This is a genomic window from Pseudomonas sp. LBUM1649, from assembly GCF_059716155.1.
This window is the reverse complement of the sequence record NZ_CP166807.1, coordinates 3,538,233-3,595,903: the sequence shown is the minus strand read 5'-3', so window position 1 is coordinate 3,595,903 and position 57,671 is coordinate 3,538,233. Positions and strand designations below refer to the sequence as shown.

At 52.8% G+C, this 57,671-nt stretch carries 52 protein-coding genes and 5 pseudogenes (1 of these 57 only partly in view); 32 read left to right on the top strand and 25 right to left on the bottom strand.

Annotated elements, in window-relative coordinates; all coding sequences use genetic code 11:
* Window positions 1–272 precede the first annotated feature (272 nt).
* A pseudogene (locus ACA058_RS16555) lies at window positions 273–520 on the top strand (transposase domain-containing protein); the annotation flags it as partial.
* On the opposite strand, the gene ACA058_RS16550 reads toward ACA058_RS16555, so the two are convergent.
* Complete coding sequence (locus ACA058_RS16550) at window positions 475–774, bottom strand: hypothetical protein (protein ID WP_497640033.1); 300 nt, start codon at window positions 772–774, stop codon at window positions 475–477. The pseudogene ACA058_RS16555 and the gene ACA058_RS16550 sit on opposite strands and share 46 nt — an antisense overlap.
* 343 nt (window positions 775–1,117) lie before the next feature.
* Here ACA058_RS16550 and ACA058_RS16545 point away from each other — a divergent pair, with 343 nt between their 5' ends.
* On the top strand, window positions 1,118–2,704 hold the full coding sequence (locus ACA058_RS16545) for a sensor domain-containing diguanylate cyclase (RefSeq protein WP_497634989.1): 1,587 nt from the start codon (window positions 1,118–1,120) through the stop codon (window positions 2,702–2,704).
* A gap of 329 nt (window positions 2,705–3,033) precedes the next feature.
* Here the strand turns inward: ACA058_RS16545 and ACA058_RS16540 are convergent.
* The 3 genes and pseudogenes from ACA058_RS16540 to ACA058_RS16530 form a co-directional block, all read right to left on the bottom strand.
* A pseudogene (locus ACA058_RS16540) lies at window positions 3,034–3,188 on the bottom strand (transposase domain-containing protein); the annotation flags it as partial.
* Between the two features lie 211 nt (window positions 3,189–3,399).
* A complete protein-coding gene (locus ACA058_RS16535) occupies window positions 3,400–4,014 on the bottom strand; it encodes a hypothetical protein (RefSeq protein WP_497634988.1) in 615 nt (204 codons plus the stop codon).
* A gap of 81 nt (window positions 4,015–4,095) precedes the next feature.
* Entirely contained in the window at window positions 4,096–4,542 is a 447-nt protein-coding gene (locus ACA058_RS16530) for a hypothetical protein (RefSeq protein ID WP_497634987.1), read from the bottom strand.
* A 632-nt stretch (window positions 4,543–5,174) separates the two neighbouring features.
* Between ACA058_RS16530 and ACA058_RS16525 the strand changes: the two genes are divergently transcribed.
* From ACA058_RS16525 to parS, 3 genes are all read left to right on the top strand, one after another.
* Window positions 5,175–5,672, top strand: coding sequence for a 3'-5' exonuclease family protein (locus ACA058_RS16525; protein WP_497634986.1), 498 nt, complete (start codon window positions 5,175–5,177; stop codon window positions 5,670–5,672).
* A 568-nt stretch (window positions 5,673–6,240) separates the two neighbouring features.
* Entirely contained in the window at window positions 6,241–6,492 is a 252-nt protein-coding gene (locus tag ACA058_RS16520) for an AbrB/MazE/SpoVT family DNA-binding domain-containing protein (protein WP_497634985.1), read from the top strand.
* 176 nt (window positions 6,493–6,668) lie between these two features.
* Window positions 6,669–7,109 carry a type II RES/Xre toxin-antitoxin system antitoxin gene (gene parS, locus ACA058_RS16515; RefSeq protein WP_497634984.1) on the top strand — a complete coding sequence of 147 codons (441 nt, stop codon included), beginning with the start codon at window positions 6,669–6,671 and terminating at the stop codon, window positions 7,107–7,109.
* A 570-nt stretch (window positions 7,110–7,679) separates the two neighbouring features.
* Here the strand turns inward: parS and ACA058_RS16510 are convergent.
* Entirely contained in the window at window positions 7,680–8,045 is a 366-nt protein-coding gene (locus ACA058_RS16510) for an antitoxin Xre/MbcA/ParS toxin-binding domain-containing protein (RefSeq protein WP_497634983.1), read from the bottom strand.
* Between the two features lie 571 nt (window positions 8,046–8,616).
* Between ACA058_RS16510 and ACA058_RS16505 the strand changes: the two genes are divergently transcribed.
* Window positions 8,617–9,018 (top strand): hypothetical protein, encoded by a 402-nt coding sequence (locus ACA058_RS16505; protein ID WP_497634982.1) that lies wholly within the window; start codon window positions 8,617–8,619, stop codon window positions 9,016–9,018.
* Between the two features lie 190 nt (window positions 9,019–9,208).
* Here the strand turns inward: ACA058_RS16505 and ACA058_RS16500 are convergent, their stop codons facing one another.
* Together ACA058_RS16500 and ACA058_RS16495 are read right to left on the bottom strand one after the other, a co-directional pair.
* Window positions 9,209–9,895 carry a hypothetical protein gene (locus ACA058_RS16500; protein ID WP_497634981.1) on the bottom strand — a complete coding sequence of 229 codons (687 nt, stop codon included), beginning with the start codon at window positions 9,893–9,895 and terminating at the stop codon, window positions 9,209–9,211.
* Between the two features lie 277 nt (window positions 9,896–10,172).
* A complete protein-coding gene (locus ACA058_RS16495; RefSeq protein ID WP_497634980.1) occupies window positions 10,173–10,484 on the bottom strand; it encodes a DUF7693 family protein in 312 nt (103 codons plus the stop codon).
* 110 nt (window positions 10,485–10,594) lie between these two features.
* On the opposite strand from ACA058_RS16495, the gene ACA058_RS16490 reads away from it, so the two are divergent.
* Complete coding sequence (locus ACA058_RS16490; protein WP_497634979.1) at window positions 10,595–10,903, top strand: hypothetical protein; 309 nt, start codon at window positions 10,595–10,597, stop codon at window positions 10,901–10,903.
* A 428-nt stretch (window positions 10,904–11,331) separates the two neighbouring features.
* Here the strand turns inward: ACA058_RS16490 and ACA058_RS16485 are convergent.
* The 5 genes from ACA058_RS16485 to ACA058_RS16465 all read right to left on the bottom strand — a co-directional run bounded on the left by ACA058_RS16485 (window position 11,332) and on the right by ACA058_RS16465 (window position 14,966).
* Window positions 11,332–12,551 (bottom strand): IS3 family transposase gene (locus ACA058_RS16485; protein ID WP_497634978.1). Its coding sequence is split into 2 segments (ribosomal slippage): window positions 11,332–12,206 and window positions 12,206–12,551, totalling 1,221 coding nucleotides; the frame shifts between segments, so codons are not numbered across the junction.
* 54 nt (window positions 12,552–12,605) lie between these two features.
* Entirely contained in the window at window positions 12,606–13,109 is a 504-nt protein-coding gene (locus ACA058_RS16480; protein WP_497634977.1) for a hypothetical protein, read from the bottom strand.
* A 100-nt stretch (window positions 13,110–13,209) separates the two neighbouring features.
* Window positions 13,210–13,740 (bottom strand): hypothetical protein, encoded by a 531-nt coding sequence (locus ACA058_RS16475; RefSeq protein WP_497634976.1) that lies wholly within the window; start codon window positions 13,738–13,740, stop codon window positions 13,210–13,212.
* A gap of 89 nt (window positions 13,741–13,829) precedes the next feature.
* Window positions 13,830–14,501 (bottom strand): hypothetical protein, encoded by a 672-nt coding sequence (locus ACA058_RS16470; protein WP_497634975.1) that lies wholly within the window; start codon window positions 14,499–14,501, stop codon window positions 13,830–13,832.
* Between the two features lie 237 nt (window positions 14,502–14,738).
* Window positions 14,739–14,966, bottom strand: a complete 228-nt coding sequence (locus tag ACA058_RS16465; protein ID WP_497639946.1) for a DUF7693 family protein — start codon at window positions 14,964–14,966, stop codon at window positions 14,739–14,741.
* A gap of 1,168 nt (window positions 14,967–16,134) precedes the next feature.
* On the opposite strand from ACA058_RS16465, the gene ACA058_RS16460 reads away from it, so the two are divergent.
* The 12 genes from ACA058_RS16460 (at window position 16,135) to ACA058_RS16405 (ending at window position 30,033) form a co-directional block, all read left to right on the top strand.
* Window positions 16,135–16,608 (top strand): hypothetical protein, encoded by a 474-nt coding sequence (locus ACA058_RS16460; protein ID WP_497634974.1) that lies wholly within the window; start codon window positions 16,135–16,137, stop codon window positions 16,606–16,608.
* Window positions 16,609–16,669: 61 nt separating this feature from the next.
* Window positions 16,670–16,879 (top strand): hypothetical protein, encoded by a 210-nt coding sequence (locus ACA058_RS16455; protein ID WP_497634973.1) that lies wholly within the window; start codon window positions 16,670–16,672, stop codon window positions 16,877–16,879.
* Between the two features lie 76 nt (window positions 16,880–16,955).
* Window positions 16,956–17,678: a hypothetical protein gene (locus tag ACA058_RS16450; protein WP_497634972.1), complete on the top strand. Its 723-nt coding sequence runs from the start codon at window positions 16,956–16,958 to the stop codon at window positions 17,676–17,678.
* 136 nt (window positions 17,679–17,814) lie between these two features.
* The gene (locus tag ACA058_RS16445; protein ID WP_497634971.1) at window positions 17,815–19,686 is read left to right on the top strand and encodes a hypothetical protein; all 1,872 of its coding nucleotides are present in this window, start codon (window positions 17,815–17,817) and stop codon (window positions 19,684–19,686) included.
* Between the two features lie 737 nt (window positions 19,687–20,423).
* Entirely contained in the window at window positions 20,424–21,938 is a 1,515-nt protein-coding gene (gene istA / locus ACA058_RS16440) for an IS21 family transposase (RefSeq protein ID WP_497634970.1), read from the top strand.
* Between the two features lie 20 nt (window positions 21,939–21,958).
* Complete coding sequence (istB, locus tag ACA058_RS16435; protein ID WP_138962891.1) at window positions 21,959–22,714, top strand: IS21-like element ISPsy14 family helper ATPase IstB; 756 nt, start codon at window positions 21,959–21,961, stop codon at window positions 22,712–22,714.
* A gap of 129 nt (window positions 22,715–22,843) precedes the next feature.
* The gene (locus tag ACA058_RS16430; protein WP_497634969.1) at window positions 22,844–25,051 is read left to right on the top strand and encodes a hypothetical protein; all 2,208 of its coding nucleotides are present in this window, start codon (window positions 22,844–22,846) and stop codon (window positions 25,049–25,051) included.
* Window positions 25,044–25,574 (top strand): hypothetical protein, encoded by a 531-nt coding sequence (locus ACA058_RS16425; RefSeq protein WP_497634968.1) that lies wholly within the window; start codon window positions 25,044–25,046, stop codon window positions 25,572–25,574. The genes ACA058_RS16430 and ACA058_RS16425 overlap by 8 nt, the downstream gene beginning before the upstream one ends.
* Window positions 25,540–26,925, top strand: a complete 1,386-nt coding sequence (locus tag ACA058_RS16420) for a tyrosine-type recombinase/integrase (RefSeq protein ID WP_497634967.1) — start codon at window positions 25,540–25,542, stop codon at window positions 26,923–26,925. Before ACA058_RS16425 ends, ACA058_RS16420 begins: the two co-directional genes overlap by 35 nt.
* Window positions 26,926–26,996: 71 nt before the next feature.
* The gene (locus tag ACA058_RS16415; protein ID WP_497634966.1) at window positions 26,997–27,941 is read left to right on the top strand and encodes a LysR substrate-binding domain-containing protein; all 945 of its coding nucleotides are present in this window, start codon (window positions 26,997–26,999) and stop codon (window positions 27,939–27,941) included.
* Between the two features lie 260 nt (window positions 27,942–28,201).
* Complete coding sequence (locus tag ACA058_RS16410) at window positions 28,202–28,813, top strand: FMN-dependent NADH-azoreductase (protein WP_497634965.1); 612 nt, start codon at window positions 28,202–28,204, stop codon at window positions 28,811–28,813.
* Window positions 28,814–28,995: 182 nt separating this feature from the next.
* On the top strand, window positions 28,996–30,033 hold the full coding sequence (locus tag ACA058_RS16405; RefSeq protein WP_497634964.1) for an alpha/beta hydrolase family protein: 1,038 nt from the start codon (window positions 28,996–28,998) through the stop codon (window positions 30,031–30,033).
* 27 nt (window positions 30,034–30,060) lie between these two features.
* On the opposite strand, the gene ACA058_RS16400 is transcribed toward ACA058_RS16405, so the two are convergent.
* The 3 genes from ACA058_RS16400 to ACA058_RS16390 all read right to left on the bottom strand — a co-directional run bounded on the left by ACA058_RS16400 (window position 30,061) and on the right by ACA058_RS16390 (window position 33,706).
* The gene (locus ACA058_RS16400; protein ID WP_497634963.1) at window positions 30,061–30,501 is read right to left on the bottom strand and encodes a tail fiber domain-containing protein; all 441 of its coding nucleotides are present in this window, start codon (window positions 30,499–30,501) and stop codon (window positions 30,061–30,063) included.
* A 161-nt stretch (window positions 30,502–30,662) separates the two neighbouring features.
* Window positions 30,663–31,859, bottom strand: a complete 1,197-nt coding sequence (locus ACA058_RS16395; RefSeq protein ID WP_497634962.1) for an MFS transporter — start codon at window positions 31,857–31,859, stop codon at window positions 30,663–30,665.
* 260 nt (window positions 31,860–32,119) lie between these two features.
* A complete protein-coding gene (locus tag ACA058_RS16390) occupies window positions 32,120–33,706 on the bottom strand; it encodes an ABC-F family ATPase (RefSeq protein ID WP_497634961.1) in 1,587 nt (528 codons plus the stop codon).
* A 491-nt stretch (window positions 33,707–34,197) separates the two neighbouring features.
* Between ACA058_RS16390 and lpxO the strand changes: the two genes are divergently transcribed.
* Window positions 34,198–35,097 (top strand): lipid A hydroxylase LpxO, encoded by a 900-nt coding sequence (lpxO, locus tag ACA058_RS16385; protein WP_497634960.1) that lies wholly within the window; start codon window positions 34,198–34,200, stop codon window positions 35,095–35,097.
* A 12-nt stretch (window positions 35,098–35,109) separates the two neighbouring features.
* Here lpxO and ku read toward each other — a convergent pair whose 3' ends face one another.
* Window positions 35,110–35,970, bottom strand: a complete 861-nt coding sequence (ku, locus tag ACA058_RS16380) for a non-homologous end joining protein Ku (RefSeq protein ID WP_497634959.1) — start codon at window positions 35,968–35,970, stop codon at window positions 35,110–35,112.
* A 192-nt stretch (window positions 35,971–36,162) separates the two neighbouring features.
* Between ku and ACA058_RS16375 the strand changes: the two genes are divergently transcribed.
* Together ACA058_RS16375 and ACA058_RS16370 are read left to right on the top strand one after the other, a co-directional pair.
* Window positions 36,163–36,507 carry a hypothetical protein gene (locus ACA058_RS16375; protein WP_497634958.1) on the top strand — a complete coding sequence of 115 codons (345 nt, stop codon included), beginning with the start codon at window positions 36,163–36,165 and terminating at the stop codon, window positions 36,505–36,507.
* A gap of 51 nt (window positions 36,508–36,558) precedes the next feature.
* Complete coding sequence (locus tag ACA058_RS16370; protein ID WP_497634957.1) at window positions 36,559–37,710, top strand: PQQ-dependent sugar dehydrogenase; 1,152 nt, start codon at window positions 36,559–36,561, stop codon at window positions 37,708–37,710.
* Between the two features lie 54 nt (window positions 37,711–37,764).
* Here the strand turns inward: ACA058_RS16370 and ACA058_RS16365 are convergent, their stop codons facing one another.
* Entirely contained in the window at window positions 37,765–38,100 is a 336-nt protein-coding gene (locus ACA058_RS16365) for a DUF2834 domain-containing protein (RefSeq protein ID WP_497634956.1), read from the bottom strand.
* Between the two features lie 26 nt (window positions 38,101–38,126).
* Here ACA058_RS16365 and ACA058_RS16360 point away from each other — a divergent pair.
* Window positions 38,127–38,204, top strand: a pseudogene (locus ACA058_RS16360) (hypothetical protein); the annotation flags it as partial.
* A gap of 22 nt (window positions 38,205–38,226) precedes the next feature.
* Here ACA058_RS16360 and eco read toward each other — a convergent pair.
* Entirely contained in the window at window positions 38,227–38,709 is a 483-nt protein-coding gene (gene eco, locus ACA058_RS16355) for a serine protease inhibitor ecotin (RefSeq protein WP_497634955.1), read from the bottom strand.
* Between the two features lie 304 nt (window positions 38,710–39,013).
* On the opposite strand from eco, the gene ACA058_RS16350 reads away from it, so the two are divergent.
* Window positions 39,014–39,286: a DUF1652 domain-containing protein gene (locus ACA058_RS16350; protein WP_497634954.1), complete on the top strand. Its 273-nt coding sequence runs from the start codon at window positions 39,014–39,016 to the stop codon at window positions 39,284–39,286.
* Window positions 39,287–39,295: 9 nt separating this feature from the next.
* Here ACA058_RS16350 and ACA058_RS16345 read toward each other — a convergent pair whose 3' ends face one another.
* Window positions 39,296–39,436: a hypothetical protein gene (locus tag ACA058_RS16345; protein ID WP_497640032.1), complete on the bottom strand. Its 141-nt coding sequence runs from the start codon at window positions 39,434–39,436 to the stop codon at window positions 39,296–39,298.
* A 220-nt stretch (window positions 39,437–39,656) separates the two neighbouring features.
* Window positions 39,657–39,929 (bottom strand): DUF2790 domain-containing protein, encoded by a 273-nt coding sequence (locus tag ACA058_RS16340; RefSeq protein ID WP_497634953.1) that lies wholly within the window; start codon window positions 39,927–39,929, stop codon window positions 39,657–39,659.
* 303 nt (window positions 39,930–40,232) lie between these two features.
* On the opposite strand from ACA058_RS16340, the pseudogene ACA058_RS16335 reads away from it, so the two are divergent.
* Window positions 40,233–40,335, top strand: a pseudogene (locus ACA058_RS16335) (OprD family outer membrane porin); the annotation flags it as partial.
* A gap of 26 nt (window positions 40,336–40,361) precedes the next feature.
* Here the strand turns inward: ACA058_RS16335 and ACA058_RS16330 are convergent.
* Together ACA058_RS16330 and ACA058_RS16325 are read right to left on the bottom strand one after the other, a co-directional pair.
* A complete protein-coding gene (locus ACA058_RS16330; RefSeq protein WP_497634952.1) occupies window positions 40,362–41,300 on the bottom strand; it encodes a carbohydrate kinase family protein in 939 nt (312 codons plus the stop codon).
* Window positions 41,301–41,334: 34 nt separating this feature from the next.
* Window positions 41,335–41,634, bottom strand: a pseudogene (locus ACA058_RS16325) (cupin domain-containing protein); the annotation flags it as partial.
* A 140-nt stretch (window positions 41,635–41,774) separates the two neighbouring features.
* Here ACA058_RS16325 and ACA058_RS16320 point away from each other — a divergent pair.
* Entirely contained in the window at window positions 41,775–45,524 is a 3,750-nt protein-coding gene (locus ACA058_RS16320; RefSeq protein ID WP_497634951.1) for a hypothetical protein, read from the top strand.
* Between the two features lie 120 nt (window positions 45,525–45,644).
* The gene (locus tag ACA058_RS16315; RefSeq protein WP_497634950.1) at window positions 45,645–46,946 is read left to right on the top strand and encodes a glycosyltransferase; all 1,302 of its coding nucleotides are present in this window, start codon (window positions 45,645–45,647) and stop codon (window positions 46,944–46,946) included.
* An 82-nt stretch (window positions 46,947–47,028) separates the two neighbouring features.
* Here ACA058_RS16315 and ACA058_RS16310 read toward each other — a convergent pair whose 3' ends face one another.
* Together ACA058_RS16310 and ACA058_RS16305 are read right to left on the bottom strand one after the other, a co-directional pair.
* Window positions 47,029–49,728 (bottom strand): hypothetical protein, encoded by a 2,700-nt coding sequence (locus ACA058_RS16310; RefSeq protein ID WP_497634949.1) that lies wholly within the window; start codon window positions 49,726–49,728, stop codon window positions 47,029–47,031.
* A 207-nt stretch (window positions 49,729–49,935) separates the two neighbouring features.
* On the bottom strand, window positions 49,936–50,295 hold the full coding sequence (locus tag ACA058_RS16305; RefSeq protein WP_497634948.1) for a response regulator: 360 nt from the start codon (window positions 50,293–50,295) through the stop codon (window positions 49,936–49,938).
* Between the two features lie 263 nt (window positions 50,296–50,558).
* On the opposite strand from ACA058_RS16305, the gene ACA058_RS16300 reads away from it, so the two are divergent.
* The 5 genes from ACA058_RS16300 (at window position 50,559) to ACA058_RS16280 (ending at window position 57,098) form a co-directional block, all read left to right on the top strand.
* Window positions 50,559–54,044 (top strand): response regulator, encoded by a 3,486-nt coding sequence (locus ACA058_RS16300; RefSeq protein ID WP_497634947.1) that lies wholly within the window; start codon window positions 50,559–50,561, stop codon window positions 54,042–54,044.
* A complete protein-coding gene (locus tag ACA058_RS16295) occupies window positions 54,045–54,878 on the top strand; it encodes a CheR family methyltransferase (protein ID WP_497634946.1) in 834 nt (277 codons plus the stop codon).
* Window positions 54,875–55,468 (top strand): chemotaxis protein CheB, encoded by a 594-nt coding sequence (locus tag ACA058_RS16290; protein WP_497634945.1) that lies wholly within the window; start codon window positions 54,875–54,877, stop codon window positions 55,466–55,468. Before ACA058_RS16295 ends, ACA058_RS16290 begins: the two co-directional genes overlap by 4 nt.
* Complete coding sequence (locus ACA058_RS16285; RefSeq protein ID WP_497634944.1) at window positions 55,462–56,643, top strand: hybrid sensor histidine kinase/response regulator; 1,182 nt, start codon at window positions 55,462–55,464, stop codon at window positions 56,641–56,643. The genes ACA058_RS16290 and ACA058_RS16285 overlap by 7 nt, the downstream gene beginning before the upstream one ends.
* A 77-nt stretch (window positions 56,644–56,720) precedes the next feature.
* The gene (locus tag ACA058_RS16280) at window positions 56,721–57,098 is read left to right on the top strand and encodes a response regulator (protein ID WP_497634943.1); all 378 of its coding nucleotides are present in this window, start codon (window positions 56,721–56,723) and stop codon (window positions 57,096–57,098) included.
* A gap of 131 nt (window positions 57,099–57,229) precedes the next feature.
* Here the strand turns inward: ACA058_RS16280 and ACA058_RS16275 are convergent, their stop codons facing one another.
* Window positions 57,230–57,671, bottom strand: the 3' end of a protein-coding gene (locus tag ACA058_RS16275) for an ATP-binding protein (RefSeq protein ID WP_497634942.1). It continues 1,229 nt past the right edge of the window; the window shows 442 of its 1,671 coding nt (coding positions 1,230–1,671); its start codon lies off the right edge, out of view; the stop codon is at window positions 57,230–57,232.

Here is a 57,671-nt window from a genome sequence, read left to right as displayed (position 1 = left end):
GATGACGTGCATGAAAGTGTTGGTGCATGATGGCGTGGAGATCTGGCTCGCAGCTAGACGCTTGCAGCAAGGGCGGTTCTATGGCCAGTTGTACGGCACGGCTCAGAAGTTGAATTGGATGCCGAGCAACTTCAAGCTCTGGTGCTGGGTTTACCGTGGCAACGGGTCGGTTCCGGAGGTGTTATCACCGTGCTCTAACCTGCCTGCCATGGTGCGCTTGCCTGCGCAATCGGCCCATCAGCCTATCGCCGCCACTAGCCCTCTCTGGCAAAATCGGCGGCACGACTTCGCATTCGAATCTTGACCAATTAAGCCCTGAAGAACTGCGTGCCTTGGCGGCGCAGTTGTTCCAGCGCGTCGAGACGATGGCAAGTAAATCACCCATCACAAATCGGTCAACGAGAAGCTGGCCCACGAGATCGCGCTGCTCAAGCGCTTCAAGTCTGCCAAGCGCAGCGAGCAGCTACGTCCGGATCAGGCCAGCTTGCTCGACGATTTGATCAACACCGATATCGCGGCTACGCGAATGGCCGATGTGTCGAGTGCGAAGGCATATCGATCTTGGATGAAAACCAGATGCGTCAGTAGCGCACGTCCGGTTTGACGATCGGAGTGTGTAAACGGGGCGCAAGTCACCGCGCCACATCCCGACTCTCCAATGGGCAAGTCACCGTTCAGCGCGTAGCGCGACAGCGCCGGCCAGCGCTTGAGGCTGTATTCATGGCTTTGGCCAGGCTGCCGCCGTTGGCCACGCCTTGGCGAATCGACAAGCATGCGCAAACTGCTCGACTCCGTCGCTACCAACAATGAACACGCGGCGCTGGATGTTATGCGTGCAGTCCGAAGCACCATTATCGGTAGATGGGTAAAACGACGCGGGAAGCCGTTCCTTGCTCCAACGTCGGTTGGTGAAAACGTTTAGATTAAATGGGACAGTCAGAAAGGGAACTAAAATCGTGCCGGGCTGGCTTGACGCTGGTCTTTCATGGGGGTTGGTTTTCGCAAGTGAGGTTTGATGGTTTTGTGATAATGGAAAAGAGATTTCAGTGGGGCAGTACGAAAGGCTTCGTACATCCTCTAAGATACTGGCCTTTTCTTACATCGTGGATTTGATCTAATGGCGTCGAACATCTCTTTTTCACACTTGTTTCGTGTGAATTTACGCCGCCTGATCCTCTCCCTTGCCATTCTCAGTGCCCTGATCACCCTGGCCAACACGTTCTACGCTAGCTATCGCGTCCAGCGTCAATTGTTGATCGACAATACGTTGGAGAGTAATCGCGTTTATGCAAGCAAGCTGGCCGACAGTGTTGATCAATTCCTGCGGTCAACACATCAACAACTTGCCTACAGCGCCGGCCTGATGGCCAAAAATTTCGGGGATGTATCCCTGCTGATGACTGAGGCCGAACGTCTGCGCCTGCAGACGAACAGTTTCAACTCTGTGGTGTTTGTAGATGCTAACGGCTGGGTACTGGCTACCTCGCCAGATATCCTTGAGATTCGCGGGAAAAAGATGGAGTCGCCTGGTGCCATCGAGGCCTTGCGCGAGCGGAGGCCGCTGATCAGTCGCCCGTATGTCTCGGTAGTAGGCAACCTGTTGGTAGTCATTTCGTACCCTGTTATCGACAGTGCTGGGCAATACCTGGGCTATATCGGCGGTACCGTCTACCTGAAGCAGAAAAGCATCCTCAACAACCTGCTCGGTGAACATTACTATCGCGATGGCTCCTATCTGTATGTAGTCGATCAGAACAGGCGCTTGTTGTATCACCCAAACCCTGCTCGGGTGGGTGAAGAAGTTGGAAAGAACCCGGTGATCGATGCGCTAATCAGTGGCGACACGGGCGTTATGCGCCTGCACAACAGTGAGGGCGTCGATATGTTGGCTGGCTATGCCGTGGTGCCGTTGACTCGCTGGGGGGTCGTAGCGCAGCGACCCACTGAGGCCAGCCTGGCTTCGCTGAATGAGTTAATGTTCAGCGTGCTGCGCAATACCCTACCGCTGGCGCTACTGACCCTGCTGTTCATCTGGTGGTTCGCCCAGCTGATTTCCCGACCGCTGCGGCAACTGGCAGATAGTGCCCAGGATATGGATCGATCGGCCAATGCCGATCGCATCCAACATGTGCACTCCTGGTACTTCGAATCCTCCGAGATCAAGCGAGCGATGCTGGTTGGCTTCAATCTCCTGCATTACAAGATCAACAAACTTCGCCTGGATGTGCAGACCGATCCTTTGACTGGATTGCACAATCGCCGTGGCCTGGACATGGCGCTAGACCTATTGCAGTCCCAGCAGCGGCCTTTCGCAGTAGTGTCGCTGGATATCGACCACTTCAAATCCGTCAACGATACTTACGGACATGACGTGGGTGATCAAGTGCTGCAGAGTCTGGCCCGGTTGATGCGCAACGGCTCGCGTGATGACGATGTACTCTGTCGGGTGGGGGGCGAGGAGTTTCTCATCCTACTGCCTGACGTTGCTCCCGAGATCGCCGAGCAGGTTGCCGAGCGTCTGCGACGACAGGTCGAGCAGTTGCTGATTGAGCCCGTCGGGCAGATCACCATTTCCGTAGGTGTTGCCCACTGGTTGCAGCATGTTGATGAAGTCGGAGCTGTTCTCAAGGCTGCCGACGAAATGCTGTACAAGGCCAAGCGAACCGGCCGCAATCGGGTGATGGTCGCTGAAAAAACGGCCTGAATGCAGTGTTTGGGAACAAGTTTGTTGGCTGATGCGTTATTGACCCAGGTTGCCGGAGTTCATCCACCCGAATACTCCAAACAATACCTTGTGCGGGATTTAAGAGGCTGCATCTGGGTCAGTTAAAATCAGCAGCCTGTGTCGATAACGCATCAGCGCCAACACTCGCCAGTTATCAGTGCGGTATCGGCGTCATATGGCTGAAGACGACGGCCTATATTTGAGAATCAGGAGGTATTTCAAGCCAAAAGGCCATTAACACTTTGTCTAATGTCGATGTTGTATCTTTGAAGGTATGCGTCCGGGCATCCCGTCTTGCGCAATTGAACCGATTGCCAGTTATGCGGCAGCAACTGCGCAATATCACTGGCCCTCTGCGTTGGCAGGCGCGTGAGAACGTCTTCAAATAGGCGTATGGATCACGCCCGTTGAGTCGCGCCGACTGGATCAGGCTCATGATCACCGCCGCCCGTTTTCCGCATCCAATGGCACCGCTAATCGGTGATGACTAGCCCAAGTGAAAAGATAGGAGCTCAAAACGTCTGAGCTCCATTGGTACCCGACAGCGCGGTGTCTCGCGGCATTTGCTGCCTCGAGCTTGCAGCAACAGAATGCTCTCGCTGTGGCGAGTGGATGGGGAGGGTGGTTCAGCGGTGCACGATGTATGTCACCTCCGATTACCTGCTACCAAGACGTCAGACTGGTAGCGCTTCGCGCTCAGGATTCCACAGTCGCTCAACCGCCCAGAGCGGCTGATTCCCTTGGAAAGTACGTATGGCCGCAATGTAAGCGTCGTAGGTGGTGCGATCAAACGTTGTCCAGGTTTTGCTCATGCTCTTTGCAGTTTTGAGCTTTTGACGAAAGACAGGAAGATCGCTCTCTTGGTCAATGGAATCCGACGAATCCAGTGCCTTCAAAAGCACCGCGTCGAGTGGCGGGTGCATGGCCTTCACGTGTGGATGATCATGGTAACCAGCGCAGACGATTTTCAGCTTCAGGTACATGTTTACAAGCTTCTGTGCACGACCGTAGGTGCACATCAATACCTTGCGAGCGTCAGGTTCACCTTTCGCGCGCTTCGTGTAGTAGACGCCTTGGGAAGCAGCGATCACTGCTTGAATTCTCTCGTGAATGAAATCATCCATTTCTTCTGGAGGAGGCAGTTGATCGGCTGTGTTGATTGCTCCCAAACCAGATTTTTCAATCAGGTGTTTTGCCACCGCAATGGTATGGCCAGGCCCTTGTCGAGAGTAGGCTCGGCCGGCACCCCAAACAGCTACACGGTGGCGGTGCTCATGAATGTCGTACATTCTCAGTTTTCCCAATTCTCATTGAAATGTGGCACCACCTACGCCTAGGGTAAGTATCGTGCTTCGGACGCTCGCGCCGGCCTATTTAATTCGCAGTTCGAAATTAACTAAGCCGTCTCTGGATTCGAGCCTAGTGATTTCACACGTCTCCAGAGTTACTCCGGAAAGGCGTTGCAGGCTGGATCGGAATTCCTTCTCGATATCACCTAAAGTGAGCGCACGAACAGCGTCAGCGAATGAGCTTGCGATCATAGGTGGCTGTTCGAATGCAATACCTCCACCCTCAGACTGCTCAGCTAGCGAGCGTGCGTACTGGATCAAAGGGGTCAGGCGTGCTTTCTGGCCACTGTCCAAACTAACCCAGCGCTGAATGCCAGCAACACTGCACTGGCTGATTTCGGCAATTCGCGATTGAGGAAACCCTGTTTTTTCTTGGATCGCCAAAATCAATGCACGAGTGCCCTTCATTGTCTTGCCGTCTTGCGAGGGTTTGAGCGCATCGATAGCTGTAGCGATATTGGAATACATGTGAATCACTCTATGCTGGATGTAGGCTGTACGTAAGCTTACGCCAAGCCTAGTGTGAGAATCAATCACTCTAGGCTTACGTGCGTTGTATGTATGTTTTTGCGGGGCTGTTAAAGAGGGCTAGCTGGCAGCCACGCTGACCATCAGACGAGGCGCGCACAGCTGGCAATTAGGAGCGAGGAGAGACGTAGCGGCACGGGGAGCGTCTATTCAGCGAAGCAGAATTCAACTTGCTGATATGTCGTCGCCGAGCGATTGCTCGGGGCTGTTTAGGGGCGCGCGGTACCAGCAACGTTACTGGACGCGATCTCCAAATCTTTGAGTACTTCCGCTTGGACTAAATCCGCCAGCTCTTCCTCGGTACAACGCAGCAAAGCTTTTACGGACTGCCCCGATTTCGCTTTGAACGTGACGGCAACCTGAGTAGAGGATTACTGCCCTGGTCATAGTACGCCGCCCAAAGGCCACTTCTCGCAGCACTTGGCATACCTTCCTCGCGGTGAGTGCCGGCGTGGACTCATCTGTACAATCGTTTAAATTTATACGGAATGCCTGCGGTTCCATCGTTGTTTAGCGAAGGATACACCGCAGTCATGAGTAACGGATGAGATCACGCATGGGGGAGTAGTGAGATGAAGCTTTTTTTGGACTGTGAGTTCACTCAGCTCAACCAGGATACAAAGCTGATCTCACTGGCTTTAGTCTCGGAGGCCGGTGACGAGTTTTATGTAGAGCTCACCGATACCTACCAGATCGAAGATTGCAGTGATTTCGTAATCCAGCATGTCTTGCCACAGTTGAGTCCGCCACGCTACGGAATGTCACTCGTGGACGCCCAAGCTGCGCTGAGGGTTTTCCTCAGCAGTATTGAAGGCCAACTGGAGGTCTGCTCGGACGCTCCAGAATGGGACTGGGAGTTTTTCTGCCAGCTTGCGTATGTCGATCACAAGTGGCCGAGCCATGTGGAGAACAGGCCTACCAATCTGATCCACTTGTTCAGGCATTTAGAAGCCGACGACATCGGTAACACTACGCTTCCCGACCTTCCCCACCATGCCTTGCTCGATGCCCGACTCCTTGCCGGTCTTTACCAACGCTTGGCAGGAGCCTCCAAGCAGGTTGGAGATTGATTGCGATGAGTCATGACGAAGAGCTCCGGCATCGAGAGTTATCTAGGCGAAAGTCTCTCTGGGAGCTTACCTCCCTCTCGCCAGGAGACCCCAAGACGCTCGACATCTTAGCTGTTCTCGATGATATCGAGCGGCATGAGCGCCATGACACGTCAATGCCGGCACAGGCACTCAGTGTCGAACAGCTTCGTGATTCGATACCCACCGAGCCCCACCCGATAGGCTGCCGCATAGTCTGCGAAGAATGCATTCCACAGCCTTGGCGCGAGCGTTTCTTGCGTGCCAGTGTGGGATCAACACGTGTCCCGGAAGGGCCATATGCTCACGATTGGGATCGGTTTCTTGACGAATGGGAAGACGAGATGCGGCTGTTAGCGAAACATAGGGCTGCAAGAGATAAACACGGAGGGATTGATGCCGGGCATTAACCTCAGGAGGAGGGGGCTACACACTTCACACCATGGTCGTTTTTTCGGGCTCACCAAGCCCAGCTCAACTCGATGGCTGACCTGGCATCTCGACGGATAGCCTAGCTACTATGTATTGAGCCAATCTCGTAGGTATTCCCATGCCTTCCGCAATTCTTAGATCTCGCGGTCGAATCACAATCCCTGCTCAGGTACGCCATTCGCTCGGTCTGAAGCCGGGAGATCGAGTTCATTTTTTTGAAATGTCGGATGGCCAGTTTGGGATGGTGGCGGCTACTCATCCTGTGCAAAGCCTCAAGGGCATGATCCGGAAACCGAATGTTGCCGTTAGCATAGAAGATATGAATGCGGCCATCGCCGCTAAAGGTGCAGATACTCGATCTGGGGCTTAGCATCATTGATGCTTGCGGTGAGTGTAGTGAAGCTAGCTATATCTTCAGTCACCACACAGTCCGTACGTCCCGCTCCGAAGGAGACCGTTGAGTGCATCGACCATTGGTAATTAGTCTTGCTGCTGATGCTCACAAATGGGGAATGCCAGTTCCGCCCGGCTCATACGGATCTGGATATGACTATTGAATATCAGCCAGCGCCGTCAGTCTCTGAGAGCATTTGGGGAGCCATTGGATTGCCTTCGCGTGGAGCCAGGTTGTATGAGCTCATACACCAGGGCCTTCCATTCGACTTACTTGATCAGGTTGCAAGCCTGCTGCAGATGCCGCGTGCGGATATCTCCCATGCTATATGCGTGTCGCCCACCACGCTGGCACGTAGGGCGAAAACAGGGCGTTTCAGCACCGCTGAAAGCGATCGCCTGGTCGCGTTGATAGCTGTTTACGAAGCGACCCTTTCCCTGTTCGAGAACGATGCCATCGCCGCGAAAAAGTGGATGAGCTCACGGGGTCGTGGGCTTGGCTCGAGGCGTCCGCTAGACATGCTGGGGACGAGGGTGGAAACGAACGCAGTCTTCGATCTCATGGGACGATTAGAGATGGGAGTGCTTGTGTGAGACTGTCCGTGATCGTCTTTTTTTGCGGTCAATCCGGAAATATGCGCTTGACGTAAATTCTGTATGGATATACAGTTATCTCAATTGCATAGATAGACGGTGCCAATCCTGACGTAGCGTTTTGTCAGCCACGGATCGTATTGCAAGGCGAAAAGTCCCTTAATTGGGGCTTTTTTTTGCCTGAAAATCGGGAAGGAATCTGGCGATCACTGCGCAATGCGCCATGAAGGTTGCTGAGCAAGATGCCAATGCTATCGCTCCTTCGAGCCGCCGGCTCGGCTCAGTGCGCCAAGTAAACTGCTGATGCTCATCTCACGAAACGCTTGAGTGCGTGACGGCTGGCTATCACACGCTCACGTATCTCATCGGCATCGATAGACATGCCGCCATCGGGTGTCACGCGTAGAGATTTCAGATTGTTGAGGGCAGCTATGAACGCCCGATCTCTAGCCAGCTCTTGGTCTGATATGTTGTCTCGCCAAACGAGCCCTATCAATCGACCGAACCACTTCATCCCGCACTCCTGATTTCGTGTTCCATGGCAGCATTTTCAGCGATGTGCAGGAGATGTTAAATGAGTGAGCGAGTAGCAGCTAGATACTGAACAACTTGCTCGAGCCCCGTTCGGCATGCGATGAGATCACGCGGTCGACCACTCAGACCACGATTCTTGCTGCTTAGCCAGATCTTTGCATTTGGCTCGTTTCCTGCGACTGCAAGCAATGAATTATACAACTCAACAAAAAGCAAAGCCCGGCTCCAAGCTTCAGTGCCTGGCCGAAGCAATTCACGTCCACGGCGTAGAAGCAGCACTGTGGAAACATGCTCGTCCAAGACAGCCGCTAAATCAGTGTCATCAAGCCCCAGCCCTTCACTGGCCCGGATAAAAGCTTTGCAAAGTACAGCGTTTTCAGTGTTCGAAGTGACTGATTTCATGCTCCACCATATGGCCTTTGATCTGTTTTGTGATGACCGAATTTTTCAACCCAACTCCATCGACCAATATGGCCGCTTCTGACCCAAAATCGCACCATCGACAATAAGCATCTTGGCCCCAGCAGCTAGGCGATCAATGGCCTGTAACGTAGTTTTGTGCGCTGTAACACTGCTTACGTTACAGCGCACGAAGTTACGTTACAGAGCGCGTCAGAAAGCAAGCGGAGCGCGCAGGCCGGCGGACGGAGGCGTGCGGATGGAAGCCCATCGGGCCAAGACGGAGCTTGCGATAGGCTTGGTTTACGACAGCCCACCCCTAAAAGGGGCACGCACAAAAGCCAACTGTTTGAGATCCTACGGATTTACGCCACGAAAAATATTTCACGTTTTCGCTAAAGTTTCTCTTCAAAACATCCGTTGTTATTTTTAACAGCAACGAAATGGTGATTTTGTGGGTAAAGTGAAAATGCAACCAGCAGTATTCTTTAATGAGCGCGAATTTACGTGTTGGCGAGAGCGAGAGTGTAATGACGTCTACCCATGCCAGGTGTCTAGCCACGGTAGTAATGGTGTGACTCTGAAACTGGATGATACTACGATTAGGTTTGCAAAGGGCGTAGCACAGGAAGTCGCACGCTGTCTTAAAGATGCTTTTTTGGTGAATTTTGGAAACACGGTAAACGTACTTTTTACGTCGGGAAAGCGTAAAAGCAAGCTAGAGAGAGTGTTTCGAAAAGACGTAGCAGGTCGCTGGAATTATAAGGCTAACGGAAGATTCAAGTGCCGGCAGACGGAGGGTGAAGTATATTTCAGCAAAATTACAAAGGTTCCGGGAGATCCGATCGAGGAACTAGGAATTTACACAGTTGAGAACGGGGGAGTAGAGCTGGTATTCGACTTTATGTGTTATTCGTTCAGTATGCTGGATGCGTCGTGGCTTGCTGAGAATTTGATGAAGGCCAATCAGGTCTAAGTATGTAGGTACCTTGGAAGCCGCTAGCATCGATTGCAGGCCGATAGCGGCATCTATCCTGAGTGGCCACTCCTGTGCCAGTGAAGGCTCGAAGCCTTGGATTCAAAGCATGTGCGTTCAGTGTCTGATGGTGGATCAGATCGTTAGCCAATCACTCTATGAATAAGGTGCGTTTTTATACCACCCTTACTTACCAGCCCGCATAATGAGTAACCATGTGGCCCCAGGCCGAGAGCGCGGGCCCATTTCTGCGAAGGATGTTCATTGCCTCGGCGGCAGGGATTTTGGTCGGACAGCCCCCAGTTAGATATGTCTTGTCTTTACCCGGGCAGTACAAGTGCATGATCGTTAAAACCATGATCTGTTGCAGCGGTGACTTTGCGCGATAGCTTTTGCGCATTGCTTTCAAGGATTCGGGGACGGGCTCTTCTCCGCCAGCCCAATCGAAACCGCGAGGCCGTAAGTTGTAGTGCCTGCCTGGACTGCCGTAGGCGTCGACGTGCTCAAAACAACCCTCAAGCGAGTAAGACTCTACGATTCCCCATACTGCTTGCCCAAAAATGTTTCCACGTTCTGATGCACTGGGAAACGTAGGGATTGAAGCCCCGCAAACCATCGCCAGCGCCGTAAGCTCAGCCCCGTCCATGCATGGCACTTTATCTACCATATCGACTAACGCCCAGTCAGGGAAACGGCCAGCAGCGAACGTGGGGTTAACTGCCGCGTAGGCAGCAAGGGCTGCTGGTTGTTGCGAGTGATGGATGTAGGCATGGCTGGCAGTGTGAACATTCGTGAATGCCCAAACACCCTTAGAAAGCTGATGGACGCCAATAGCAGACAAAAGGCCTTTGGCCTTATCAACGTAGTCGTTGTTCACGATTCGATTTCCTCTTCGCTGTTGGGTGTCCCATTCGCCACTGTCCTGTGAAGGTACCCGTCCTATTTCGGAGATACGCAAACTGGATTGATCGTTTTCCGGATGCGCTCAGATATTGGCTTTGCCAGCGGGGCAAGCGGAGCGCGCAGGCGTGAGGATGGAAGCCCACTGGGCCATGACTGGCGCTTGCGCTAGGCTTGGTTCACGACAGCCGTCCCCGATAAGGGGCACGCCCAAACTAGATATACAGCTTTCGCAACGTGTTCGGATTGATGGGTCAAACATGACGAAGCCGCTCTTCTAGCTGAAGGTGCTCATCAGAAGACAAGAGCCCTACCGGATCAAAACCATCCTTCGCACTGAAGTCATACCTTCTTCCATCAGCGGAAACGCAGCTATCGCAGTAATCCAGGTCACCACAGTCAATAAAGAAAGTGATCCTCCAACCATCTACGTCTATGGTCATCAACCCACAGTAGATGTCATTCCAGCTTTCCTCGGTGATTCGCCGCATTGAACGTGATGCAACAGCGGCATCCCGAAGAACTTCGTAGACCTCGCTAGCAGTCAGAGCATTCGTACTGGGCATGCAATAGCCTCGATATCTGTGGGGCTGGGCTCTGCGTCAGTTAGCATTTAGCAACCAAGCCTACGATGCACTCATTCGAGTTGAAGGAGCAGGGCGTACGGTATACAAGAATGTCATACCGTCTGAAAAGGCAAGGTGTGTACACCAAAGTACCTGTCTTCGTGCTTACCATGCTGTACTCCGGCCGGAAGAAGCGGGAGCAGGTTTGCATGGAAGGCGGTCTCTTCTTGGTTCTCATCGCGTTCTCCTCACAAAGCGAGCAACCTTCGCCAACAATGTTGATTGCTGGCGAAATGCGCTTAAATCCTGTGAGCTTTACTCTTCCCTGGATGGCTTCCCGGCGCATTCGAAAAAACGCAGATAATGCGCCTGGTCAGCGATGTGCTTTGACGAAAAACTATTGGGGCACCTCCCCATAGCCGTACGAGGGAATAAATAATCCGATGTAGACGATTGGGTTTTGTGTCCCATGCTGGCCTCCATTTTTTTGATGAAGGAGTCACCTCTCAAGGAGTTGAGCAACTGGCGCACTGCCAGTGACCGATCCACAGATTCACCTGGTAAGCGCGAGCGAGTTACCGCCTGCAAAGCAAACTTGTACACGTGCAGTTGTTCTTTTGTGAATTCAGCCACACGGAAGTCACCCTCAATGATTGCTCGTTTCTGAAGGTACGAGATGAACTGAATAACAGTGTGTAGATGACGCACGACTAGGCTAGGTAACGGCGCGTACTGGGGGTGTTCAAGTAAAGGGTGCTTTGCGGAAGCATATCCCCGGAAGTCGTTAAAATCTACTACATTGGGAGTTGGTGGACTTGCCCCTACAAAACCGGACACCAACTCCCTGTTAAATTGATGCTGCCGCCAATCGCCTGAACTCCCTCGGTGAGCGATAGTTCAAGGCGCTGTGCGGATGCTGCTCGTTGTAGTGTTCGAAGGCAATGGCCAGGTTACGCAGCGCCGTTTCTCGATCCGGCTTGGGCATGTGCGCCACGTAGTCACGCTTGATCGTCTTCACGAAGCTCTCGGCCATACCGTTGCTCTGCGGGCTGCGCACTGGCGTGGTCACCGGTTGCAAGCCGATCTGCCGTGCAAACAGGCGCGTCTGTTCGGCGGTGTAGGCCGAGCCGTTGTCGCTTAGCCATTGCACCGGCGTGGCGGGCAGTTGATCACCGAAGCGCTTCTCCACGCTTTCCAGCATCAAATCGCGGATGTCATCGCCGCTGTACCCGGTCGGGCTCGCGACCCAGCCGATGGCCTCGCGATCACAGCAGTCCAAGGCGAAGGTCACGCTTAGCTTGGCGCCGTCCTCGCAGCGGAACTCAAAACCATCCGAGCACCACCGCGTATCACTGGTTTTCACCGCAATACGGCCTTCGTGCCGACGTGGCACGCCGGGCTGTTTGAGTCGGCGCTCAAGCAACAGATTGTGATCACGCATGACTCGGTACACCCGCTTCACGTTGATCGCCGGCAGCGACTGGGTTTCACGCTCCCGGCGCAGTAATCCCCAGACACGACGGTAGCCATAGCTGGGCAACTCGCTGACCTGCTGTTGGATTTCAACCACCAACTCAGCGTCGTCCACAGGTCTGCTTCGCCGTGCCTTGGGCGATACCGATTGTTTGATTCGAACCGTTAATTGCGAGCGCGCCACACCGAGACATTCGCTGACCAGCTTCACTGGTCGTCCCCCGGCAACAAGGGTGAGTGCGCAATCCATTTTCGCGACCGGGCGATCTCCACGGCCTCTTTGAGGATTTCTGCTTCCATCGTTTTCTTGCCCAGCATCCGTTGCAGTTCACGGATCTGCTTGAGCGCATCGCTCAGCTCGGAGGCAGGCACCACGGCTTCGCCAGCACTGACCGCCGACAGGCTGCCGTCCTGGTAAAGCTTGCGCCACTGGAACAGCTGGTTGGCATTGATGCCGTTGCGCCGAGCCACCACCGAAACGCTTTGCCCTGGCTCAAGGCTCTCGCGAACCATGGCCAGTTTTTGCTCTGGGCTCCAGCGGCGCCGCCGTTCCTGGCCCAAAAGCTCCCCACTCTTATCGTTGCTGTTAGTCATAAACATAACCGTTTGCCTATCCCTTATCGTAAGGGGGAAACGGTGTCCTGTCTTTCATGGGGCTCGTTCAGTTGGCACGGTGGCATCCATAATTCCCAGTTCGTGCGACTCTAGAACCTCCTTGGCTGCCGACACAAAATCGTAATCAGAGTGCCCCGACCAAATTTCGCTCTCGCTCGCAAAATGAACCTTCCAATGGCCATAGCGGCCAGACCTTGGAAGCTTCGACCACGCAGCCTTGATGGCAGCAACTGTGCTGCTAGCCACTTTGGCATCCAAGAAGATGTATAGAGAGTTCTGCGAGACGTCGATCAGCTTGACCGGAGATATCCCTCCTATCCTATAGGCGCGCTTCAGAACTGCCATATGGTCATGGCTAAAAACTTTCCGATACATCACAGCAAAGCGGTGCCGGGCCGACTGCGACATGGGGAGGAGATTCTCATCGGTTTTTTGCAAGCAGTCAAAAACCCGATATTTTATTTGCCCGTAAAAATCGCCCGAGGTCGTTGGTTGAGTAGCGCCGCGTGTCAGTTGAAACAGTACTGGAAGGTTCATCTCTACTCTCCTTATCGTGTTAGAGCGGATCAAAAGTCCACGTCATCATCAAAAAGATCTGGCCCATCTCGCAGTTGCTTCAATCTGGTTCTCTCTTCCTCTAGATTATATTCGCCAAGGATGTCTTCAGGTTTCCATTCGTCCCAAACAGAAACATGTCAGACGTAAACTTCACAATGCCCAGTGTGTTTGCTGCTAGAATTTCAGGAGCATATTTTCTAAACAGCCGGCCACCATCAAGATCAAAAGCTATTTCGTTCTCTTTGATCACTATTGCATTCCATTCGTCATAAAGTGCATAAGAAGCAATGTCATCCCAAGCCGCTTTAAAGTCACCATATTTCTCATCGGTAAGGTTATCGTCGTATACGATGACTAGCGTACCTTTTGAGGAATGTAACAGCTTTACTGGCGAGAGCTGCCCTTCGATGATGGCCTTCTCGATCAAATGAATTACTCGAGTGTCAGGGCTATCCCACCAAAGTACTGCAAATGTTTGCATGCTCAAAACATCAAGGGGCATGAAATTGATGCCCTTTGACTGCTGTGTGCTGAATACTGTGTAACCACCCTCACCATATTCATTATGAGGGTGTTCATATTCTGTATAAAGCATGCGGGAATAGTTCATATACGCACCTTTTGGCAAAGCTACGATAAAGACAACCGATAGGGAGTAGGTCTAGGCCTTTAGGGAGGCATGGCCCTTGTCGCCAATTATTAAGCGTCAGGCTCAAGATGATGATGCGGATGGTTGCAATACGGTGATACGAGGCACTTGGAGTGCCCCGTCATGTTTGCGATTTGTACTTCAACCGTGTAACCCTGAGTTTCCCTGGTTTGATCACTGTCCCCATGGGATAGGTACGCCCACACATGCTCGTCGATGGATGGTAAGTCAGAGAAATCATCCAGCGACGCAAGATCATATTGCTCAATCCCCAAGCTATAGGATTCGAGAATTTCTTTAGCATCGCGCCAAAAGAGGTAGTCGGAGCGTCCTGAGTACACCTCGTCAACGTTCGCAAAATCTACTGTCAGCCGAGTGGGGCTCATACACATGACCTGTATCCACAGTGACTCAATCTCTAGGAGGGTGGTGCTTGATACGCCACTGTCCAGAAAGAGGTACAGATTGTCTTCGTGTACGGCAATCAGTTTTACCGCCGACATGGCGCCTAGTACGTACGCACGCTCCAAGGCTGCGGCTACGTATGGGTTTATAGGGTTTGTGGGGTCGCCATACATGATTGCCAAGAATTGCTTGGCAGCCCGTGGCATCACTTCCAGGCTTGGGGTTTTCCACTGCAAGCAACTGAAGACCGCATGATTGGGGGCGTCAGCGGGTTCTATGGGATCGCATTCAGGGTGAAAAATGTCTGAAAAGGGCATGTCGGCTTCCCTCCTAGGTGTAGGTAGGATCAAAGTCGACTTTTGGACGCCTGTCAAAGGTAAAGGCGACCTTTGGTCGAAAATAATTTCCTTTGTATTCAGTGTCTTAGAGTATAAAAAAAGCATACTCTTTGATTTTTCAGACTGAAGAAGAGCGCATTTTCCACACAGCGGACAGGCTTTCACAGCAGGAACTAGAGCAAAGCGCACACAAGGTGGAGCACGGTTTACAGTTGTTTAAGAAGCTGCTCCAGCAACGCCTGTTCCTGGGCTCAATAAAGAGATCGGGTCAAAACCGTCACGGCCGACACTCTCGAACGACCAGCGTCGGCCATCAGGACTGATGCACCCATCACAGTCATCGAGCACGCCGCAATCGTTAAAGATCACGAGGTGCCAAAATTCTGCATCGATGTGGAAAAGCTCGGCGAAGAATTCGTTCAGGGACTGGGCACATGCTCTCATCATTATTGTGCAGTGCGTCAGTGTGATGTCTCTGGCTCCTGGCTGACGTCACTCGCCGTGAGCAGAGGGAGAGAGGAAATTTTCATGTTCTGAAAGCAGTGCCGGGAGCACTACATGGCATTACTACGTCGGCATGTCAGTGAGCTTTGATCGCAAAAGAGTCGCCACACATCCAAAGCGAGCAATCACAGACGTTGAAAGCCGTTTCAGCATTGCTTGATTCTGAGTGCTCAGCAAAAAGATTTGAGCAGGACTCTCACGGCCGTGTTCTCGAATGAGCAGCATCGGCCACCAAGGTTTTGCACTCATCGCAGCAACCGAGATCTCAAATCGTTAAAAACCTTGGGTCGTCAACTTTTGACTTCACTGTGAAAAATCCAGCGAAAAATTCGTCCAATGACTGTGTGCGTACTCTCTATATAAGATGGCGATTCAGTCTGAAATGCGCGCAAATTACATCTGTAAAATCTCGACACTTCAGACTCGAATTGCATATAGCAGAATATTTCATTCGCTGTGCAGTTTTAGAGCATAAAGAAATAATCTGCACGTTAAAAAAGAGTGTGGGATCTAAGCTTTTTTCTCAACCGAAATCGGTTTACCACCCTAGCGACCCAATTTTTTCCTCCAAAGGACGCAAAGAACCAACGCTCCGACAGACGGCACAGTCAGTTTTTGGAAGGGAGGAAGGTAGGCATGGAGGGTGTGCCCCCATAAATTTATGAAAAAAACATTATCTCAGCGAGACTGGTTGCGGGCTCCAGGTGGTCAATTTTTTTTCCGAAGATAAAAAAATTATTGATAAATTGTATGAAGTCTGACCGATTGAAATTATACGTCAATATTTAATATATTTATTTCGGCCACGTTCAGACAATCAAGGGCTTAGAGAGGAAAGTGCTGCCTTAAAGCTATGAAAACCATTTAGAACTCATAAATATATCCTGGTTTCCCCATAGGGAAATAAATAAACAATATACAATAATTATCATAAGTGATGCCAGGCAACTGTAGCTAGTCAATAAAAAGATATATGTCTGTAAATACATCGAAAAAGTTCAGCTGCTGTCGCTGATGGCGCCGAAAGATGGCGCTGAACGGGACTGGAAGTTACGGTTCATCGAGGCTAGTCTCTCGATTGCGTAGGCCAAGTCGAGGGACAAACCGAATGAACAAGAAATTCATCCAAGCCACCGAATCGTTATTTGACGATGCTGAGCTAGCTATCATTCGGGCCAATGTGCAGGCGAAAGGAGATGCGATGGGCGAAGCGTTGTTCGGTCTAACTAAAACTGGACTTAGAATGCAGGAAATTCTGAGTTGTCGGTTGAGAACAGTTGGTATAGCCGAAGATCTAAAGGTACACATACCGAGATACAAATACCCGTATGGACAGCGCATTTGTACCCTTGTTGTTCTACCGTCATCTACTAGGGCGTGGGTGGACATGCGGGGTATCAAAGAAGGTGGTTATTTATTTCCTGACTCAAAAGATGGAAATCAGCCGATGTCCTCCATGGCAGTTAGGAAGATAACGAATAACTGGTTTAGAGGCGTAAATCCTGGGCATAACAGGCTTAGTTTTACAAATCTACGCTGGTCAGCGATCGCCCGTGCAAAAAAAAAACCTAACCTCACATGACTATACCAATCATCAACCATCGAGCCCAGTCGGCGTATTTAGTTACGTAGGGAGAATCTTTATGGCAGACGAACCTATTAATAAAGAAGAAGCTCTTAGTGTGGCGCGCTTCCCATTACATGTTGATTGTAAATACATCGGAGAAGAGGCGTTGAATAAATTGATACTCGAATTTGTGCGTTCGGGAAATTACAGTTCAGTAACGACTCTTAGGCTTTTGAGAGTATTGAATGCATTTCATAAGTTTATCAAGAGTCAGCAGGCTAAGTAGTTTCCAAAATATACTGGCGTAGTCAGTTTCTGGTAACTACGTGTCTCACACTTAAATCCCTATGTGAGTCTATAAGATGAACAGAACCGAGCGCAGACATTTTGAAAAAGAAATGTCGAAGATTTTGAGAAAATCAGAGGGCATATGTGGGGTTTGCGGGACGGAACTTAATCACAATAGCCAAACCTTCGGCGGTATTTTGGAACCTTATGGCGCAGTGCTGACTGGGGAATGTTGTGTGAATAAACTTGAAGTAATAATGGGGGCGGGGGTGTATATCAATAAGAATATCAATGGCATTATGAGTGTAATGAAAACTGGTCAAAACGTCTCGCATGCATCCCCATCTGATGCATTGTCCGCAATTAGGCAGATACGTTCAGGTATTGGTGAGATCGACTCCGCTGCCGATGACTTGATGAGGGAGGCCGGCATCGAGAGGCCTCCCACTGACATTACACTAACTGACGCACCATGGAAATTAGACGACGCTGCATGGTTCAAAAGGAATCCTGGACGCTCGTACCGTATGCGCCCATTGCATCCTGATGAAATTCCCACACTCCCAGTTGCAATTACTGACGCAGTAATCCCGGCAAATCATAGTTGGGAAATACTTGTTCGACAAGTGAATAAGGGGCAACGGATCAGAACTGCCTTCTGCAGGAATATGGCTGTTTTTATCCCGGATGCGGACGATGTAATTCACGCCATTTTCGACATTGTAGTAAGGGGTGAAGGTAAAGGGGTCATAAGCGGCAAGGATGTAGTCGCGTTGGCTGCTAGCTTTAGCCGTTAAGGGTATGTTCGTCCCTGGATAGTCCGTATAAACACAGAATTGCCTTTGCAGCAGTCTTAACGGTTACAGCTCCTATTAAAGAGCGTTTCTTTGTCTACCTCGATACGGCAGAGATGTTGAAAGAGGATCTCGATAATTGATTTATTTAAGATCCATTAAGTTCTTTGGCGCGTCTGATTTTTTCAGCGCACCTATTGAGCAATTGAGAGTTAATCAACCTGACTTACCAATGTTCGACACGGTTGAAATGTGTGGTTGTCTTTTTGATGCTTTTATGCGGATTATATGTAAGGATCTGATGGTAATAAAGCAGCGTGACTTAAATGTTTCACTGCTGAAGTCTTTCAAGGGTTTTCTGCTTGTAGAGACAGATGCGTCTAGAAGTTACATAGATGTGATATTTAGAAACTCAAAGCCATTATTCGAAAGTATTGGGTTTGTTGAGTTTGATTGCGGGTCTGTGGTTCGGGATGCGGTCGAAAACGAGTGTGTTTGTCTGTACCAGACTGAAGTTCGTTGCCAGAAATCCATCGATTATTACCAGGGTTGGCAGATATTTAGTAGCGACGGGCATCTAATGCATTTCGATCTTGTGCTATGTCATAAATTATACGGTGACCAGTACACTCGTGATATGCATCGAAAAATTCAACGGTATATCAGGAAGTATACTAAGGCTACAGCACAGGGTAAGTTGGCAAAGATAAAATTTATTCTTAGTTATATGCTTCACTGCTTGCCAAGCCTAGAGGCAATTTCATTGCTAGGTGAGGGGAAAGAAGTGAACTATTTTTTCGAGCATGTAAAAAGTGTAGAGGAGTTGAGAATTCACGAACTTGAACAAGATAAGCCTTCTTTTAAAAAGAGATGGGCTGAGACAATGCTTGTGGTTCACGAGTTTTTTGTGGTGTACAAAATAATTTCACCACCAGCTTATAAATTGCCAAAAGTAAATTTTACGCTGGGGCCTAAACTCGCCGTTTCGTCTTCCGTCAATCTTGTTCAAATGATAACGCCGATTCCACCTCATATTGGTTGCGATATAGATGCAGCGAGAATCTGCCGAGAAATTACCGAAGATGTTGAAAGTGTCGTAACAATATGTGAAAAGGTAAGGGCCGAAATACTTACGCTTGTTCAGCAGCGAATCCGTGAGGCAGAGAATTATCCAAATCAGTTAAGCGAAGGTTTTGAGGATTATCCATCTGAGCGTTATGCGCGCGCATGTTATAACTGGGAAAAGTATAATTATTCACGGTTGAGCAATCGTGATAAGTATCCTCTCTATTCTGGGCAGGTCGGAATCGCAGCAAAGATGGGATTATTGAACGGAACAACCTTGCTTCCATTCCTTTTCTTGCTCGTCTACCAACATCCCCAGATAACGCCATCGTGGTTAATCAAATTTGAACTTTTTGGCAGTGATGGTCAGCAGTATGGTTTAAAGGAGGATGGGGCTTTTGCAGTAAGTGAGAAATCAAGGAGAGGATTCGTAAATGCTCAACAAGTAATTGCTTTAAATGCAAAATCAAAGGCAATTTTCGCTGACATCCAAGCCCTCACGCAGCAGGCTAGGAACTATTTAAAGTCAATTGGAAGTGATGATTGGCGGTATTTACTTTTGGGTAAAAATCGCGGCTTTTCTATTCAGAGACGCATCACTAAGCTCGATCGAATAGACGAACGCATGCACGTGACCTGCCCTTTGACCATTGAGTTTGTTAGATTTTTTAAGTGTGATAAGAGAGATATTATCAAGCGAATTGGACTGCGGCCATTTAGAATAAATGTAGCAATAATGCGACTGTTTCAAACGGGTGACGAATTCGCCATGTCTGAGGATTTGGGGCATGTTGGCTCTGGGGATGATGATTTAAAATTTTATGTGCCATTGGCGCTCAAGCAGTATTTTTCAAATAGTCGTACACGACTCTTCCATAATGCCTTCATTTTTGAAGCTATAAAGATAGTCCTTACCTTATTGAAGCTCTGGATTTCGCCGATCTAGATGAACTTGATAAATTTTTGACAGCGCATCGGCTTAAACCATTGCCCGATAGTATGAGTTTAAAGGCCTTCATGATGGAGGAGAATTTTGTCAGTGATGGCTTTGACAGTTCAAGAGCTGTTGTTCCCGTGTCGGAGGCTCTATGCACCGTTCTACTCACACTCGCAGATGTGGTCAAAGAATGTCGGAGCTCTGGATATACAATTAAGGATGTGGCTTCAACATGGTACCACACTGCTGAGTTGATGAAGGTTATGGTGAGTTTGCATGATAAAGGGCAGATTTCAACTTGCTCGCCTGAAGTTATAAAAGTTTTCAAGGGTTCTAGTTACTCTAATAGGTTGGCCAATCGTTTGCGTGATTTGGTGGCGGAGAAAGCCACATACTCAGATTAATCTGGAACTAGGTGATCGTATGAAGAGGCGTCGTAAAGAACCAAGATTAAATGAACGTCAGTTAGCCCCCGTCGCAGATGATTCCGATCTTATGTGGAGCGACTTGTACCAGTTGATGGGGATTCCATGCGCACTTGGACACCCATTCCACGAACACTTGGACAGCGATTCCACGCTGACTTGGACACTCATTCCACGACCACTTGGACACTGATTCCACGAGTACTTGGACAGTAATCTCTCACTGATCCGACCCAAGCTCAGGCAGGCAGCAACGCAGGATTATTCACTACCATCGACCTCTTTTCTCGAAGCGAAGAGGTCGTCGTGGAGCGTATATCCATGCGTAAAATCCGAGAGGTACTACGCCTAAAGTTCGACGCCGGCCTGTCCGTGCGCAAAATTGCCACCAGCCTTCGCATCAGCAGCGGCAGTGCCGGCAATTATCTGCACCGCTTCAACGCTTGCGGGCTGACTTGGCCCACGCAGTTGTCGGACGCCGAACTGGAGCGATGTCTATTCCCGCCAGCGCCGACGGTTCCCAGCGATCAACGTCCGATGCCGGACTGGGCTCATGTCCATGCCGAGTTACGTCGCCCGGGTGTAACTCTGGCCCTGCTTTGGCAGGAGTATCGACTCGCTCACCCGCAAGGTTTCCAGTACAGCTGGTTCTGCGAGCACTACCGCCTCTGGGCCGCGAAGATCGATGTGGTCATGCGCCAGGAACACCGTGCCGGCGAGAAGCTGTTCGTTGATTACGCCGGCCAGACCGTGCCAGTTATTGATCGGCGAACCGGGGAGATACGCCAGACGCAGATCTTCGTCGCCGTCCTCGGCGCGTCCAGCTACACCTTCGCCGAGGCCACCTGGTCGCAGAAACTGCCCGACTGGCTGGGCTCGCACGTGCGCTGCTTCGCCTTTCTCGGCGGCACATCGCAGATCCTGGTACCGGACAATCTGCGCAGCGGCGTTACCAAAGCGCATCGTTACGAGCCCGATATCAACCCCAGTTACCGCGACCTCGCCGAGCATTACGGCGTAGCCGTGTTGCCTGCCAGATCTCGCAAACCTCGGGACAAAGCCAAGGTCGAAGTCGGTGTGCAAGTGGTCGAGCGCTGGATCCTCGCAGCGCTGCGCAACCGCCAGTTCTTCTCCTTGGGCGAACTCAACACGGCCATCGGCGTGCTACTTGAACGCCTAAACCATCGGCCCTTCAAGAAGCTGCCCGGCTCACGCCGCTCAGCCTTCGAGACCATCGACCAACCCGCGCTGCAACCGCTGCCGGAACACCCGTATGTCTACGCCGAATGGAAAAAGGTACGAGTGCACATCGACTACCACGTCGAGGTCGACGGCCATTACTACTCGGTGCCGTACCAGCTGGTGAAGCACCAACTCGAAGTGCGGCTAACCGCTAAGACCGTCGAGTGCTTCCACGCCAACCAGCGGGTGGCCAGCCATCTGCGCTCGCCGCACAAAGGCCGCCACACCACCCAAACCGAGCACATGCCCAAAAGTCACCGCGAACATGCCGAATGGACGCCGCAGCGACTGATCCACTGGGCAGAGCAGACAGGCCCGAACACTGCCGGTGTCATCGCCTACATCCTCGAACGCCGAATCCATCCGCAGCACGGCTTCCGCGCCTGCCTGGGCATCCTGCGTCTGAGCAAACAGCACGGCGAAGAGCGGCTGGAAGCCGCCTGCCAGCGTGCGCTGGCACTGGGCGCGTGCAGCTACAAAAGCCTGGAATCGATCCTGCGCCAAGGCTTGGAGCGGCTACCGCTGGCCCAGCAAAACCTGCCGTTACTGCCCGAAGAACACATCAACCTGCGCGGCCCTAGCTACTACCACTGACCTGAAAAAGGAATACCAAAATGCTACCCAACCCGACACTCGACAAGCTACAAACCCTGCGCCTGCACGGCATGATCAAGGCGCTTGGCGAACAACACGCAACGCCCGACATCAACGATCTCAGCTTCGATGAACGCCTCGGTCTGATGGTCGACCGCGAGCTGACCGAGCGCGAAGATGCACGCCTGACGACTCGCCTGAAAGCCGCCCGACTACGCCACAACGCGTGCCTGGAAGACATCGACTACAGAAGCCCGCGCGGCCTGGACAAGTCCCTGATCCTGCAACTGGGCAGCGGGCAATGGCTGCGTGACGGCCTGAACCTGATCATCGGCGGCCCCACAGGGGTGGGTAAAACCTGGCTGGCCTGCGCGCTGGCCCACAAGGCCTGCCGGGATGGCTACAGCGTGCGCTACCTGCGCTTGCCGCGCTTGATGGAAGAACTGGGCCTGGCCCACGGCGACGGGCGCTTCGCGAAACTGATGGCCGGATATGCAAAGACCGACTTGCTGATCCTCGATGACTGGGGCCTGGCCCCGTTTACTGCGTCGCAACGACGCGACATGCTTGAACTGCTGGACGACCGCTACGGCAACCGCTCGACGCTGGTGACCAGCCAGATGCCAGTGGACAAATGGCACGCACTAATCGGCGATCCGACCTTAGGCGATGCGATCCTCGACCGGCTGGTGCACAACGCTTATCGGATCGAACTGAAGGGCGAATCGATGCGCAGACGCGCTACGAAATTGACGGCGACAGAGACTTCAGACTAACAATGCAAACCTGCGTCGCTGCGCTCCGACTGCCTGTCCAAGTGGACGTGGATCAGGTGTCCAAGTGAGCATGGAACGAGTGTCCAAATGATCGTGGGCTGAGTGTCCAAGTGTCGTGGAATCCGCAAGTTGAACTACTTTGAGCAACGTGAGTTCCTGAGGGGCAAAGTCGTTCAGGGTTGGACGGGAGACATAGAAGTTGACAAGCCAAGTTGGATGGTAAATGGCACTACATTTAAAAGTAATGTATGGATTTGTAGGTTTGGGGATGCCAAGAACTCGATCGTTAGGGAGATAGACTTCAACGTTGTGTTGGCTAACGAAAGCACACTGACAGATGAAAAAAATGAGAAATTGCTGCGAATAATTAAATTATTTATTGCATTGCAAATTCACCCTAAGTTTTTGAGGAGATCAGAAATAGGAAAGGTGACTCAAAGAGTTCATGTGGCGAAAGCTACTGAGTTTGTCGACTGGATTCTCATGAACGACAACCTATTTAACATAGGTGAAAACGGGTTGAGTTTGGTAACAATAGATAAAATTAAATTATTCGTAATAAGGCATGCCTCTCCGCCCGTATCTGTAAACCTTTATGACGGTATGAATAAACTCACAAAATGGTTGAGGGAGAAGATTCTGACGATCTCTCTCGACGATGTTCGTAAGGCTGTATTCGAGTCACCTCTTCTACTAGACCTACCTGGTAGTGGCGAGCGCCAACTTCAATTAACAAACGAAGAGCTAATAATGGCAAGGGCGTTTATAATTTTATCTGGTAATCACACGGTAATTGGAGGAGGAATTAGTTTCAATGCCAAGGCGTTTGTTTCAGAAGTATATGCTCAGACTTTGTTCGGCAAGTTGATTCGGGTGCCAGTACCTGATGAGCTTTGCTGGGGTATTGCCGGTAAAAGAGAATTCGAAGGAGTTGCTATTCGAAATCCAATCAGGCCGGGGCTTACTAATCAAGGTGTCAGGGATCAGATCAGCATACTTAAGCGGCTCTGTGTAGTAGACACTTACCAAAAAACTGGTCTTAATATCGCCGATTTAACTCTACTGAATGCTAGTTCAGTACGATCTCAGATTTTGGCAAAGACGGAGGAACGGTACCGAGTTCTACCCTATGAGATCGCTTTCTATGCGCTTGAAAAGTCTTATGAATTCCAGTCGTCCGTGGCTGACCGTGTTTTCTTAGCCCTTGATTCAGTACTTAATAATATATCGCCCAAAATAAACCATGGCGCGTCATTCATTGGTGGAAATAAATATATGCAGGGTTTAGAGAGTCCTCTGTATGGCTTTGAGTCATTTTCATTTGAACATCATGGGTCTTGCCAGTTTTCAGAAATTCGAAAATGCACATCGCTATTTGAAACCTACCTTGGTTTGCTCGGCTCATGTTTAATAATAGTAGGCTTAATGGCTGCGAGACGGCAGGAAGAAATCATCAGGCTTACTGCTAAATGCTTATGCCCATTCATCGATCCGAATAGCAAGGATGGACAGCATGAGGAGTTTTTCATCAATTTCCATGCCGGAAAAACTGGAAGTCCCATTGAAGCCCAGAAGCTAAAAGTCCCAATTCCTCGGATGGTTGCGCGGATTTTATGGAAATTTATAGGGTTACATAGAACTTGCGTGGATCTTAATTTTATCAATGAAGACACTTCATTGTTTCTTGCAAATCCAGGTTTTGGGCGCCGGATACTTGGGCTTTCGGCTTACTCCTATAATCGATGCTTAGATAAAGCTTGTGATTTTATAGAGATCCCGACAGTGAGATGTGGAGACGGTGTTTTGAGAAGGTTCTACATTAGGCAGCATCAGTTACGTGGATTCTTTGCCACTGTTTTTTTCTGGAGCGCAGGGTTTTATGGTCTGGACTCTCTACGAGCGGTGTTGGGGCATTCAAGTTGGGCGCACCTTGTTAGATATGTAACGATGGTTACTCCTGGCGCAATGTTGAAAGTGATCAAAGCTGAAAAAATATTAACATCATTGGTAAATGGTCTGAGTGATATAGAGAATTTGGATGCATTGAGGGATCTGTTGCAACAGAAATTTGGTGTCAGCGATATATTTATTGGTACATCTCAAGAGATTTATGAAGATTATAGTTATTTAGTCGAAAAGGGACGTGTAGCATTTAATGTCAGTAATTTTTCTGCTGCATGCAACCCGTTGTTGTTTGATGAGGTACTTGTGATGCTTGATAATAAAACAATCGAATTAAGCCCAGGGTTTATTGCTGCGCACGACGACGAAAGTGGTAGTAGTGAGCAAATGCATTTGGTTCTCAAGGTGCATAGGGTTACAACTCAACATGAATGAATTCCGTGCCTCAGTTAAAAATGTGCAAAAACTTCTTGTGCAGGCGATCATGCACCAAGATGTTTTGATTGATGATAATTTATTTCTGGCGGTGTTGTCCAGCCAGGGTGCTTTGGCAAATTTCTCTGACTCATCAAAAAATATAGTTGGTATGTCTTTAAATTCGTTCATCAAACATGCTAATACAATTGCTGGCGGATTCAAGGGGGTTGATGATCTCCGTCTGGAACTAAAGTCAATCATAATTATTCGAATTAATAAAAAGCCAACAAAAAAAACTAAACGATCAAGTTCAGCAGAGAAGGCAAAGCTAACAAGGCTGCTCGCGCTTCAAGATCTTGCACTTCATGAGCAAGTGAATGTGATTCAGAGACTGCTAAAACTTGCTAAGCAGTTAGCCTATGATGAGTTGCCTAACCGAAAAGCTTATCATGACAGTGAGATAAAGCTTATTCACGAAATTCTGTACCACCAACAAGGTGCGCTAGATGGACGCCAAACAACTTCATCGACCCCTCAATGAAAATGCAACTTTGCCTGTCAATATTGATATGCAAGGCGAATTAATGTTCAGGTCTGTTGGAGGGTTACCATGCTTCTATTATCCCGATGGAAAATTCTGCTTTGCCGTTACTGCTTATCTTCAAGCACTTTGCTTTGAAAAAAACCACTCATTGACATTGAAAGGTGGTTCTTTGTCCCAATACGCATTCCTGTTGAGCCCGTTGATCAGGTTCTTGCATGATAACGGTTTGTCTTGTTTAGAATTGACAGATTCCTATTTTGAGCTATTTATAGGCGGGTTAGAAGTAAAGGTTAACGGAGAGCGCGTTCGGGGTAACCCTAAAGTTAGAGAAATTGGTTCGAGATCTTTGGACTTTCTTCATTTTACTTCAGTGGCATTGGGCTATCCAAATTTTGTATCACCCGATGGGGTAATATGCGGTTATCGAGTATCGACAGAAGATCGTAAGAATTTTCAGCAGCGATATCATAAGGTAGAGTGGTATCACCACAGTTTTCCAAGTGGAAGCTCCGATAAAAAAAGATTTCCAATAAGTGAGCAAGCGATCAACTCTCTTCGTGATCAGGCCAATAAACAATCTAAGCATCTGAAAGCTAGAATGTTAACCATGCTTTCTGTATTTGAGTTTAGCGGTGCGAGACGTATTGAAGTTGCTAGGCTTCGAGTGAGCGACGTAGTTAGAGCTCATCAGCTAAATGACTCCAGTCCTTTAGTTCGTTTTGAGACAGTTAAGCTAGGTTCAGCCTCTTTTAGATTTGTTCCAATACCACGGGTTGTAGTGTCAAGCTGGGTGAAGTATATAGAGACGAGCAGGATGGAAATTATCGATAAAACCATAGGGCTAAAAATGGATCATGGCTTTTTGTTTGTGAGTATAAATAAAGGGATGCCACTTTCTGCTGACTCTATAACTAATGATATTCATGATCTTAAGGTTTTGTCTGGGCTTTGTGTACCCGCACATGCGCACTTGTTTCGACATCGATTCATAACGGAGCAACTTAAAAATCTCATTGTTACATATGGTCTTGTCAATAATGCAAGTGTTCGAAGTATCTTGGCTAGCTCTGAACTTTTGAAGCTTAGGCTGAAAGAATGGTCGGGGCATCGTAATATTGAGTCGCTGGATAGTTACATAAAAATTGCTTTTTCTGAGCTCAATATGGTGGAGCAAGTCGTAGATGCAGCAATTCATAACACAAGCGTATTAAGCGCTGTGCAAGCGATTGAGCGGAATGATCAGGATTATGCGCGCAAGTTAATAAGTGAGCAGGAATACCATAAGAATATCGCTGATATTATGTTGGATTCGGTAACGCCATTTAAGTCTTGGTTACGATCAATTTAAACTCTACGTGGTGTGTTTTGGAATATTCGTATATAATAATCTTATACTGCTTGCTATTTCTGGTTGCGCTCATGCAGGATTTAAATGATTTATTTTACTTTGCAAACGTTGTAGATTTTGGTGGGTTTGCAGCGGCAAGTCGAAAGCTAGGTATCCCTAAGTCAAGATTGAGCAGGCGAATAGGCGAGCTTGAACAGCGTCTCGGCGTGAGTTTGATTCACCGCACAACTAGAAAGTTCATTCTGTCCGAAGTGGGGCGTCTTTATTACAGACATTGTGTCGAAATGATCGCCGCAGCTGAAGCAGCGGACGAAGCGATTACAGTATCGATGATGGAGCCAAGAGGACGCGTTAGCATAACGTGCCCCCCTGGACTCGGTACAATGGGGGTTAGTCAAACCATAGCCCGTTTTTTGTCTTCATATCCCGGTGTACAAGTGCAGTTGGAAAGCACAAACCGGCGCGTTGATCTTCTGCAGGAAAATTACGATATCGCGTTAAGAGTGCGCTTCCCGCCTCTTGAGCACGATGGATTGGTGGTTAAAATATTGGGACATAGTACTCAACGCCTAGTCGCTCACCCATCTATACGGTCACTCCTGCCCTCCAATTATGGAGTGGAATCGCTTGAGAGTTTACCTAGCCTTGATCTGAGCTCTGCAAATGGAGTCCACAAGTGGAGCCTGATGGCGCTTGACGGGATTTCATACATAGACATCCCACATTCTCCACGATACGTGACTTCTGACCTCCCAGCATTGCTCCAGGCGGCGTTAGAAGGAGTAGGGGCAGTGCAGCTTCCAGAGATCCTGGTTCGTGAGCACATAGAATCGGGCCGTTTAGTCGAGCTTTTGTCTTCCCAGCGCCCACGCTGCGGAGTAATTCACGCTGTCTTTCCTTCACGCAAAGGGCTTGTTCCAGCTGTTAGAATCCTCTTGGATGAACTCGGGAAAACCTTCACCGATAACGCTGATCTGACGGGGTTCAATGATTCTGACAGTGAAATGTGTAGCTAAGGTTTCCTGTTCCTCCGAGCATTTCAGTATTGTGACCTCCGATCACTCCCTCTCGGATTTTCTCGTAGAGTTGCCATGATAAGATTCTGTTGATTTTGGGCTTTCTAGGAAAACATTAAGGTCTTGCATGGGCGCTTTCTCGATTGTTCTATCAGTGAGACAAACTATCGCATTGTTGCAGTCTAATCAGTTATTGGTTTCGTCTGTAGGATTGTGTCCATCAGATCGCCCTCGCGGCGATCCTCACCTGGAGATCCCATATGAAACTGTTGCATATCGATTCGAGCATTCTTGGTGACAACTCGGCTTCCCGTCAGCTGAGCAGCGAAGTCGTAAAAGCCTGGCAAGCCGCCGAGCCGTCCGCCGTGGTGAGCTACCGCGACCTGGCTGCCGACGCTATCAGCCATTTCTCCTCGACCACGCTGGTTGCAGCAGGTACGACTGCCGAATTGCGCAACGCCGCCCAACAGCACGAAGCCCAGCTGAGCGCGTCGACCCTGGCCGAGTTCCTCGCCGCCGATGCCGTGGTCATTGCAGCGCCGATGTACAACTTCACCATCCCGACCCAATTGAAAGCCTGGATCGACCGCATTGCCGTAGCCGGCCAGACATTCCGCTACACCGAAGCCGGCCCTGAAGGCTTGTGCGGTGGCAAGAAAGTCGTGATCGTTTCGACTTCCGGTGGCCTGCACGCCGGTCAGGCGACCGGTGTCGCCCACGAAGACTACTTGAAGGTGCTGTTCGGTTTCATCGGCATTACCGACATCGAGTTCGTCCGTGCCCACGGCCTGGCTTACGGTGACGAAGTGCGCGGCAAAGCCATGAGCGATGCTCAGACGCAAATCAGCGAGCAGTTGTTCGCCGCCGCGTAAGGCTTTAGTAAAGACCCGCTGCCGCTGCAGGCAATCCCAAAAAAACTCTGTATTCTGTTCACGCAAGTGGCAGATGCGGAGTTTTTTGTTTCTGGCTGTTGCAGCTTGCTGGTGTAAATTGTGGCCCAAGTTATGCAGTCGAGGTTCAACGTCTGCGTTTCGGAAACAAGGTGGGGCATCCCATGGTGCGTCTTTGTGCAGGTTTACTGATCTGTCTGCTTGCCAGCCTGAATTCAGTGCACGCCGCGCCTGCGCCGCATCCTCACTGGAGTGTCGGTTTTCATGAAATGAGCTTTCTCGATCCGCTCGATCTGCAACCGATGCGTGCCATTGCCTTCTATCCTTCGAGCGCAAAGGAACACTCCAGCAGGCTTGAGGGTTACAGCGTCGAAGCCGGCGAAGACACCAAAGTCGCCATGGGCCGTTTTCCGATGCTGATGCTGTCCCATGGCAACATCGGCACGCCGCTGGCCCTGCATGACCTGGCCACGTCGCTGGCACGCAAGGGGTTTGTGGTGGTGGCGGTGATTCATCCGGGCGACAACTCCAAAGACCACAGCCGCCTCGGCACCTTGAGCAACCTGTACGGACGGCCAATCCAGATTTCCGAAGCCATCACCGCGACGCTGGGCGATCCCATGCTCGCACCCTTCGTCAATGCCGAGCAGGTCGGGGTCATCGGTTATTCGGCAGGCGGTGAGACGGCGTTGATACTGTCCGGCGCGACCCCGGACCTGGATCGTCTGCGCCGTTACTGCCAGGAACGCCCGGACGACCGTGATGCCTGCAATACCCAGGGTGAACTGATCGTCGACCGCGACGATTTGCAACCGGTAGCCGACCCGCGCGTCCATGCATTGCTGCTGATGGCGCCGCTTAGCCTGAAGTTTGGCCGTCATACCCTGGCCGATGTGCATGTCCCGGTACTGCTTTACAGCGGCGATGGCGACAAGATGGTGTATCCCGACAAGAATGCCGCCGCCCTGGCGCGCAAGCTGCCCGTCGCACCCGACTTCAAGCTGCTCGCCGGGGCCGGGCATTTCGTATTCATGGCGCCGTGCAATGACGAACAGATCGTCATCATGCCGGCCCTGTGCACCGATGCCGAGGGTGTCGATCGCGCGGACATACACCGTAACCTGATTTACGAAGCCGGGCGCTTCTTCTCTCGCACGTTGGGCAAGGCCACGCGGGCCGGGATGCAAACCGCCGATCAATGAATGGCGACCAACGGTATTTATAATTTGTTACTTTTCAGCCAAGGCTGTTTCCAGGGTTTGAACCCTGGTATTAAGTTCGCGAACCGATTCGATTAATGGTGCGACAAGTTTTTGATAGTCCACTTGCAGATGGTCGCCTTCGGTGCGTACCAATTGTGGGTAAACTTTTTGAACATCCTGAGCGATCAGGCCGATGTCAGATTGGTCGTTTTGTTTCCAGTTGAAAGTTACGCCGCGGAGTTTAAGCAGATTCTCCGTCGGGTTTTCCAGGCGCTGGACATTTTGTTTCAAACGTTCATCGCTGAATGGGCAGCAATCGCCGCCAATACCGCCATTGCCCGGCGGGCCGCCTATATCATAGCAGACGCCGTTATGGCAGATTTGCTGTTGAACCGAGCTTTCGGCGTGTGCAGTGGGGGTAAGTAAAAACACCAGCGTTGGAGTAAGGAGTGTTAGAGCTGTTCGCATCGTCTATTCTTCCTCAGTAAGAATTTAATGTAAGTGCGTCATCTGCGATTCTGGCGAAGTTGATAATTAAAGCAACGATGGCACTCTGCATTAATTGATGCGTAATATTGCTTGTTGCTGTTTGGAAATACTTTTATGGGTTTTTGTATTGCATGGTTATTTCAATTGATCGGGCTTGCAGCCTGACGTGACAGCAACAAAGTGAGACAAAGTGCGGTCACCGACAGCAACCCCGCGCAAAAGAAAATCCACGAGTACCCCAGGTTCAACGCCACTGCTCCCATCAACGGACCGGCAATCGCCAGGGCCAGGTCGAAAAACACCGCATAGGCACTCAGGCCGGCACCGCGACTGGAGTTGGGAACCTGCTTGATCGCCTCGACGCCCAGGGCTGGATACACCAGCGACAGGCCAAAACCAGTCAGTCCCGCGCCAAGCAACGCATAGCCGGTGGACGGGGCGAGCCATAGCAGCACCAGGCCAACCGTTTCGATGCTCATGCAAGCAATGGCCGAGGTGAATCCACCAAAGCGGCTGATGCTGGAAATGAACAGCAGTCGCGACAGAATAAAACACACCCCGAAGACGGTCAGGCAGTAGGCGGCACCGGTCCAGCCACGGCTGACGTAATAGAAGGTGATGAATGTGCTCAGGGTGCCGTAACCGATGGATGCCAGGCTCAGACTGGCGCCATACGGTGCAATGCGCCCGAATACCGCCCAGAACGGCAGACGCTCGCCACGAATGACCGGCACCGACGGTTTGTTGCGAATCAACAGCAGCGCCGCCAGGGCCATCAGCGACAGCGCAATGCCCAGGCTGGCGAATCCCAGCTGGTCTACCATCACCACGCCTGCTGGCGCCCCAATGGCAATTGCGCCGTAGGATGCGATGCCGTTCCACGAGATCGACCGCGCGGTGTGTTCAGCACCCACCTGGCCCATGCACCAACTGATAGTGCCGACTCCGATCAGTCCCTGTGCGATCCCTAACAATAGGCGGCCGGCGATCAGGATCAGCAGGCTGAGAAGGGGCAAGCTTTGCAATAACACCGACAGCAAGGTCAGCCCGCCACTCAACACAATCCCCGACAGACCATAAATGATCGCGCGCTTGGTACCGACATTGTCCGACATGCGCCCGGCTATGGGCCGGCTGAGCAGGGTGGCCAGGTATTGTGAGCCAATGGTCAACCCGGCGACAACGGCGCTGAACCCGAGCTGTTCATGGACATACCCCGGCAATACCGCAATCGGCAGGCCGATGCAGAGGAAGGCGACGAAGGTATAGAAAACGATGGAAACGATCTGCAAGGTGATCGCCATGGAGCTTTGCGGTGGCTGTTCTTGCGCAGACATGAGGGCTCGTACGCGGGCGGCGGTGGGAGAACTGCATGATGGCGTGGCTGTGGGATAAAAGAAAGCAGGCTAACTAATTATCGCTGTTCTTGAAGCCCCATCGCGAGCAAGCTCGCTCCCACAGGGGAAAGCATTCCAAATGTGGGAGCGAGCCTGCTCGCGAAGGTATCGACACCACAGAAAATCATGAGTCTGAATGCAAAAAAGCCCCGTCACAAAGGACAGGGCTTTTACTTGCAGCTTGAAACTAATAGCTGCCCTTAAAACACCACACCCTGGCTACGCAGGTAATCATCATATGTACCGCTGAAGTCGGTCACGCCGTTCGGGCTCAACTCGATGATGCGGGTAGCCAGGGACGACACGAACTCACGGTCGTGGCTGACGAAGATCAGCGTGCCCGGGTAGTTTTCCAGCGCCAGGTTCAGCGCTTCGATGGATTCCATGTCCAGGTGGTTGGTTGGTTCGTCCATCACCAGCACGTTCGGCTTTTGCAGGATCAGCTTGCCGAACAGCATGCGACCTTGTTCACCACCGGAGATGACCTTGACCGACTTGAGGATCTCGTCGTTGGAGAACAGCATGCGGCCCAGGGTGCCGCGAATGATCTGCTCGCCCTGAGTCCACTGGCCCATCCAGTCGAACAGGCTGACGTCGTCTTCGAAGTCATGGGCGTGGTCCTGGGCGTAGTAGCCCAACTCTGCGGCGTCGGTCCACTTGACGGTGCCGGCATCCGGGGTCAGTTCGTTGACCAGGGTGCGCAGCAGGGTGGTCTTACCGATACCGTTCGGGCCAATGATCGCCACGCGCTCGCCGGCTTCAACAACGAAGCTGAAATCCTTGAACAGCGGCTTGCCGTCGAAGCCTTTGGCCATACGCTCGACGATGACCGCTTGACGGTGCAGCTTCTTGGTCTGTTCGAAACGGATGAACGGGCTCACACGACTCGAAGGCTTGACCTCGGCCAGCTGGATCTTGTCGATCGCCTTGGCGCGGGAGGTCGCCTGCTTGGCTTTCGAGGCGTTGGCCGAGAAGCGGCTGACGAACGATTGCAGCTCGGAGATCTGCGCTTTCTTCTTGGCGTTGTCCGACAGCAGTTGCTCGCGGGACTGGGTCGCCACGGTCATGTACTCGTCGTAGTTGCCCGGGAACAGGCGCAGCTCGCCGTAGTCCAGGTCAGCCATGTGCGTGCACACGCTGTTCAGGAAGTGACGGTCGTGAGAGATGATGATCATCAAGCTGGAGCGCTGGGTCAGAACGTTTTCCAGCCAGCGGATGGTGTTGATGTCCAGGTGGTTGGTTGGTTCGTCGAGCAGCAGCACTTCAGGGTCGGAGAACAGCGCCTGAGCCAGCAATACTCGCAGCTTCCAGCCTGGGGAAACTTCGCTCATCGGGCCGAAATGCTGCTCAATGCCGATACCCAGGCCCAGCAACAGTTCACCGGCACGGGATTCTGCAGTGTAGCCGTCCATTTCTGCGAATTCGGTTTCCAGCTCGGCCACGGCCATGCCGTCTTCTTCGGTCATTTCCGGCAGCGAGTAGATGCGGTCGCGCTCGGCCTTGACCTTCCACAGCTCTTCGTGACCCATGATCACAGTGTCGATCACGGTGAATTCTTCGTAGGCGAACTGGTCCTGGCGCAATTTACCCAGGCGCACGTTCGGTTCCAGCATGACCTGGCCGCCGGATGGATCAAGGTCGCTACCGAGGATTTTCATGAAGGTCGACTTGCCGCAACCGTTGGCGCCGATCAGGCCGTAGCGGTTGCCCGCGCCGAATTTGACCGAAACGTTTTCGAACAACGGCTTGGCGCCGAACTGCATCGTGATGTTAGCTGTAGAAATCAAAGGTTTTTCCTGCGAAGCATTCAGAGTAGCTAGGGTTGCGGCAGTACCGATTCAGTACCTGTTCACGCTGTTCGACCATGGGAAGTACATCCCGGTCAGCAGCGCAAGATCCATCTGGCAATAAGTGGACAGCAGCATAGGGAGCGCTTGGCCCGAGTCGAATTGCGCTGAGGCCGGGATCGTTCCGTCATCAACCAAGGGGGGCGCGTAAAGTTTGGCGGCGATTGTACTGGTCTGGCCATATAAACGATAGGGCAATAAGGCAGCACCGACGCATTGACGGTATCAACGGACAGATTTTCACATCTGAAAGCTAACAATTGGTTACAGACGATGGCTAAGATGCCATCTTTCACTTGATGCCGACCGTCGGCATCGGCTCAAGGACGGTCCTCCGGGACCGCTGTTTGGTTTTCAGACGCTGCACAAAACCCTTCGGCCATTTGCTCGCAGGGGCGCAGTTTGTTCACTTCAGACGTGTGACGATTTCCGTGAAACTCATCATTGCCGCTGTCTACGTTGTATCCATCGCGTATGTCCACCTGCGTGGTCGCGTACGCCACAAACTGCGCCGCCAACTGAGCGACCACTCGACGTTCCTGGCGCCGATCAATTGCTTCCTTTATCTGTTCTCGAAAATCCCCAACGATCCGTTTCTCAACCCGGCGGACTTTCCCGACCTGACGCCGCTGCAGACGCATTGGAAAGAAATTCGTGCCGAAGGCCAGAATCTGCTGAAGGCGGGGGAGATCAAGCGCTCCAATGATTACGATGACGTCGGCTTCAACTCCTTCTTCAAGACCGGTTGGAAGCGTTTCTACCTCAAGTGGTACGGCGACAGCCACCCGTCGGCCATGAAGCTCTGTCCGCGCACCACCGAACTGGTGCAGAGCATCGGCTCGATCAAGGCGGCGATGTTCGCCGAGTTGCCGCCGGGCTCGAAACTGGTTCGCCATCGCGATCCGTATGCCGGTTCCTACCGGTATCACCTGGGCCTGGAAACACCCAATGATGCCGGTTGCTATATCAACGTCGATGGCGAGAACTATCACTGGCGCGACGGTGAAGCGATGATGTTCGACGAGACGTTTATTCATTACGCGCAAAACACCACAGACAAGAACCGCATCATTCTGTTCTGCGATGTCGAGCGTCCGATGAAATACCGCTGGGCGGTCGCGTTCAATGGCTGGTTCAGCCGCAATGTGATGTCGGCTGCCGGTGCGCCGAACGAGGCGGGCGACAAGACCGGGGGCATCAACCGGCTGTTCGGCAAGATTTACAAGATTCGCCTGCGCGCTAAAGCCTTGAAAAAACGTAACCGCACGCTCTATTACCTGCAAAAGTGGGCATTCTTTGGTGGGTTGCTGGCGATCTTTGTCCTGGTCTGAAGGTCCAGCACGTCACTTGCTGACTTTTTTCCTGGCAGCCGGCTTGGTCGCCGATTTGGGCTTGGCAGTATCCTTGCTCGCCCCCTTGCCCCCCAGACTGCGCTTGAGCAACTCGGTCAAATCAATGACATCCGCCGTCTTGCGCTCCTCTTCGTCAGTGGCCGTTTCAACATCCTCGATCTTCCCTTCATGGGCTTTCTTGTCCACCAAGGCCATGATCTTGTCTTCGAATTCGTCCCGGTAATCGTCCGGCGACCACGCGACACTCATGTCCTGCACCAGGCGCTTGGCCATGTCGAGTTCGCCCTTGGCCAACTCGGCCTTGGTCACATCGGGGCCCAACGCCAACTCGTCCAGGCTGCGAACTTCCGCCGGCCAGCGCAGCTTCACCAGGACCATGGCCGATTCCAGCGGCATCAACGCCGCCAGGTACTGGCGGGTATGCAGCACCACGCGGGCCAGCGCGACTTTATTGGTTTTAGTCAGGGTTTCGCGCAATAGGGCATAGACCTTGCCACCGCGTTTATCCGGTGCCAGGTAGTAGGGCGTGTCGATGTTCTGCAACGGGATCTGCTCGGCGTCGACAAAGGCAAAAATATCGATGGTCTGGGTCGACAGGGGATGCGCCGAGCGAATCTCCTCCTCGCTGAGCACCACGTAGCGGCCCTTTTCGTATTGCACGCCTTTGACGATGTGCTCTTTGGTGACTTCCTTGCCGGTGACTTTATTGACGCGTTTATAGCCCACCGGGTCCATGCTGCGGCTGTCGAGCCAGTCGAAATCCACCCCTTGGGAGGACGTCGCCGAAACCAGCGCCACAGGGATATGCACCAGCCCGAAACTGATCGCGCCTTTCCAGATTGCCCGTGCCATGGTCGTCTTCCCGAAAGTGATGTTCAGGTGACCTTGAGCGTTGCGCAAAAGTTTCAGCGGTCTGCGGGCAGGTACAGTAGTGCATCAACTTGGTGTTACATCTTGCCGGGAAGGTTTGGGTTAACAAATCCGAACCCCTGGCGTAGCGTGCTATCGAAGACTCTATTCACGCACACGTCGCGAGGCTCCCCCATGAACCGATACGTACCTGGCCTTATCGTGCTGGCATTAAGCGGCGTACTCGGTCATCTGGCCCAGGCCGACGTCGCTTCGCCTGGCACACCGTTACAGGTGGCGCAAAACCTGCCGGGCAACACCAATAACAATCCCTACAACAGCCCGATCCGCCGGGCCAATCCAAACAGCATGCAAGGCACTCAGCCCAGTGCCCCTGCTATCCGTGGACCGAACACCGTGCCGGTACCACGGCCACCGACACTCGATAACGGCGGCATTGGCAATCGCTATCCGCAGAATCCCTCGGCCCCCGCCAGTCCTCCGAAGTTCATCCCCAATCCACCTCCCCGTAGCCCTTGAACGGTAGGACACCAGTTCTGTCGCCCATCTTCATGACAAAAGGAATCGTGCATGTTGCGTAAAACCCTCCTGGCCACTTTCTGCGCCAGCACCTTGTTAGCCGTCAGCGCGCCTATTTGGGCAGCGACTACCCAGGACATGAAAAGCGAGCAGGGCACCCTTGAGGTCACACCGATCGCGACCGGACTTGCGCACCCCTGGGCGTTAGCCTTCCTGCCGGACCGCCAGGGGATGCTGGTCACCGAACGTCCAGGTAACCTGCGTGTGGTAACGGCCGAGGGCAAATTGTCGGCGCCGCTCAACGGCGTGCCCAAGGTGTGGGCCAAGGGGCAGGGCGGCTTGCTGGATGTGGCGCTGTCACCCGACTTCAAGCAAGACCGGATGATTTACCTGTCCTATGCCGAAGGCGGCGGCCAAGGTGACAAGGCAGGTACCGCGGTTGGCCGCGGACGGCTGTCCGAAGACCTGACGACGCTGAAGGATTTCCGGGTGATTTTCCGTCAGGAGCCCAAGCTCTCTGTGGGCAACCATTTTGGTTCGCGGCTGGTGTTCGACCGGGACGGCTATCTGTTCGTTACCCTGGGGGAAAACAACGACCGGCCGACCGCCCAGGACCTCGACAAGTTGCAGGGCAAGGTCGTAAGGATCTATCCGGACGGCAAGGTGCCTGACGACAACCCATTTGTCGGACAGGCCGGCGAGCGCCCGGAAATATGGGCCTACGGCGTTCGTAACCCGCAAGGCGCGGCGCTCAACCCCTGGACCGGCACGCTCTGGGAAAACGAACACGGTCCTCTGGGCGGCGATGAGGTCAACATCATCGAGCGCGGCAAGAATTACGGTTGGCCGCTGGCCACCCACGGCATCAATTACTCGGGTCAGCCGATCCCGGAAGCCAAAGGCAAAACCGCCGAAGGTACTCTCGGGCCGCATCATGTTTGGGAAAAATCCCCGGGTCTGAGCGGCCTGGCATTCTACGACGGCGACCGCTTCAAAGCCTGGCAACACAACGCGTTTATTGGCGCGCTGGTCACCCGGGAGCTGATTCGCCTGCAGTTCGACGGCGACAAGGTGGTTCACGAAGAACGCTTGCTGGTCGAACTCGACAAGCGCATCCGCGATGTGCGGCAGGGACCGGATGGGTATTTGTATGTGCTGACCGATGAAGAGGATGGAGCGTTGTACAAGATAGGGCTGAAATAACGCTCACCCGATCGTTCCCACGTATGGGAGCGATCGGGTCTGAATGGGTCCGGATCAGATCTGTTGAGCCGCAGCGGCAGTTCTCTTGCGATTTTGAATCCCCCGCACCACCAGATACAACAATGGCCCTATCGACACAAAAACCGCCGTTATCAACAGATATGGCACCACCGACCACACCGACTGCCCGCGTTTGCGCGCATCCTGATACATCCACACACCCGCCAGTGTTGCCAGCAGGTAAAGATCGATCACCACCTGCGCGGTATCCGGGCGGGACATCAGGCTGATGCCGAAATCGATCAGCGACTGTTCGGCCTGGAGCATCACCGAGACGGAGTAACCGGCGAAGGCGATCAGGGCAATTAGGGGTAGAGCGACAGACTTCATGGTTTCCTTCCTTGGGACGATGAGCACCGTTTGACGACCCGGATGTGATTGCAGGGCAGGGCACCGTGGCCATGGAGATCCTGCGTCAGCACCAAGGTCCACTAGGCTATCAGGTCCGCTTCAGGGTTACTCCGCGATGGCTTTATCGACCTTCTTCGAGGCTGACCAGACCCGGTAGCGAACCTCGACGTCCTTGGGCACGTAGAGCACGATCGGCAGTTTGCTGTTGTAGCGCAGCATGAAACCGTCACCGACCACTGGCACGAAATCCTGTTTGCTCTTGCCATCCGGGCAGGCCATCAGCGTGCTCATCGGACCGATGACTTTATCCAGGCGGTAGAACGGATAGCCCCAACCTTCGAGGTTCTTCTCTTCGAGAATGCCGCCCAGGCGTTGGCGATTACAGTCGACTGCCAGGGTCTTGCCGGCAAGGATCTCGACCTGGAAGTCGTCTTCACGGGTTTGCGGGGCGAGGTGGATGACTTGGCGGGTGAAACCACTTTCAGGTTTCGGGAAGGGCGCAACTTCTTCGAGTTTTGCCCCGTGTGCGATGCTCGACAGCGTGACAGCAATCAGCCCGACGGTGGTGCTGATGGTCGATAAATCCATGATGCCTCCTTGCGTATGTTTGGGGTGAGCGGATACTGGATTTGATGGCCGCTATTCTCGACGGCGTCAGCGGCCAATGCAAATTCTTCGCCTCAGAGTGCAAATTGCAGGGCCGCCAAGAGGCCTTTTTTGCAATCTGCATGACCGTTTTTACGTGCCCTTACAATAAGCTGTTGATTTACCGATGAGCTGCACGGCGAAATTCAGGGCATGTTTTATGCTGTACCTGTTCTTAAGCTGACCGGGATTCCATATGCGTCAGCGTCGATAGTTAATTGGCAGTCTCACAACGGAGAGGGTCGCCATGTTTCTTTCTGCCTTGGAACTTCGCAGTATCATTGAAAGCAGTTTTCTACCGAAACGCTGTGAATGCACGCTGTCGCCGGACTTGTCGATGACGGTAAAAGTGTATGCCGATGGTGTAACCGATCAACTCGATTTATTGAAAACCGGAATCGACGCCCAGCAACTCAATGGCTGTCGGGAAATCAACGGACTGATAGCCGAACTGCGTGCCGATCTTCAGAATCACTACACAGAACCCGGGCATAGCCAAGGGATGCGAAAAGCACTTTAAGCCGTTGTTTCAAGCTGTTGTTTCAAGTTCCGCCGTTACGCGCCGGGCCTGGAAAAACGCCAGGCCCAGGGCCAGTTCGACACCTACAGCCAGCAGAATGCCCGGACCGGCATGGCCCTGATGCTTTTCACGTAGGCGCGGGCCACTCATTTGTGGCGAGGGGATTTATCCCCGTTGGGTCGCAAAGCGACCCCCCTGCGTCCTCGGATTTACGACTGCTTTGCAGCCGGACGGGGCGGTGCGACGTTTCGCTAAATCCCCTCACCACAGGACAACTGCTTGGCGAATCCCTGCGGCAGTGAGGCAGGCGCTTGAGCATAGCGCCTAAACCCCTCACGAACACCGCATGGAACTATTTCAGACTTTTCCGTCAGTTCTGATAACTGCAAGCGTCAGAAAATTTTCGGTAGGCGATTTCTGCAGGTTGGCCTGTTTGTGAATCGATGTACTTCATCTTCGCTGTAATCACTTCGCAATCCAGGGTGGTGGGTTCGCTCAGCGCGATCACTTTGCCCACGTGCAATGGCATGCCGTAGTGATAGGAAGGCACATTTTGCGTGGAGGTGGTGTCATTGGCCTGTGCAACGCCGGTCGATGATGCACAGACAAGGGCGATTGAAACGAGCAGGGCGCGCGAGTTCATGGGGCAATCTCCAGTGCAGACGCAAGTTAGCTCGACGTATCGTCGAACCTGCCGCACTGGGCGTCAGAGGACTCTGAGGGCGTGCGGTCCAGTAGAGTTTTGGACTGCGCGATTAAGCTTTGGTTAACCCACCTGAACGCCACCTGTCGTTTGGCCACTACCGTTCGGCGGATGCTTTTCAGTTTAAAAACGGAACACTTTTCCGACTAAAGTCGCCTGCAGTGAGAAAGAGCGCTCTGCCACCACCTGGGATTCCACCGATTCCCAGGACATTGGCGTGCACTGCATGAACAAGCGCTATGCAGTCTTCGACTGCGCAATGCGACCTACCGCAGCAACTACGAGCAAGATGCCCGGGATGCGGATGAGACGCGGTTGATTCAGCTACAAATTCTCGATCCTGTAGAGATTTGTTCCCTGTAGGGGTATGCATCAGGTCAATTGATGCCGATACGGCAAATCCGGCCCGGTCTTGCTACACGTCAGCGCCGCCGCCTGCACCGCAAACCTGGCCATCCCATCGATCTGCTGGCGACTCAGTTGCCGTACCCCCTCGACCGAATCCAGCCGCTGCTCGGTCAGCCAGGTAATCAACGCAGCCTGGAAGGTATCGCCGGCACCCACAGTATCCGCGATGTCCACCGCGCAGGCCGGCACCGACCACCAACCGTGGACCCGACTGAACACCGTCGCACCTTCGCCACCACGGGTCAGGAACACCAACTGACAGCGGTGTTGCAGCCAGCCCTCGATCACCCGCGCCGGGTCCTGCTCGGGGTACAGCAGGTTCAAATCCTCATCGCTGACCTTGATCAGATCGGCATGCTCGACCAGAGTGGCAACCCGCGAACGCCACAGCTCAATGTTCGGCTGGGGATTTAGCCGCACGTTCGGATCAAGGCTGATCAGACGCTTGCCGCTTTCCCGGCGCACCAGTTCCAGCAGCGTGTCAGCAACCGGCTGCACCACCAGGGAAAACGAACCGATGTGCAGGCCGCGCACTTGCGGCCCCAACGCCGGTAGATGCTCGGGTTTCAGTTGTCGATCCGCGCAGCCTTCGCCGCGGAAGCTGTAGTGCGGCGAGCCATTGGCCCCGACCGCGACCATCGCCAGGGTGGTCGGTGCGGCAAAATCCACCAGATAGTCCGTGCGTACGCCTTCCTCCTCCAGCACCTGGAGCAAGCGCCGGCCGAGGTAGTCGGTGGACAACCCGGCCAACAATGCAGCCTCCACGCCCAGACGGCACAAACCCACCGCGACGTTAAACGGTGAGCCACCGGCGATGGCCTTGAAATTCACTTTTGAAGCCAGGCCGCTGACGTCATTTTCACTGAAGAAATCGAACAGCGCTTCGCCACACACCAGATACATAGTTGTTCGCTCTTTATAGGGTTGCGACATGTTGTTGATAATCTTCGCAGGCCCCCAGCAACTCCAGCAATATGAAAAAGTGCCCGAGGCGGGTCACACCCTGGGTGTCGGCGATGCGCTGCATCAGGTCCATCGCCTTGCCGATCGTGTGCTCGCAGCGAAACTCGATGCCGTACTGCGCGCGTTCCAACAGCGGCGCCAGGCGCTTGAGCACAGCAAACACCTGATAGCCGCTGTCGAACAGCTCATCCGTGAAGTTGACCAGCATGTCGCGCTTGGGCACCACTTCATCTTCGACCACCTGGCTGGTCCAGTTGTATGGCAGGTTGGGGCCAGCAAATTTGCCAGCTCGTTGCTCCTTGCCCACTCCTGCTGCAAGAGAAATATGCATTCACACAACGTAAATTGCTTACCCACCCTAACTACAAGAGGATTGCCACACCTAAAAGCAACATCCGATAAATGGATTTATTAATGAATTACTCTGACATTGCCGCAACTTCCGACGCGCGCTCCTCCAAGCCACATCGCATCATCAACGACCCTGACGAAAATATTAAAAGCGACAAAAGAGAGCGGCAAAAAATTCTTACGCTGCTTAAAAAAGGTATCGCCGGAGAGAACGATGATACTCCCGTGAATTGGGAGGGTGAATTTATCACGGTGGAGAAAGATTCATCTTTCGAGCAGGCGCATCAACCTGGTGCAGTCCTATTGCAGCGAATGATGGACAAGCCAGCCTTTAAACGTATTTTCGAAGAAAGTGGTGTCAAAACAGGCATTTTTTATGTATGGACCAAAGGTGAAATCTTCGTATCGCCTCCTGACCGGGCAGGCCGCGTCACCACCGCGATAAATCTTGATCCTGAACTCAAGGATGATTTGGCGACTCTCACTGAGATCGCGGCAGCGATTGGGGGAGTTGTTTCTGCGAACGATGCTGTCGGTGTCCAGCAGTGGCTGGCGTTTCACGATTACGATCTACCTAAAGATGTAAAGGCCACAAAAAACCTGATCAAACATCTAGAGTTCAAATACAGCCCCAGCCCTTTTCTCGGTAATTATTGGGAAATGATTACACCCAGCGACGATCAGTCCGTCGTATTATCACCTGCGGAACGAAGCAAAATCATCACTTTGACGGGGCAATTTACCGGGCGCACACAAAAACTGCTGACAGTTCTATGGCAGATCGTATTGGGCCCCAACTGGAGTACAGCCAATCGTTTGACCCTATTGAACTGGCGTGAAATTTTGCACGAATTGGGTACTCCCCCCTTCTTGCAGTCCTGGTCTAAAGCTTATATCGATGAGCTCGGCTGGTACGGTTCCACTTCGGGAGAAGAAATTTCTGATCTGTACGCGGAACAACTCCTGATGACCGCCATCATTCTGGACATACACCCCGCAGCGGGAGAAGACGAACCCCGCAATCATGTGGCCGGTTACAATCTTTACGCTCCCGAAAACATTGAAAAATCGATACCCGACATCGTCTTCGAATTTGAAAGGCATCTCGAGGGCAACCATGACGTCCCCGCATATGCCACCACATTGGCTGCTTACTTGCTATTGGCAGGCAAGGCTCCGGAGTTTCTTGTCAGAGAACTACCCGATTCGCTGCAGATGGGAACATCCGAATGGATCACCTTCTGTCGGGGAGTCGCCTTGGCAGAGGCAAACGCGATCGGGTCTGCGCTTTCCATGACCTATTCAGAAGTCATGCAACTTGAGGCCATTGAGCCAGTCAACCAGGCTTTGGAAATACTGCACAGCGTGTTGGCTGTTGACCCCATCATTGACTGGGCTTTATTGAACAGTATTGTCACGCTCGAAAGTGTAAACAGTCACTATCAAGGGTCGGTTGACTCTGCCATTGCGGCCTACCAAACGTTCGGGGATCTGTACACACAGACAGCAACAACCATGGCCACGCCGCTGCCCACCCGCAAAGCGATATCACTGGAAATACTCCAGCATATCGTGCCGGGCTGCGATTTCCTGGAGGAAAAAATACTCTATGAGAAACAACGGGGATCCTTTGGATTTAACAGTTTCGAGCCGTTTGCCATGTCAATGGTCGAGCTCAACATGTCCAATCATCTTGGGACACGCAATTGGGATTTGAAAAAAGGAACAAGTATTTACCAACGCTTCCCGCGCCTTTTGCCTGAACTGGTTTCTACGGAGGACGTGTTCAAGCGTCGTTTTGACCAGGCCTATGCGCCATTGGGAAAGGCAATGGCCACAGCATTGAATCTTGCTTTGTCAGCCCTACCGTCCATTGCCCGCACTCGCCTGCTGTGCGGTGAAGTCACGTTCTTCACCATTCGCCCATCGGTTGCCTTCATCCAGCCTCCAGACGTGTTCCCTCAGGAAAAACAGAAAGAAAAGGATGTCGTTACGGGGCGCTACGGTGTAGTGATGTGTTCAAAATATGAAGGTCGACTGTACTGTTATGAGCTGTCCACCTTACACGGTGAATGTCGAGAGAACCCAGAACTGGCGGAGCTTATACAAAAACAAAACTTGCTCCAGCAACCCGCAAGAGTTGATTTTACCGATCATATTAACAGCTTGAGTAAAGCTTCCAACATACACACTTTGCCTACCAACATCGAAAGCTATACCCATGGGGTTCCCCACGGCGTTGTCCTATCCAGTCAAGGGGTAATCGACAAGCTGGGCACATTACCTGCCTCTGGAAAAAAATCGAGCGAAATTCAGCAAGGTCATTACAAGAGCTTTTACAGCGGTCAATTCAATTCGCTGGTGAGCTTCCTCTTGAAACATCGGCCTGTCTGGACTTACGAAGAGCTGATTGAAGATTCGCGAGGCCGAACAGAGTTGGAACTCAAACTCGCCAGAGAAGAAGAATACTTCGACACTTTTATCAATATTATCGTACCGTTCAAGAGTTGCTACGAGGACTTTACATCTGATGATCCTGACCGTAATAGAGGCAGTGCACTGTCTTGCTCGATTGAACTTGCAGTAAATGCTTTGTTGATTGTCGGCGTGGCCGCAAAGGCCGTTAGCGCAGTCGGCAAGGCAGCCTCCATCGGGGCTAAATCGAGAGCGTTAGCCAAGGTCGGTCTTGGATTTCTTAACTCTGTGTTCAATCCGCTCGATGGAACACCTGAACTGCTCTATGGCGCCGGGAAGTATCTGAAAAAAGGCGCACTGGGAATTGGCAAGCTAGGTCTGCATTCATTGGAAAATGCCACCCATCAATTTCGAAAGCTTGCCGGCACCGCTGATTCATACGATTTGATCAAAGCAGCGCAACGAATAGACTTTGCGCAAGGTACATGGCACCCACTTGATAGCTCCGTAGATTCATTTGTATCCGCGGCTGTCCGCAGGAATGACGACTGGTATGCGCTCAACCGACTTGACCAGCCGTGGGGGAAAAAACTGGAAAACTTCAAGTCGACCGTAAAATTCCGTCTTTCATTCCGTTATAAATTAATGCCCGAAAGCTATGCCAGAAGTGTCATCAAGGAAGGTCTTCCTCTGGCGCGAAAAAAAGTTGACAGTGCGATCAGCATTCTGTCTGATGCCAGCTCAAATGATGAAGCAAACCATGTGCTTAAGCTGCTATTGGGAGACGCCTCTGCCCAAACACGCAACCAATATCTTGCCTATTTGAAGGAGGTCAAAGCAGACTTTGCGAAGGTCAGCCTCAGTAATCTGATTTTTGACAGTTCAAAAAATTCCGAAGCACTCGCATCATTAAACTCTACTTGGTATAAGGAATGGAAAGCTGCCAACAACACTGAGGCGGCGCGCAAAAAATTCATCAGAATTAATATCCATAACTTTAACGATAATTACCGCAAGGAGTTTTTCAATTCAGGTACGACGGCTGACGGTTTGGTTCATGAAATGTTCCACGGTGCGCCCGACACAAGAGACATCAACTATGCGTTGGCTCCGGATCTTTATCAAAAAGGTTACCAACAACTCGACATAGGCCCTTTGCTGAACCTTGCCTCAGGCCATGCGCCAATGAATAGGGGGATATATCCGCCTGTATATTACAAAAGCACCACTACCTTAAAAAATGCAGATTCGTTCGCTATCACGACCTCTTTGCTGAGCCAGTTGGCTACCAACCGACCTGTCTACCTGGAAAACATCAAAACCATGCAGGCAGCGCTTGATCGCAGCCGCAACGGCTACATCGGTGCGGATGTATTGGTGAAACTGAATACCGTGTAACAGCAGGACCACCGCCGCAGGCTGTCCTGCGGCGGCGGTGTTTCAGTTCAGAATCGAGCTTGTTGTGGTTTAATTGCACTCTCTCGATTTCTGCCCTATTACCTGCCCGAAGGAACATCCATGACCCAGCCCCAAGCAACCAAAGTCCTGGTCATTGGTTACGTCTGGCCCGAGCCTCGCTCTTCTGCGGCCAGTGGGCATGTGATGCAAATCCTCGAGACGTTCCTGCAACAGGGCTGGGACATTACGTTCAGCAGCCCGGCCGGCACCGGTGAACATCGGGCTGACCTGACGGTGTTGGGCATTCGCGAAGTGCCGATCGAGTTGAACAACAGCAGTTTCGACGCGTTTATCAGTGAACTGTCGCCGGATGTTGTGCTGTTTGACCAGTTCATGATGGAAGAGCAGTTTGGCTGGCGTGTAGAGAAGCACTGTCCTGACGCGTTGCGTGTGCTTGAAACATCGGATTTGCAAAGCCTGCGACATGCGCGGCATCAGCGCCTTAAGGACCGGCTGAAGGCCAGCGACGACAGCAATGATTTCAGCGACCTGTTCGCGCCAGCGTTGGGTGAAGAATTCGAATTGATGGCCGATACCGATCTGGCGAAACGGGAAATTGCTGCGCTGTATCGTTGCGATTTGAATCTGATGATCTCAGAAGTGGAAATCGAGTTGCTGGTAGAGCAGTTCAAGATGCCGCGCAACTTGCTGCATTGGTGTCCGCTGATGGTCGAACCGCCGAGCGTGCCGTCGGCCACCTTTGAAGAGCGGGCGCACTTTCTCAGCATCGGTAATTTTCGACATGCGCCGAACTGGGATGCTGTGCTGTGGATGAAGACGGCGATCTGGCCGTTGATCCGCCAACAGCTGCCCAGCGCTCAGTTGCACATCTATGGCGCATACACGCCGCCCAAGGCCACTGCACTGCATAACTCGGCCCAGGGCTTTCATGTCATGAACTGGGCGGAAGATGCCTTGCAAGTGATGTCGGCGGCGCGCGTGTGTCTTGCGCCGCTAAGATTCGGCGCCGGGATCAAAGGCAAGATCATTGATGCAATGATTTGCGGCACGCCGAACGTCACCACCCCGATAGGCGCGGAGGCCATGCACGGCGACGAGTCATGGCCGGGATCGGTCACCCGATCGGCCCAGGCATTCGCTGATAGCGCAGTGCAACTTTACACGGATAGAACGCAGTGGTTGAAGGCGCAGACGCTTGGATTGGAATTGCTGGCGAATCGTTATCAGCAAGGTATTCATGGTCCGGCGTTGATTGCCAGACTCGAGGACTGCCGACAACGTCTGTCCTCTATTCGCCGAGATAATTTCACCGGCAGCATGTTGCGGCATCATCAGCACAAGAGTACTCAATACATGTCGCAATGGATTGAAGCGAAGAATCGCCACAAAGAAGACGCCTGACGGACGGAGACTGGCTGAGCCGGCAAGCGGTGAGTCAAGCAAACTGCGCTCCACACCACCTGCCGGATGACAGGCAAAGCCTTTAGACATCTGCGCTTTGGAAGTTCACGACTTTTGGCCCCCGAGGTTCGAAGCTGGCGAGCTCCAAATTGTACCAATCAACGCCTCTTTTAAAGAGCAACATTTCAGTTGTGTCCGAAAGATCGCCAATGTCCTGTAAACGAGCCGGGATAACGCCGGGGCAGTTTACGGATTTGGCAGCATTAAGCGTGTCCAATGTTCCGCTCAAGGTTCGGAGCTGACCAGAAGCCTTCCTGCATGATTTAAACCCTTGCCTGGTCAGGAGCAGGGCGCCGCCCTTGGTGATTTTGGCCCCCTTTTGTATCAGGCTTGGAACACCGTCCAAGGGGTTCACCAGACTGAAAGCAAAATTGGCGCTGAACCTGACCAGTTTCAGGGATTTGTTAAGCAAGCTGGTCGACTTCAGCGCAATACTTGCAAGTTTCGGCACAGCACCTGCGACAGCACCTATCATTGCAAGGCCATCCAATGCGCAACCGACTATGCCTGAGCCCTTACGATCGGGATCGCCCGAAGTTAAGTCCTCGATACAGCTCTTGAACGGTACCATCAAGTTAAGAATCATTTCGATATTATCTTTGCTATTCTTCAGCGCGGCCTCGATGGCGGTCATGCCAAATCCGAGAGAATACAGCTCCTCACGAGTAGCCGGTGGGCAGGATTCAAGTACCTTTTGAACGATATCCGCGGTGCGCTGGAAATAAAATGTATTCAGTTGTCCGAGTGGAGTCTGGTCGGCGTGACTGTTTGCAGGCAACTCCCATACCTTTTCAACCACAGCCATGGACTTCTTTCCTTTGACTGGCTCAGAACCGTTTAAATAGGCATTTAGATCAATGGGCCATTCCTTATGTTTGGTTCTCCACTTCTTTTCATTTTCGTCGTCTAGGGGATACTCAAAGTATGTAGAGCTCCAAGTTTCTTGAAGATTAATATCTTTGCGTCTGATTAACTCGGCGCGCAACGTAAAAAACTCAAAATAGTATGGCCTGTTTTTGTATTCGGCGCGAATAAGTACTGCAAAGCGGCCCCTGGATTGGTCGCGAAATCGTTGGGTTTCTTTTGTAGTTAGGGCCTGTTTGCGGATCGTGTAAAATTCCACAGAGCCAAATGTCAGTGCGGCTCGATCAATCGGGTCTGCTTTGGAAATAGCGAGTTTTAAAGTGCTAAAAAATCCGACATTCAGCTGTTTGAAATATTCATTGAAGTGTTTTTCATAGAGCTCTGTTGGGTTTTTTAAGTTTTTCAGGCTGGATAGAGTTTGTTTTGTCGTTAGTGGGTCATTATTTCTGGTGAACAGTATTTGTGGTGCGATGTTCTCCCCCTTCCAGCCCCCGGAAAGAAGAGCGCCAGACATAAACATGTCGCAAATCGAAAGTTTTTGGTCGTCATCATAACCAAGTGCATAGTGGAAGTAAGCCTTTTCGGTAAGGCGTACATTGTTTGGCATGACTCGCTCAAGTTCCATCATCGCCACCTCTTGCCGCATAGGTAGAGGCGTACTCAACGCATCACTGCACTGTTGCAATGCGTCGGTGTATTCGACGTAGCGAGCGTTGGCAGTGGTGTAGTCATCGACCGAATATTCGCCTGAAACATCATAGGGTATTACGCCGTTTATAGCGCCCCAGTTCAGTATGGGTTCCATCACGGCAAGCCCAAACAGCTGTTCAAGTTCTTCAGTAAACGGTTCAATGTCTGCATAAGCAATAACTTGCTCATAGGTCATCAAGCGCGAAGATCCCGCCGCAATGGCTTCAAGCTTGGCGACGGTAAATGCCAGCGTCACCCAGCCTGGCGAGCTAATAGTCAAGGTCTGAGGGAGATTTTGAACGAGAAACTCGGGGGCTGCGGTGGCCAGGTAGATATGCGCTACCAGCGGTGCTGTCAGGGCATCAATGTAGTTTTTCTGCACCAGATGTGTTTCCACTTCGAGCAGAATCTCGGAAACTGGTCGCTCTGCATTCCTGGGGTTGTACAGCTCGTAACCCAGTACCTGGCCTTTGTGTGCATCGAGCCCGGTGTTCGGATGAATATCCAACAACATGGCTGACATGAGAAGTTGCTGAAGGTCACCTTGATAGGGTGACTGGCCCGGGGTAGAGCCATACCATCCCAAGGCTTGCAGGTAGCCATTTGCCCAGATGCGAGCAATTGAGCTAGTTGTCAGATGGACTATTTTGTTGTGTGGGGATGCTCTCAAGCTGGCAACTGTTACTGTGCCAAGAGTACTCTCACGCAAATGATTGATGAGTTTACCATTCAACTTTCCAAACTGACGTGTTATGTTCTTGATCTCATTTCTTTGCTGGGTAGTCAGGGCGTTCGGGCAATGTTCTGGATTTGCAAGTAATTCGCCGTAGTTAGCGGTTGCGGGAGTCTTTGGGAATTCGAGCTTGAGAAGGCGGGCGAGGTACTTCAATTGGTTTGAGGTGTTAGGGGTCGGGTGGCCATAAAATCCCAGCCACTGCTCAACATTGCTTTCAGTCACCCCAAGTTTTCTTGTGAGCGAGCTGTTCGGTGTGGTCGGGAACGTCAGGCTGGAAAGTTTTAATTCTTCAGGGCTTTGCGAAGTGGTCGCCAGCCAGTGTTCGATTTTTGCAATGACGGATTGTTTTTCCGTGTTGTTTGCGAGCAGGACGTTTTGAGTGTCCGCTTTTAACGTGTTCAAGTCACTGTCGGATGCAAGTATGGTGCTCATTGAAAATCCTTTTTAAATGAGTGTTTTTTGGATGGGTCTGGGGCCAACTTACTGTTCTAGTAGTGCGGTTGACCAGAGATTATATTCTACCTTTTGTTACTTGCTCGTGCAGGGTGCCTGTCCATAACAGCAACAACAGTGCTCGCGCTGAATGCATTTTTGCGCAGCGCTGATATTGCATGCACCCAAGTCGAGTTGCATCAGCTTTCAGCCAAGTATGCCTTTGACCTTGTTCCGCAACTGATCGATGGAAAACGGTTTGCCAATAAGATGCATGCCTTCAGGCACATCGATGTTTTCGGCATAACCGCTGGCGAACAGGATCGGAAGGGCGGGACGCAGGCTGCGTGCTTCAATGGCAAGTTCCCGGCCGTCCATGCCCGGCAGTCCGACATCGGTCATCATCAGGTCAATGTGCAGGTCCTGGTCCCGGATCAACTCCAGCGCCTGCTCGCTGCCATCGGCCTCAAGAACCTTGAACTCCAGCTCCTCCAATACGTCGACAATCAACATGCGCACGATGCTATCGTCTTCGACGACCAGTAGGGTGGGGGCGTTGGCGGTCATGATGGCGCTCTCAGAGAAGGGTGGGTGGGTCTTTCGGCCGATCAGAATCGCCGGCTCTCTTGCATGAGTAAGTGACGGATCCCGACAAGTTCCCGATACGCTATAAAAAGAATGGCGGCACGCGTATGGGTAAAGGATAACCGCTGCGTTGGCGCGGCAGCAGTCGAATGTGCATTTTGCGGCCAGACCCGTGAGAAAATTGGATCAGTGCGTCAGTTTTGGGGCAAACTCCTTGGATTTCACCCGTTCAACAAGGCTTAACCATGACCTCTGAGTCTTCGGCTGATGAGCAACGATTCCGTAAGCTCCTGAGCCGCAACATCAGCCTGCCGCTGGGCGTCGGCGCCATCAGTGCGGTTTTCTTCGTGTCGCTGATCACTTATCTGCTGTCGACGATCCAGTGGGTCGAGCACACCGACCGGGTGATCAATAACGCCAATGAGGCGGTCAAACTGACGGTCGACCTGGAAACCGGCATGCGCGGCTACCTGCTCACCAGCGACGATAAATTTCTCGAGCCCTACGAAACGGCCAAGCCACGCATTGCGGTCGTGCTCAGAACCTTGCTTGAGCTGACCGCCGACAACCCGGTCCAGACCGACCGCTTGCACAGGCTGGAGTCCTTGCAGCAGGAGTGGGCCGGTTACGCTCAATCGATGATCGAACTGCAGCGAAGCAACGGTGATTACCGTGGGGTGGTCAAGGCCGGCAAAGGCAAGCGCCTGACCGATGAAATCCGCAAGCAGTACGAAGACGTGATCGACATGGAGCAGCAGTTGCGCGCCACGCGTAACGACGAAGTGCGCCGTACCACGATCTGGAGCATCACCCTTTATCTGTTGTTCATTGCCGGTATCAGCGGGTTGCTGGCGTACATCGGCCGCCGCGATCTGGTCAATCTGTCGCAAAGCTACGCAGCGACCCTGGCGGCGCAACAGGCCAGTGCCCAGCGGCTGGAGCAACAGGCCTGGCTGCGCAATGGCCAGACCCAACTGGCCGAACAAGTGTTGGGGCAACTGTCGCTCAACTTGCTGGGGCGCAACATTCTGCAGTTCTGCGCGCAATACCTGGGCAGTGCCGTGGCGGCCATTTATGTGCGCGAAGAACACGGCGGTCTGCGTCGAGTGGCGTCCTACGGGTTTTCCCGCGAGCAGCAAGAGCGTGAGCAGCAGATCTACAGCGACGAAGGCATTGTCGGCCAGGTGGCGCAACAGGCTCGCCTGATTCGCCTGGACGATGTGCCAAGCGACTATTTCAAGGTCAGTTCAGGTCTCGGCGAAGGTTTGCCGCGCAGCGTGCTGGTGGTGCCGACCAGCGTCGACGAGCAGATCAACGGCGTCATCGAGCTGGGCTTCCTGCGCCCGCTGACCGACCGTGACATCGATTTGCTGGAACTCATTGCCGGCAATATCGGTACCTCCATCGAGGCGGCGCGTTATCGCCAGCGTTTGCAGGAGGTGCTGGCCGAAACCCAGCATCTCAACGAAGAGCTGCAAGTTCAGCAAGAAGAGCTCAAGACCGCCAACGAAGAGCTTGAAGAACAATCAAGGATTCTCAAGGAATCCCAGGCGCATCTGGAAACCCAGCAGGTCGAACTGGAACAGACCAACGAACAGCTCGCCGAACAGGCGCAGGTGCTGGCCGAACAACGCGACGCCATGGACCTGAAGAATACCGAACTTAACCAAGCCCAGGCCCAGCTCGAAGAGCGCGCCGAAGAATTGCAGCGTTCGAGCAAGTACAAGTCCGAATTCCTCGCCAACATGTCCCACGAGCTGCGCACGCCGTTGAACAGCTCGCTGATCCTGGCCAAGCTGCTGGCGGAAAACCCGCAGGAAAACCTGAATGCCGAACAGGTCAAGTTCGCCGAGTCGATCTACTCGGCCGGCAACGACTTGCTCAACCTGATCAACGACATTCTCGATATTTCCAAGGTCGAAGCCGGCAAACTGGAGATACGCCCGGAAAACACCAGCGTTGCGCGCCTGGTGGACGGCTTGCGCGGGATGTTTCAGCCTTTGGCTGCGGACAAGCAACTGGATTTCCAGGTCGAGTTGCAGGACGGTGCGCCAACAATGATGTATACCGACCGCCAGCGCGTGGAGCAGATCATCAAGAATCTGCTCTCCAACGCCGTGAAGTTCACCGAGAAAGGTCGAGTCTGCCTGACCGTGACCGCGGCGCCGAATCGCGGCATTGCCTTTATCGTCAGCGATTCGGGGATCGGTATTGCCGACGAGCAACAGGAAAGCATTTTCGAAGCCTTTCGCCAGGCCGATGGCACCACCAATCGTCGTTACGGCGGGACTGGGCTGGGCCTGTCGATTTCCCGCGACCTGGCCGCGCTGCTCGGCGGCTCGATCAATGTCGCCAGCACGCCGGGGCAGGGCAGCGCGTTCAGCCTGATCCTGCCGCAGCAATATGTCGAGCCGGGCGACGAGCCCGTCGAGCCGTTGCGCGCCTTGCCGGCTCTCTCGGTCTCCCGGGTTACGCCCATCGCGATAGCGCCGGAGGTCCAGGAGATTGCGCGGTTCGCCGATGACCGTCTCAAGGCACCCTTCACCGTGCGTTGTATCCTGGTGGTGGAGGACGAGCCGAATTTTGCGCACATCCTCTATGACCTCGCCCATGAACTGGGTTACCAGTGCCTGGTGGCCCATGGTGCTGACGAAGGCTACGACCTGGCCAGGCAATTCATTCCGGACGCCATCCTGCTGGACATGCGTCTGCCGGATCATTCCGGGCTGACCGTGCTACAACGCCTGAAGGAACACGCCGAGACCCGGCATATTCCCGTGCATGTGATTTCGGTCGAAGACCGGGTCGAAGCGGCGATGCACATGGGTGCCATCGGTTATGCGGTCAAGCCGACCACCCGCGAAGAACTCAAGGACGTGTTCGCGCGCCTGGAAGCCAAGCTGACCCAGAAGGTCAAGCGCGTGCTGCTGGTCGAAGACGACGATTTGCAACGCGATAGCATTTCCCGACTGATCGGCGATGAAGACATCGAGATCACCGCCGTCGGCCTGGCGCAGGATGCCCTGGCATTGCTGCGCACCACCGTGTTCGATTGCATGATCATCGACCTCAAGCTCCCGGATATGCTCGGCAACGACCTGCTCAAGCGCATGTCCACCGAGGAAATCTGTTCGTTCCCGCCGGTGATTGTCTATACCGGGCGCAACCTGACCCGGGACGAAGAAGCCGAACTGCGCAGGTATTCGCGCTCGATCATCATCAAGGGCGCGCGCTCACCCGAGCGCCTGCTGGACGAAGTGACACTTTTTCTGCACAAAGTCGAATCGCGGTTGTCCCATGACCGGCAGAAGATGCTCAAGACCGCCCGCAGCCGCGACAAGGTGTTCGAGGGGCGCAAGGTGCTGCTGGTGGACGACGATGTGCGCAACATTTTCGCCCTCACCAGTGCGCTGGAGCAAAAGGGCGCCGTCGTGGTTATCGGCCGTAATGGTCGTGAAGCGATTGAGCGATTGAATGAATTCGAAGACATCGATCTGGTGTTGATGGACGTGATGATGCCGCAGATGGATGGTTTCCAAGCCACCACCTTGATCCGCAAGGAGCCGCGCTGGCGCAAACTGCCGATCATCGCGGTGACGGCCAAGGCCATGAAGGACGATCAGGAGCGCTGCCTGCAGGCCGGCGCCAACGATTACCTGGCCAAGCCCATCGACCTCGATCGCCTGTTCTCGCTGATTCGTGTGTGGTTACCGAAGATGGAACGCATATAAGTGCAGAGCAATTATTCAGGGGAGCGAAGCAGCGAAATCGAATTGCGGTTGTTGATCGAGGCGATCTACCTCAAGTACAGCTACGATTTTCGCGATTACTCCGGCGCATCGATCAAGCGCCGGGTGGCGCACGCCTTAAGCCAGTTCGAGTGCAACACCATCTCGGCGTTGCAGGAAAAGGTCCTGCACGACCCGACGGCGTTCATGCAGTTGCTGCAACTGCTGACGATCCCGGTCAGTGAAATGTTTCGCGACCCTTCGCACTTCCTGGCAATCCGCCGCGAGGTGGTGCCGTTGCTCATGACTTACCCGTCGATCAAGATCTGGATCGCCGGATGCAGCACCGGTGAAGAAGTCTATTCGATGGCCATCCTGCTACGCGAAGAAGGCCTGCTCGAGCGCACCATTATCTATGCCACCGACATCAATCCGCGTTCACTGGAAAAAGCCACGCAAGGGATTTTCTCCATGGAGAATGTCCGCGCCTACACTTCCAACTACCAACAGGCCGGGGGCAAGTGCTCCTTCGCCGACTACTACACTGCGGCCTATGGTTACGCGATTTTCGACAAGTCGTTGTGCGAAAACGTCACCTTCGCCGATCACAGCCTGGCAACGGACAGCGTGTTTTCAGAAACTCAATTAATTTCATGTCGTAATGTATTGATTTATTTCAATAAAAAACTACAGGATCGCGCTTTCGGGTTGTTTCATGAGTCGCTTTGCCACCGCGGCTTCCTGGTGCTGGGCAGCAAGGAAACTCCGGATTTTTCAGCCTTCGGCAACCAGTTCGAGCCGTTGGTCAAACAGGAACGGATCTATCGCAAATCATGAACAGCGCAACGGGCTTACCTTCCATAGAAGCGATTGTGATCGGCGCGTCGGCTGGCGGAGTAGAGGCGCTGCTCAACATCCTCGGTCCGCTGCGTGTGGGTTTCGTGCTGCCGATCATCGTGGTCCTGCACCTGCCGGACGAGCGCCGCAGCCAACTGGCGCAAGTCTTCGCCCGGCGTGTGTCGCTGCCGGTCCTGGAAGCCACGGACAAGACCCCGGTCGAAGCCGGAACCTTGTATTTCGCCACGCCCGGGTATCACTTGTCAGTTGAACACGACCGCAGCTTTTCCCTGAGCCTGGAAGACCGTGTGCATCATTCGCGGCCGGCCATCGATTATCTGTTCGAATCGGCCGCCGATGCCTATGGTCCGACCCTGGCCGCGGTGTTGCTGACCGGTGCCAACCAGGATGGCGCCAAGGGCTTGTCCCAGGTCAAGCAGCGTGGCGGGCTGACCATCGTCCAGGACCCGGACGACGCCCAGGTCGCGACCATGCCCCAAGCGGCACTGGATATTGTGCAACCCGATCACATACTCCCCATACGCGGCATCGGCCGTTTGCTAGTCGAGCTGGAAAGAATCGCATGCTAAGAAATATCCAGGCCAAACTGCTGATCGTCGACGATCTGCCGGAAAACCTATTGGCACTTGAAGCGTTGATCAAGCGTGAAGATCGCATCGTCTACAAGGCGCTGTCAGCCGACGAAGCCTTGTCGCTGTTGTTGCAACACGAATTCGCCATGGCCATCCTCGACGTGCAGATGCCCGGCATGAATGGTTTTGAATTGGCCGAGTTGATGCGTGGCACGGAAAAGACCAGGAACATCCCGATCGTGTTCGTCAGCGCCGCCGGTCGCGAACTGAACTACGCGTTCAAGGGCTACGAAAGCGGCGCCGTCGATTTTCTGCACAAGCCCCTGGATATCCAGGCGGTCAAGAGCAAGGTCAACGTCTTCGTCGACCTCTATCGCCAGAGCAAGGCCATGAAGCAACAGGTCGAAGCGCTGGAGCAGAGCCGCCGGGAGCAGGAAGCGCTGCTCAAGCAGTTGCAGAGTACCCAGCTTGAGCTGGAGCAGGCGGTGCGCATGCGCGATGACTTCATGTCCATCGTTGCCCATGAAGTGCGCACGCCGCTCAACGGTCTGATTCTCGAAACCCAGTTGCGCAAGATGCACCTGGCCCGGGATAACGCCGCGGCGTTTACCCTCGACAAGATGCACGCCATGGTCGATCGTGACGAACGGCAGATCAAAAGCCTGATCCGCCTGATCGAAGACATGCTCGATGTGTCACGCATTCGTACCGGCAAGTTGTCGATCCGCCCCACACACTTTGATCTATCGGCGCTGGTTCGTGGTTTGCTGCACAATTTTGCCCAGCAGATCGAGGCCGCCGAGGCGTCGGTCAGCCTGGACGCCGAGCAACCGGTGATGGGCGATTGGGATGAATTTCGCATTGAACAGGTGATTTCCAACCTGCTGACCAACGCCTTGCGTTATGGCGCCAAGAGCCCGATCACCTTGAAGGTGTACAGTGAGAACGGTGAAGCACGGGTGGAAGTCCGTGATTTCGGAATCGGCATCAGTGAAGAGAACCAGCAACGGATTTTCCAGCAGTTCGAGCGCGTCTCGGCCAACCATGTCGCCGCCGGGCTGGGCCTGGGGTTGTTTATTTCCGAACAGATAGTTGCCGCCCATGGCGGTACCATTACCGTCGAAAGCCGGATTGGCGAAGGCGCCCTGTTTCGCGTTTGTCTGCCGCTGTAGGAAAACAGCCAGATAAACGCAACCTCTGATCGACCCCAGGGTCGTATCAGCAGCTATTGACCGAACAAAGGCTTCCCATGAGTGAAGATGCACAAGATGTAGTCCTCGTCGTCGAGGACGATCCCTCCATCCTGATGGTGCTGTCGGCCTACCTGTCGGGGGAGGGCTACCGGGTACTGCAGGCCGAAAACGGAGAGCAGGCCTTCGAAATCCTCGCCAGCAAACCGCACCTGGACATGATGATCACCGACTTCCGCCTGCCCGGCGGGATCTCCGGCGTGCAGATCGCCGAGCCCGCGGTGAAACTGCGGCCCGAGCTCAAGGTGATATTCATCAGCGGCTACGCCCAGGAAATCCGCGAGACAGACAGCCCGATTACACGTACGGCGCCGATTCTGGAGAAGCCATTCGATCTGGACAGGTTGCAGGAACTGATGCAGGACATGCTGTCCTGACCCTGTAGGAGCGAGCATGCTCGCGATGGACGACAATGAAAATGCGTGCTGTCTGGATGAACGCGTTTTCCAGACGTTTTTCGCGAGCATTCGAGCGTCGACCGGCTGCTCCTACAAAAACGCAGGGCGATTCAAACGCGAATCATCTCCTGCACCTTCGCCGTCAACAGATCGAAGGTAAACGGCTTGGTAATCATCTGCATGCCCGAATCCAGGAACCCGCCGCGCACCGCCGCATGTTCGGCATAACCGGTAATGAACAGGACTCTCAAGTCTGGCCGCAGATGCCGGCCGATTTCCGCCAGTTGCCGACCATTCATTCCGGGCAGGCCGACGTCGCTGATCAGCAGATCGATGCGCTGGCCCGAGTCGAGGATCGGCATCGCACTGTCGGCATCGCTGGCCTCGACAAAGGCATACCCCAGATCACTCAACACGTTGCTGACCAATAACCGCACCGCCGTATCGTCCTCGACGATCAGCACGGTCTCGCCATTTTGCGCGTAAGGGGGGTGTTCGATGTCGATCGGGTTGTCCTGGGGCAGGTCACCGCCAAAGCGCGGCAAATACAGG

Bases quoted from the DNA above. Each gene is read 5' to 3' on its own strand.
- ACA058_RS16305 (WP_497634948.1), bottom strand. From the start codon at position 50,295: ATGACCGCCAACGCCCCCACCCTACTGGTCGTCGAAGACGATAGCATC.
- ACA058_RS16470 (WP_497634975.1), bottom strand. From the start codon at position 14,501: ATGCCCTTTTCAGACATTTTTCACCCTGAATGCGATCCCATAGAACCC.
- ACA058_RS16520 (WP_497634985.1), top strand. From the start codon at position 6,241: ATGCCTTCCGCAATTCTTAGATCTCGCGGTCGAATCACAATCCCTGCT.
- ACA058_RS16280 (WP_497634943.1), top strand. From the start codon at position 56,721: ATGAGTGAAGATGCACAAGATGTAGTCCTCGTCGTCGAGGACGATCCC.
- ACA058_RS16545 (WP_497634989.1), top strand. From the start codon at position 1,118: ATGGCGTCGAACATCTCTTTTTCACACTTGTTTCGTGTGAATTTACGC.
- ACA058_RS16405 (WP_497634964.1), top strand. From the start codon at position 28,996: ATGGTGCGTCTTTGTGCAGGTTTACTGATCTGTCTGCTTGCCAGCCTG.
- ACA058_RS16350 (WP_497634954.1), top strand. From the start codon at position 39,014: ATGTTTCTTTCTGCCTTGGAACTTCGCAGTATCATTGAAAGCAGTTTT.
- ACA058_RS16465 (WP_497639946.1), bottom strand. From the start codon at position 14,966: ATGAGAGCATGTGCCCAGTCCCTGAACGAATTCTTCGCCGAGCTTTTC.
- ACA058_RS16535 (WP_497634988.1), bottom strand. From the start codon at position 4,014: ATGTACGACATTCATGAGCACCGCCACCGTGTAGCTGTTTGGGGTGCC.
- ACA058_RS16320 (WP_497634951.1), top strand. From the start codon at position 41,775: ATGAATTACTCTGACATTGCCGCAACTTCCGACGCGCGCTCCTCCAAG.
- ACA058_RS16345 (WP_497640032.1), bottom strand. From the start codon at position 39,436: ATGAGTGGCCCGCGCCTACGTGAAAAGCATCAGGGCCATGCCGGTCCG.
- ACA058_RS16530 (WP_497634987.1), bottom strand. From the start codon at position 4,542: ATGTATTCCAATATCGCTACAGCTATCGATGCGCTCAAACCCTCGCAA.
- ku (WP_497634959.1), bottom strand. From the start codon at position 35,970: ATGGCACGGGCAATCTGGAAAGGCGCGATCAGTTTCGGGCTGGTGCAT.
- ACA058_RS16480 (WP_497634977.1), bottom strand. From the start codon at position 13,109: ATGAACCTTCCAGTACTGTTTCAACTGACACGCGGCGCTACTCAACCA.
- ACA058_RS16495 (WP_497634980.1), bottom strand. From the start codon at position 10,484: ATGCCCAGTACGAATGCTCTGACTGCTAGCGAGGTCTACGAAGTTCTT.
- ACA058_RS16395 (WP_497634962.1), bottom strand. From the start codon at position 31,859: ATGTCTGCGCAAGAACAGCCACCGCAAAGCTCCATGGCGATCACCTTG.
- istA (WP_497634970.1), top strand. From the start codon at position 20,424: ATGCGTAAAATCCGAGAGGTACTACGCCTAAAGTTCGACGCCGGCCTG.
- ACA058_RS16475 (WP_497634976.1), bottom strand. From the start codon at position 13,740: ATGAACTATTCCCGCATGCTTTATACAGAATATGAACACCCTCATAAT.
- ACA058_RS16340 (WP_497634953.1), bottom strand. From the start codon at position 39,929: ATGAACTCGCGCGCCCTGCTCGTTTCAATCGCCCTTGTCTGTGCATCA.
- eco (WP_497634955.1), bottom strand. From the start codon at position 38,709: ATGGATTTATCGACCATCAGCACCACCGTCGGGCTGATTGCTGTCACG.
- ACA058_RS16370 (WP_497634957.1), top strand. From the start codon at position 36,559: ATGTTGCGTAAAACCCTCCTGGCCACTTTCTGCGCCAGCACCTTGTTA.
- ACA058_RS16290 (WP_497634945.1), top strand. From the start codon at position 54,875: ATGAACAGCGCAACGGGCTTACCTTCCATAGAAGCGATTGTGATCGGC.
- parS (WP_497634984.1), top strand. From the start codon at position 6,669: ATGACTATTGAATATCAGCCAGCGCCGTCAGTCTCTGAGAGCATTTGG.
- istB (WP_138962891.1), top strand. From the start codon at position 21,959: ATGCTACCCAACCCGACACTCGACAAGCTACAAACCCTGCGCCTGCAC.
- ACA058_RS16450 (WP_497634972.1), top strand. From the start codon at position 16,956: ATGAACAGAACCGAGCGCAGACATTTTGAAAAAGAAATGTCGAAGATT.
- ACA058_RS16315 (WP_497634950.1), top strand. From the start codon at position 45,645: ATGACCCAGCCCCAAGCAACCAAAGTCCTGGTCATTGGTTACGTCTGG.
- ACA058_RS16285 (WP_497634944.1), top strand. From the start codon at position 55,462: ATGCTAAGAAATATCCAGGCCAAACTGCTGATCGTCGACGATCTGCCG.
- ACA058_RS16330 (WP_497634952.1), bottom strand. From the start codon at position 41,300: ATGTATCTGGTGTGTGGCGAAGCGCTGTTCGATTTCTTCAGTGAAAAT.
- ACA058_RS16415 (WP_497634966.1), top strand. From the start codon at position 26,997: ATGCAGGATTTAAATGATTTATTTTACTTTGCAAACGTTGTAGATTTT.
- ACA058_RS16455 (WP_497634973.1), top strand. From the start codon at position 16,670: ATGGCAGACGAACCTATTAATAAAGAAGAAGCTCTTAGTGTGGCGCGC.
- ACA058_RS16490 (WP_497634979.1), top strand. From the start codon at position 10,595: ATGTCATACCGTCTGAAAAGGCAAGGTGTGTACACCAAAGTACCTGTC.
- ACA058_RS16420 (WP_497634967.1), top strand. From the start codon at position 25,540: ATGGACGCCAAACAACTTCATCGACCCCTCAATGAAAATGCAACTTTG.
- ACA058_RS16300 (WP_497634947.1), top strand. From the start codon at position 50,559: ATGACCTCTGAGTCTTCGGCTGATGAGCAACGATTCCGTAAGCTCCTG.
- ACA058_RS16425 (WP_497634968.1), top strand. From the start codon at position 25,044: ATGAATGAATTCCGTGCCTCAGTTAAAAATGTGCAAAAACTTCTTGTG.
- ACA058_RS16400 (WP_497634963.1), bottom strand. From the start codon at position 30,501: ATGCGAACAGCTCTAACACTCCTTACTCCAACGCTGGTGTTTTTACTT.
- ACA058_RS16510 (WP_497634983.1), bottom strand. From the start codon at position 8,045: ATGAAATCAGTCACTTCGAACACTGAAAACGCTGTACTTTGCAAAGCT.
- ACA058_RS16550 (WP_497640033.1), bottom strand. From the start codon at position 774: ATGCTTGTCGATTCGCCAAGGCGTGGCCAACGGCGGCAGCCTGGCCAA.
- ACA058_RS16310 (WP_497634949.1), bottom strand. From the start codon at position 49,728: ATGAGCACCATACTTGCATCCGACAGTGACTTGAACACGTTAAAAGCG.
- ACA058_RS16375 (WP_497634958.1), top strand. From the start codon at position 36,163: ATGAACCGATACGTACCTGGCCTTATCGTGCTGGCATTAAGCGGCGTA.
- ACA058_RS16410 (WP_497634965.1), top strand. From the start codon at position 28,202: ATGAAACTGTTGCATATCGATTCGAGCATTCTTGGTGACAACTCGGCT.
- ACA058_RS16460 (WP_497634974.1), top strand. From the start codon at position 16,135: ATGAACAAGAAATTCATCCAAGCCACCGAATCGTTATTTGACGATGCT.
- ACA058_RS16525 (WP_497634986.1), top strand. From the start codon at position 5,175: ATGAAGCTTTTTTTGGACTGTGAGTTCACTCAGCTCAACCAGGATACA.
- ACA058_RS16365 (WP_497634956.1), bottom strand. From the start codon at position 38,100: ATGAAGTCTGTCGCTCTACCCCTAATTGCCCTGATCGCCTTCGCCGGT.